The following is a 56,205-nucleotide window of genomic DNA, read 5'->3' as shown; positions in this document are numbered from 1 at the left end:
CGAACCAGCGTTGGCAGGCGTTCTCCTTTGCCTGCTCTGGCTCGATATCGGGGTTCTTGGTGTATTCAAACAAAAAGGACGCAGCCACCAGATCCTGCGCCTCGTACATCCGAATATCCGGTATCTTTTTCGCGCAGTCCGTGCACTTTCCGGTTACCCCTGCCGCGATCATGTGATTGGCAACCATATACGGTGTCTCGCGCGGGTCGTCGGGGGAAATCCGTACTTTCCCGACCTGCAAGACCGGCGTTTCCGGCGTGCCGTTTTCGTCTTTCGGCATATCATCCTTGAACGCGACCCTGAACCAGCCGGGAGCCTGCGGATCATAAAGAGGTGATCCGCAGACCAGCAGCGGCAGCGTGTGACGCTCACCTGTTGCGTTGGGCCCATTCAGATAGAGGTTAAGCATCGATCGGATGTAGCTGCGCTCGGGCGGGCCGTCGAAAAAACCCGAGGCCATCATGATGGGAAAATAGTCATTGGGGTATTCGCTTTGACCTGCACCGGGCGCGGCGATTGGATTTACATCCACAATAGTTCGGTAAAAACTCACGTCATCCGCGGGAATTCCGCTGGCCCGCAACACGGTATCCCAGCGATGCATGGTCATACACTCCAGAAAAGTACCCTGCTGCAACACCTGCCACGGCGGGTAATGCATCAGCAACAAACCCCTCTGACCCATGACGTTCAGCCCCAAGGGCGGGAAGAGATGCCACTTGCACAGGCCGTCGTCCTTGTCGCTGTTGACCGGATAACCGGCCATCGGGTTCCAGACCCCAAGGTCCTGCAACAGGTTTTTTCCCGCGACCGCCTTGCCCGCGGCATCCGGCGCGAACAGTTTCTGATGGTGTTCGGCAAAGACAGACAACGCCGCTTCCGGCTGATCAGTCGAGATCGAAACCCGGTATTGCCCGCCTGACTTTGTGACCTGCACGTTGCCCGAGGAAAACCCGTCAGCCTCAAGCGAGTTCCTTGTGTAATGCGCAATCACGCTTTCGCGGTCGGTCAACCCGAGATCGGAATTGGCAAGTTCGGCAGGTGGGAACAGTTCGTTCAACAGCTCCACCGCCCCCAGAGAATAGGAAAACTCAGCCATCGGATCAGCCATCCGAACCGATAGGCGGATAGTCCTTGTCGTACGGCACCGAGAGCTTAGGGTGATCGGTGCGCGGATCGCTCAGTTCAAACACGGATTCAAAAGTCGGTGCCGCCTGTACCCGATCGCCCAAGCCCCAGCGCGCACGCGGGATGCCGTACCAGTCCAAAACCGTCGACAGCAGAGAGGTGCCTTCATACGGCTGCGGTTGGCCACTGCGAAACACCGTGTTGGATTTCACTCGCGGCGACACCACTATTGTCGGAACACGCGGGCCCAAAACATCATACTTGAACCCGTCGTTCACATCCCTCGGCCAGGCCGGTTGTGCCATCGGTGGCGCCTCATGGTCGTACATTCCTCCGCCCTTGCTGAACGTGATCACCAATGCGGTTTTGTCCCATTGCGGGCTGGCCCTCAGCGCCTCGTAGATCTCTTTCAGTTTGCGCTCGCCCGGAACCATGTCGCCGGAAGCACCGGGATGATACGAGGTCGCGCCACTTGGCGCGATCCAGGCGGGTTCGAGGAACGAGAATTTCGGCAGCATCCCCGCCTTCGCATCTGCAATGAATGTGCTGAGCGGCTGCACGTACTGAAACTTGCTTTTGTCCACGCTGGGCAACTGATTGCGCATATACAGGTGATAGGTGAACACTTGGTTCTCCCATTCTACCGAGTAATAAATCTTCCAGTCCTGATGGCCATTGTTTTGAAGCACTTTCCAGATCGGCTGCCGCAAGGGCCGCTCTGCGTATTGCGTGTATTGCGGCTCACCTTCGCAGTTTACCGTAATGTTGTAGTTCGATCCCGACAGGGCAAAGCCCCGGTTGGCAATTGTGCCGCCCGGCATGGGTGAAAACCAATAATCGCTCACCGCGTAATTCTCGGCCAGGCCGTTCAGCACCGGTAATTGTGTCGGGCTGAACGAACTCATTGCTTCGGGGCTGAGGTTGTTGGACACAAACCCGCCCATGTCCGGCACTGCACCGCTTTGATAGGCAGGAAAACCGCCGCTGTATTGCTGCTGAATGCTGTCGGCTGTCGAATGAAACGGATCGATCTTGGGCGAGGAAAGTACGAACTGATCGCTCAGCTTGCCATCCTCATACTGGTGCACCGGATACGGGGTGCCTTTGTAAGTGTTCGTATAGGATTTTGAGTTTGCCTTGAACGGCGGTTCCGCGTTCACATAGTTCAGGTGGGGTGCGTCCGCCTCGTATAGCCAGCCCAGAACACTGTCCATTGTCCGACTTTCAAGCATGTAGACGACCACATGTTCGATATTGGTGCGCATGAAATCCATAGTGCCGGGAACAAGGGCTTTGGCGGCATCAATGGGAATCGGCATCTGTACCGGAGTCAGCTGACCGGACACATCAAACCCCTGAGGCAAGGCGCCCTGTTTCAGGGGGCCGACAAACGGGTCGGGAAGGAACGGATCAAACCCCCAAAGCCGGTAACTCCCATCTCCGGGCGCAATGTCCAGAATGTTCTCACCCATGGCGATTAGGTGGTGCGAGGTATCAATGTCCGGGCGCGTGCCCTCAGATATCGTCGGCATCGACAACGGATGCCAGTTTTGCGGATCAAAGTTCCACACGCGGTATTTCGAATGCTCGGCGATCCATTCGAGCACATAGTTGCCCATGGGCAGCAACGCGCTACCGCCGGTGATCTCGGCAAAGGCATCCTGCGGCCCCATCGAGGTAGGCAGCGGGTCGGGCGGCGACATCGGGCTGGGTGCGGGATCGAAATTCCACAGCATGTATGTCCCGCGTGCAGCAGTCGGCATATAGGCCATGACATATCCCGTCATGGGCACAAGCTGCACGATATCCGTTTCGGTTGCATCCCAGGTGTAGTGATCGAAATACTGCCAGAATTTGTGCTGCTTCCATTTCCCCGATTGCAAAGGCTGAACGCTCAGCGGGTCGGGGTTGGTCGGGTCAAATTCGAACAGATCATAAGGAACATGAGGATCTTTTTGATCCTGAAGCTGCGACAGATCATAGGAGAGCATGTACCCGCCGATCGGACACAGCTTTGTGCTGGATGGAAAGTTTGATCCGGGCGACAACAGGATCTGTTCGAACAGCTCAGGCAGATCCATGTTCAGCCGCCACAGGCTGTAAGTGTCGCCGCTGTTGGCCTGGTTAATCAGATAGGTTGGTGCTGCATTTGCGATAAAGTCTTTCTCGGCCATGTTTCCGTCCAATCCATGCGGGGTCAAAAACTGAAAAAAGAGAGAAATGGGAAACGATTTGTTCACTAATTTGCAACAAATACGCCAAATCAAAAAGAAAAATCTTCTGACGTCCGAATGAGCCGCGCTTGGCTGGGGGTGGATTTTTGGCTTTGAGTTGCGCTGCTATGAGGCGCCGGAAACCGACCCAATAGACTGTCAGCCAGTTTTCCGTCGACAAAAACGATTGCCGTGGGCCACGTCCCAAGACGACGACCTACGTTCAAGATTGCATTACAGAACAAAGGTCTGCCGTGTGAACGTAATTCTATTGTCATCGGCAGATGGGGGTGGTGCCGGGTTTTCCGGTAAACGAATTGAGCATCCGAAAACCATCATGTCCGATACGCGGGCGAGTGATAAAGATTGATAACATCATTAAGCTTCATTTGTGGATGCTCAAACCTGCGAGAGACCGGTTTTGTTCCGCCGAAAGTGAAAAGAATCACCGTGATGTGATTGCAAAAATCCAATCGGAGCAACGGATGACCAATAAGCCTCGCGACAATGCTTTTTTGTGAATCCTGCACTGGTAAGGATGTCGATGCTGTGCCAATCTCGTGCCCCGGATAACCTGATCGGCAGCGTTGAAAGTGGAAAAGAAAAACGACACTGAAAGTGAAGTCGGTCAGACGCTTCAGCGGTTGCGGCATGAACGGGAACTGACGCTGGGCGATCTTGCGGCTCGGGCACAAGTATCCACTGCGATGATCAGCCGGATCGAAAACGCCAACGTCTCGCCTTCGCTGTCGACACTGCAATCTTTGGCGGATGCTCTGGATGTGCCGCTGATGGCGCTGTTTGCCCGGTCGGATATCGCTGCAGATGTTCATCACGCGCGCGTTGGCGATGGCCTGCCCGCGCGGCGCATCACGCAGGGGCATGCGCATGATTATCTCCTATTGGGCAAGCACTCGGCACCCGGGGGGATTTTTCAGTCTGCGCGAATTCGCATTTCAAAAGAGCAATCCGGCAACTTGCCCAGCTATCAGCACGAAGGTCATGTGTTCATCTACATGATCGAAGGGCAGGCCACATACCGTTGCGGAGGGGAGAATTTCCAGATGTCTGCGGGGGATACATTGAGCTTCGATGCCAAGCTTCCGCACGGATTCAGTGAAATCCTGTCTGATGCTGTCGAGTTCATTACGGTCTCAACCCGCCCGCAATAGGGCGCTGCCAAGCTTCGGCCTGTGAGGCCGAACCTTGCAGCTATCGGCGATTGAGCGCTGCGCGAAAAGTCGAACGCGCCTCTGCGCTGTGAATGTAGGCGTAGTCTCTGGGACAGGAGGTTCCTGCCGTGATCTCCATCGAAACAAACTGAGGGCCTGCCAGAGACAGGATCTGCGGCGCGGCTTCGGCGAACCTGTCAACATTGGTGAATCGCTGAACCCCGGCATAGCCAGCCGCCCAGGCCATTGCAGCAAAGTCGACCTTTTCAGCGCCGGGCAACGGATGCGCTCCGTTCACCTCGTAAACCCGATTGGCCGAAAGAAAGTGATAGAGGTTCGACACGCCAGCGCCAGCGATCGTCACCAGCGACCCAAGGTTCATCAGCAGGCTGCCGTCGCCATCAAGAACAATTACGCGCCGGTCCGGATTGGCCAGTGCCAATCCCAGCCCGTGGGACGATGCCTGACCCATCGCGCCAACGGCGACATAGTTCAGGTCTCGCGGGTTCAGGGCCAGCCAGTCAAAACAACTTTGATAGACTGCAACTACAATGTCACTGTCATGAATGTGGGGGATCAGCGCCCGTAGCGCCTCGTCGCGACGCATCGTCATGACGCCTCCGGAGGTCTGCCGATCAGAAAGATATGAGGCTGCGAGGATGCATAGGCCATTGCGATGGCCTGCGGTATGTGGGTTTCGTCGCCGGGTTCTTCGATCAGCGAATGCGATACCTCCATCGCGTCAAGGACAGGGCGGATTATCCGAACACCGTAGGAGGAAGATTGATCCGGGTGCACATGTGGTTCCTTGCCCTGCAAACCAACCATCATCACAACGGGCAATTCATAATCCATCCCGATCGCACGAATTGCATTCAGGGAGTCCATCAACCCTGTCTGCTGCATCATCAGTACGGCCCGGGTTCCATTGTAGGACATGGCGCCGCAAATACTGACACCTTCATCCTCTTTGCAGATCCGCGTCAGTCGAAAATCAGGATCCTTGGAAATGGGCCACAACAGACCGTCGCTGGTGACGATATCCGGAAGGGCGACGATTTCCTGAACCTGTGCGGCCTTGAGCTGCGCAATGATCGCGCGCCCCGACGGGTATGCAACCTTTGGCGCGTCCACCGTAATTCCGGAAGACATACCCATTACACGCCACCGTTCAGGAATTTGGCAATTCCGTCCCGTGCAATTTTCAATTCATGCATATGCCCGACTGTAATGCGCAGATAGTCCGTGTACGCTGGCGATGCGAACCGCCGCACGGCAATGCCGTGCTGCAAAAGCGCGCGTGTCGCAGCTTCTGCTGACTTGTTGCCATCCGGGAAGTGAACAAGAACGAAATTTGCCTGACTGGGGATGACGTCCAGTCCCAACCCCTGCATCTCGGCGGTGATCCAGTTCCTGCCCAAGCGGTTGGCATCGCGAACATACTGAGTGTGGGCTGTGTCCTCCAATGCGGCGATCGCAGCCATTGCCGAAGGCGAAGCAACCGGAAAGGTCAGCCCGATCCTGCGAACGACATCGACGATGTCGTCAGGCCCATACAACCAGCCCACGCGCGCGCCTGCCAGACCGTAGATTTTTGAGAATGTACGGCACATGACCACATTTTGCGCCTCATCAACCAGAATATGCGCGGGCTCGTAATCTTCGGCATCGATGTATTCTTCGTAGGCCGCGTCGATTATCAACAATACTCTTTCTGGCAGGGCGGCGTGCAGGCGGCGAATTTCAGAGCCATTCAGATACGTGCCTGCAGGGTTTTCCGGGTTGGCCAGATAGACGATACGTGTCCGTTCGGTCACGGCTTCGATCATGCGGTCAACCGAGGGTTTGAAACCATCGTCCGCAACCGACACGACGTCTGCATCGTTGGCGTGCGCATAGTTCGGGACTTTCAGGTACCCGTTCGCGCTGCGGATCAGTTCGGTAGCCGGACCCAGATAAGCACGGGCAAGCCGTGCAAGCAGGTCGTCCGATCCCTGCCCGGTTGTGATCCGCGCGGCATCGAGGCCGAAATGTTCAGCGATGGCCGGGGCGAGAGTTAGATCGGGGTTTTCCAGATACCGTTCGATTGAACTTGTGGCTGCCTGCGCGGCGGCCCGGGCCAAAGGGCTGGGACCAAACGCGCTTTCATTGGAATTTAGCAGGACAGACGGTGGAAGTGATGCATCAATCGCCCCTGCGACCATGTGGGGTTTGATGCGCGAAATTCCTGATTTCGCCAAGGCTACTGTCATTCTTGTCCTCCAGCAGTCACTGGCCGGGTAGGTGGCGCTTACTTTTATCATACAATACTCACTATTTAGCAACTTACTTTCAAAAATATTATGATTTAAGTGAGCCTGCTTGGATGAAAGCAGCGCGACGCTTGTTTGCCCGGATACCTGCGGCATCGGGTTGGAATTGACAGGCATGAAACGGCAGCCCAAAGGGCAAACGGCTGTTCGGGATTCTTCAGCGAGGGTCGCTTGGAACTGTATTACCCGGCCATCGGAAGCAGTATCGCCAACGAAAGTGGTATACTGACCGCAGCAATCAGGGTCTGTAGCGTGACGATCGCCGCCATCAAAGGCGCATCTCCGCCCAGTTGTTTTGACAACGTGTAAGAGGACGCACCCGTCGGAACAACGGAATAAACCACGGCGATCTGCAGCACGTTCTGCGGCAGTCCGACGGCCAGTCCGATTACCAGAACCGCGACAGGGAAAACCACCATCTTGCCCGTGAACGCAAGGATCAGGGGTATTGTGCTGGCAGCCATTGCGCGGACTCTCAGGTTTGCGCCAACGGCCAGCAGAGTAATAGGCAGCGCCCCCGCACCCAGAACATCCGCCACATCGTGAACCACCGGAATCCGGTCTCCGATCAGCTGGTTGGCACCCACTGCCAACAGGATTGAAATGACATAGGGGTTGCGGGCCAGTTCCCGCAGAATGGCCAGCGGCAGACTCGTGGTTCTGTCGCTTTTCAAAGAACCGACCAGCATGATCACCATGACGATATTGGTGATCGGAACAAGGATCGCCGTCGCCAGAATGGCGATGTCAAACCCTGCCGGACCGAAAAGGTTTGCCGCCAGAGCAAGTCCTATGAAGGAATTGTGCCGGGCACTGCCCTGCAAAATAGATGTCCCCTGTGGCGGTGCGAAACCCATCAGGCGCGTACTGACAACCGCAAAGATCAGTGCAGCAACAAACCCGCCCAGGATCGTGGCCGAATAAAGCCCAAGCGCTGATTTGTCCAAAGGCGACATTGAGATCTTGCTGAATAGCAGGCATGGCATCAATACCCAGTAGACAAGTTTGTCGTTCAGGTTCCAGAAGTCCGTGCTGGGAATGCCACCTTTCCGAAGGGCCAGCCCAAGGGCAATAATCAGAAAGATCGGCAGAATAGAGGTCAGCGTTGTCAGCATGGCAATCAGCAATTCGAAAGGCGCTTATTGAGCGGACCTTTTCATGCCGGAAATTGCAATTCAACCGATGGTTTCGCTCTGACTTCAAGTCAGGATCTTTATTCTCGTGAATTCCGGAAATTGGTCCGCTAAGTGGCCCTATCTAAGGTGCAAGAACAAAGGCCCAAGCTGTGAACCGCCGTTTCTTCAGGCGGTCGCCCAGGCCAGATAATCCTCAATCATATCGCCAAAACTCTGTTCGACTGCGAATTCGAAACCGCCATCACACCTTGTCACGAGCGCCTTCAGGCCAAACACCTCGGAATAGGTCACGTCATCCGGGCCGAATATGGTTTCGTTCAGATCCAGCGGACAGGCAATGGCCATCACGTCGGCCGCCTCGGGTCCGGCAACGCGGAAAAACGTCAGCGTGTCCGAAATTCGTACGATGTTGATATCTTCCGGGCAATCCGCCGGTTTGAGCCTTTCCTCATATTCCTGCTCACGATTTGGCCCAGTCCGAACGATCCAGTGATTTCGGCCGACATGGTACAGTTCGGCCCCCCCTTGCCCGATCCGGGTATTGGGTTGTTTTGGCAAGCTCGGCAACAGGTCCTTGACCCAGCTTTCGATTGCCTCGGGTTGCCCCTTAAGATCGAAAAGTACGCTCAGGCTCTGGCGTGCAAATTGTACGTCATAGCTCATCTCAGGACCTCAGAAGTTTGCCGTCGGGGTCGTGAAACACCGGTCTGGTAATTGTGACCGGGATGACCTTGTCCCGAAGACGGACATACGCGGTTTCACCGTGCCGGGCATGTCCGTTTTCCAGCAAAGCCAACCCGACCCAGCGGTTGTTTACCACGCTCCAGACGCAGGCCGTAACCAAGCCTTCGGTCGCCTCCTTTCGGCCGCCGGGGGTCAGTGGCGCGCCTTCCGGAACCTGCTGGTTGGTGTCTTCGGGCAGAATGCCAACCAGTTCGCGGCGAACGCGCCCGCTTTCGCGTCGCAGCAAGACCGAGCGTTTGCCAAGATAGTCCGGCTTCTTTTTGGACATGACCCAGCCCATCCCCAGATCATATGCGTCGACGGTGCCGTCGACTTCGTGACCCAGCGAAAGAAACCCCTTTTCGACCCGCAGTACATGGCTGGATTCCGAACCGACCGGCAGAATCCCAAATGGGGCACCCGCCTCCATCACTTTGTCCCACAGTTCGGCCATATGACGCGGGGCAACATTGACTTCAAAGGACAGCTCTCCGGTAAAACTGACACGAACGACACGGGCCGGAAACCCGGCAACGGTGCCATCCCGGAAAGACATGAAAGGGAACGCTTCAGATGACAGATCAATGTCCGTACCCAGTGCCTGCAGAACATCCCGGGCGCGCGGCCCGCAGATCGTGGCGTTGTTCCACTGGCTCGTGACTGTGGTGATCATCACCTGCCAGTCCGGAAACTCGGTCTGCAGAATTTTCTCCATATGCTGGTTGATCGCATCCGCATGGCCCGTCGAGGTCGAGATCAGCCAGCGATGCGCGTCCAGCCGAAATGCCACCCCGTCATCCAGGATCAACCCGTCATCCGACAGCATCAGCCCGTACCGCCCCTCGCCAGGTTTCAGGCTGGACATGGCGTTCGTGTACAGAAAATCGAGAAAGCGTGGTACGTCGCGGCCTTTCAGTTCAAACGTTCCAAGCGGCGAGCCGTCATAGACACCAACGCCTTCCCTGACTGCCCGGCATTCGCGGTTGACAGCCTCCTGCAATCCCTCACCGGGTTTTGGGAAATAGCCAGGACGCCGCCAGCGTGCGCCAGCCTCGTACATCACCGCGCCGTTGTTTTTGTTCCATTGTGTCACCGGAGTGTGACGATAGGGAAACAGAACGCTGTCCTCTCGCAGCCCACCGATCGCGCCGAAGGAGACCGGAGTGTACGGCGACCGGAACGTTGTCGTACCGACCTCCTGCAATGGTACGCCCTTTTGCATTGCCACGGTGCCGATGATGTTGATATTGCCGGTTTTCCCCTGATCGATGCCCATGCCACCAGTCGTGTAGCGCTTGACGTGCTCGACATTGTCATAGCCTTCGCGCAAGGCCAGATGCACATCGCTGACCGAGACATCATTCTGGATGTCCAGAAACGCCTTGCCGCGTTGCCCCGGCACATCGACACGCCAGAGCGGTTCGATGTCGTATGTCAGATCTTGGCCGCCGTCGATGATCCGACCCAGGTTCATTTCCCCGGCCGCGGCACCCGTGGCGCGGCAAGCCTGGGCCGCTGTTTCGGGAACAAATGCGGCCAGATTGTCATCGAACCGCAGCGAGCTGCGGGATTGCGACCACAGATGCACAGTCGGGTTCCAGCCCCCGGAATGACCCAGTACATCGCAGTCAATCCATTTATCAGCGCCGCTGTTGACGGCGACCGCGCGGACGGCGCGCAGACGTTTGTGCCCGCGTACACCCGCAGCGACGGTCCCCGGATGAACCGAGATACCCGGCACCTTGTCCAGCGCGGCCTGAGGCACCTTTTTGCGGCTATCGAGAATTGCAACAACTGCCAAACCCGCCGCCAACAGATCAGCGGCGACCGCGTAGACGCTGTTGTTGTTGGTGAACAAGGCCACGCGGTGCCCGGGAACCACGCCCCAGCGGTTCACATAGGCCTGTATCGATGAGGCCAGCATGACACCGGGACGATCATTGTCGGCAAAGACCATTGCACGCTCCGTGGCGCCGGTGGCAATGATCACTTCACCTGCGCGCACCCGCCAGCTGCGCTCCAGGATGCTGTTCTGTTCCGGCTCCCGTTCGTTCACGATCAGCAGATTGTGTTCGCGATAAGCCCAGACAGTTGCGTTTTGCAGATGGGTGACATTGTCCATCTTGCGCAATTCCCGAACTGCTTCGGCCACCCATTCCATTGCTGGTCGCCCATTGATGGTCAGCGTCCGGTTGAGCAGGCTTCCTCCTGCCTCGGGTCCCTCATCCGCGATGAACACCCGCTTTCCTGCGCGACCTGCCTCAAGTGCGGCCTGCAGGCCGGCGGGGCCTGCTCCGGCGATCAGAACATCAGCATGGGCGTGCCGCGCCTCGAACCGGCCCGCACAGGGAGGCCGAGAGGGTGCTGCGGCGAGCCCCGCAGCCTTGCGGATTGTGGGTTCAAACAAGTGCCAATCCGGCCATTTGAAGGTCTTGTAGTAAAACCCGGCCGGGATGAAGCGACCAAGCAGTTGGTTCACCCCGCCCAAATCGAAATCGGGCGAAGGCCAGCAATTGACGGAAAGGGCGCTCAGCCCATCCCGAAGGGGTACGGTTGTAGCGGGGCGGTTGCCCGATGCGTCCTCGCCATCCAGTTCTACCAGAGTCGACGGTTCCTCGGGGCCATGACCGACAATGCCGCGCGGGCGGTGGTACTTGAAACTGCGGGCTGTCACACGAACGCCATTGGCCAGCAAGGCCGAAGCCAGAGTGTCGCCCTCGTAACCTTCGTAGCGTTTGCCGTTGAATTGAAACTGCAAAGGTCGATTGCGGTCTATGCGCCCCCCGGACGCGAGGCGGTTACGCTGTGCCATGGGGCGCCTCCACAATCTCGTGTGTCCGGGTATCGCGCCAGATTGTCAGCCATTCACCGCATCCGCGCGCGTGCCACCATTTTTCCTGCACAGGTCCCAATGGGTTTGGCACAACAGTCAAGTATTCGACCCACTCCGCGTCACTGACAGCATTCGGGTCGGGCCGATCCGCCCCGACCGGACCGCCAAAGATGAATTCGCTTTCGTTTCGTTTGCCGCAATATGGGCAGGGTATCAGCATCATGGTCCTGTCCTTTTCATCGCGCCGTGGTGGTGCCGGCTTCCATCACGAATTCAAGATGACGGAACCGGTCGAGGGTGAAGGATGCCATCAGCGGGTGCGGTTCTCCTTTGGCGACCAGATGCGCCAACGTCAGACCGCCCGCCGGGATCGCCTTGTAACCGCCCCACCAACCCGCCGTGACGAACAGTCCGGGCACTTCGGTCTGGTCCATGATGGGGGATGCATCATGCGCAATGTCCAGATGCCCGCCCCATTGGCGCATCAGTTTGAGTTTTTTGAAGGACGGGAACAGGGAAAGCATCGAAGCAACCGTGTCTTCAAAGACGTTTTGCTTGATGTCCCGACGAAAACTCTGCCCCATATCCGGTGCGCCGCCGATCACCATTTCGCCTTTGTCGGACTGGCTGAAATAGAAGCCGCTGTCCGGGCAATTCACTATGACGTCGACCAGCGGTTTGACAGGTTCCGACACAAAGGCCGTCAGGTTCATCGTCCGCAACGGCAGTTTGAGCCCTGCGGTTTCCGTCAGCGTCGTTGTATGGCCCGACACGGCCACGACAACCTTTTCCGCGTGTATTGTCCCCCGATTGGTCTCGACGCCGGCAATCTTACCATCCGAGCCGCGGATCAACGACTGCACGGCGGTCTGTTGATGGATTTCCACACCCATGGCGTCAGCCGCACGTGCATACCCCCAGGCCACAGCATCATGTCGGTTCACGCCCGCATCGGTATGAACCATGCCGCAAATGACCGGCAGGCGCGCATCCGGCCCTCCGCCGGTCAGCGCCGGAATGCGACGACGCAGCTCTTCCGTCGTGATCTGTTCATAGGTCGAGCCATAGATATCCATGACCAGTTGGCGCCGCCGCAGCTCCCGCAGTTTGGGCCAGGTCTGCACAACATCAACCATGGTGCGTTTTGAATGCATCATGTTGAAGTTAAGCTCGTGCGTAAGGCCTTCGTACATCGCAACAGATTTGACATAGAAAGGGATCGACTCGTCACGCATATAGTTCGACCGGATCGTCACCGTGTTGCGCGCGATATTTCCACCGCCCAGCCAACCGCGTTCCAGAACTGCGACATTTGTGATGCCGAATTCTTTCGCCATATAATAGGCCGTAGCCAGACCGTGCCCCCCTGCCCCGATCACCACGACCTCATACCTGTCTTTCAAGGGCGGGCTGCGCCAAGCCAGAGGCCAGTTGCGGTGTCCGGACAGCGCATTCCGAGCGAGCGAGAATATGGAATACTTTTGCATGTTGGTAACAATATTTATCAATAATCAAATCACGTCAATAAACAAATTTACCGGGAAGCAACCAAAATTTCGCGCCTAGGACCTCTGAACCGAACCGTTGTTTTGGCGGACCATTCGGGTTGCTTCCGTATTTTCTGGCTATTCACACCAGTTTGGCTAGGATGTCGCCATGATACGCCGCGTTGAACAGTTTCATCGAAGCCTTGCCGGCAAGTGGTCGGCCCGGTCGAAATGGCCCTGTTTCATAATCAATTGCCGCAGTTCACCAGCATCCTGAATCCATGAGAGCCCGGGCGCGTCGCGCCCATTTTCTACCGTCCTGTAATTCGGGCGGATTTAGTGGATGGAAATGCAATGACATATACAATTGACACAAAGGCCGTTCAGGAAGCCTATGCACGCGACGGTGTCGTGTTGCTGAAGAATATCCTGTCCGAGGAGTGGTTGGCCAAACTGCGCCACGCTGTGGACACCGAAGTCCAAAAAGGCGACCGGTATTTTGCCTACAAAAACATGCGTGAAATGCCGGGCGTGTTTCAGGATTATTGCCTGACCTCGGACATAGGCCAACGTGTGGCAGAGGTGGCCGGCAGCCCCTGGACATCGTTGATATATGACCAGATTTTCGTGAAAGAGCCCGGCACACAGACCCAGACCGGGTGGCACACGGATCAACCCTATTGGCCGGTGTCCGGCCCGATCATGACGATGTGGATCGCGCTTGACCCAGTCGACCCTGACAATGGCGCACTGGAATTTGTGCGAGGGTCACATGCCTGGGGCGCCAAATACCGACCGTTCAAAACCGATCAACTGGGTGGTTTCTTGCATTATCTTGAGCAGGACAACCCGGAATACATCGACATGCCGGACTTTGAGGCCAACCGCACAGATTATGACATCTTTCACTATGACCATATGGAGCCCGGTGACGCTTTGGCCTTTGACGGGATGACCGTGCATTCGGCGATGGGCAACAGAACCACGACCCGCCGAAGACGCGGATATGCAATACGGTTTGCAGTCAAAGGGGCAACCTATGAACCGCGCGATGCGGTGACCGAATGGCTGCATGATGAAAGCCTGCAACCCGGCGCTCCGTTCGCAGGCGGACGTTTCCCGGTTATCTACGAAACTGCATAAGCTGAATGTGGCAAGGGCCGGTGTTCCGGCCCTTCACTGCGACCTCAGGCAGATTTCGCGACGTTTTCCGTTGCAGCGTTTTCCGCCTCGATCGCGCGGTCAAGCACACGGCGGAACTGTTTTGCCCCGGCATCCAGGCCAAGATCTATGTGGGGCGTTTTGGCGTATTTCATTCCCTTGTGAACTTCTTCCAGCACGTCTTTGTCCTCAAGAAACGCCATTCGAGCCCCATCATTCATGAATTTCGAAACTTCGGCATTGTCCGGATAGGAGTTGCGGTGCTGGAACCAGAAATACCGCGTCCGGTCCTCATCAATCGGGGTCATGAAGTTGTACGAGATATTAATGAATGTCTCATCAACCGGGTCCTTGTCATATCCACCTGTACCAACGGGTGTGTAGATGGATTTGTTCAGTCCGATTGCCGGCATACACATCTCGTAATGCTGTAACCGGTCACAATCGCCGTCGAAGGACACCAATTTCGCATAGTACGGAGACGGCGGCTTCTTCTCGATCCACCGAGATACGATCACGCCACGGTCCGTCTTCTCGACATTCAGGGGTTCTTCGTCGGTGCCCGCTCCTGCAAAGGACGTAACGTGCACCCAGGCCACATGGCTGGGATCCAGCAGGTTGTCGCAGACCCAAAGGTAGTGGCAGTCGATGTCCATCACGCCACCATCGGTCAGACCCCAGCTTGGATCGTCGAAGTTCTCCACCGGGAATATTGTGTCGGGATCGGCCAGCGCCGGATCGCCCATCCAGATCCAAAGCAGCCGATACCGATCAACCACCGGATAGGATTTCACAACCGCGCGCCGGGGCGTCATGCCACGTTGTGTGGGGCTGTCGATACATGTGCCGGAACAGTCGAAGGTCAAACCGTGATAACCGCACTCGACCAGATCGCCCTTAAGGTTGCCTTTCGAGAGCGGCAGCTTGCGATGGGGACACGCGTCTTCCAACGCGACCGGAGTTCCATCTTGCTGCCGGTACAGCACGATATTCTCGCCCAGAAACGTCTCGGCCCTCAGGTCGCGGCTGATATCCTTGCTCCACGCGGCGACATACCAGCAGTTCTTCAGATACATGATCCGGATCTCCGTTCGGTTTGTTGGCTTTGCGGCAGTATGGGGCAGTTTACCCGCGTTTCGCCATGCCGGATTGGTAATGCGACATATAAGGTGGACTAATTTGAAACCGGCGCAGGAGCGGGTATGTCCGGTTGCGCCCGAGCCTCTGCCTGAATCCAGTTCAGGAACTCGCTTACCTTCTGGCTGTCCTTGGTTTCGGGTCGGCGCACAAGCCAGTAAGACAGGGGCGATTGCGTCAGCTGGGGAAAAGGACGCACCAGGCGACCATCGCAGAGCGCATCAATAACCAGAGGCTCACGACCAAGCGCCACACCCAACCCTTCGATTGCGGCCTGCACAACCATATTCGACTGCCCCAACCTGCGCGTGCGTAGTGCGGCAGGCAAACTTAAATCACATCGCCGCGCCCAGAAATCCCATGTCGGACTGGCCGTGCCATGGTGCAGGTTTTCATCCACCAAAAGCGTATGAAGGGACAGATCCTCGATACTCTGAAGCGTTGGCAGAAGGCCGGGCGCACATACGGGAAACAACTGTTCCCTCATCAACAAATCGACCTGAAACCCAGGGTATTCGCCCAGTCCATATCGAATCCCGATATCTGCATCGACGCGTGAAAAAGGGTGTTGCCCGGTGTCGGTGGCAATCGAAATCGAAAGATCCGGGTGGGCCAGGTCAAAGTGAATAAGCCTTGGAAACAACCAGTTAAAGGCGAAACCCGGCAAGCACGAAATAACGATTGTCCGGTCACTACGGGTTTTGTCCCGCAATTGCGTGCAAACATCCGAAATGCGCCCTAACCCATCGGAGATTGCCAGGGCAAGTTGCTCACCCTCGCGCGTGGGGCGGGACTGGCGCGCCCCACGGACCAGCAATTCTCTGCCAAGCCATTCTTCCAGAGACCTGACGTGCTGACTTACGGCGCTTTGACTGACGCCCAGTTCTTCTGCTGCGGGCGAAAAACCCGAATGGCGCACCACGGCTTCAAATGCGCGAAGCGCCGAGTATGGTAGGTTCAGGATCATATTAGTCACCCTAATGTCAGCCATTATTTCTTTCAAATGGATTAGAACCGTGTGCGTCCATTAAATTCATTAAAGTCAGGTATTAGGGGTTATTGATGTCCAACACGACGCCCGAGCGAGGAGCGCGAAATCTGCTGGTGAACTGTGCGCGTGCATCCGCAGGCGACCGGCTGCTGATCGCGTATGAACCCCCGGAGTTTGGGTATTTTGATGCCGACTGCGTCAAGGTGGTCAGAAATGCCGCCCAGCATCTGGGGTTGGTCGTTGACGCGGTCGATGTCGGTTTCAACCCTGACAACCCGCATCTTTCGCCTGATCTTCTGGCCCGTTTTCAGGCTGCGGACATCATATTGTTTCTGGCGCGTCTAGGGGATCAGTTGCGGTTTTCGGACATGCCGCAAGGCAAGAAGATCATCGTCAGCTTTGCCGTGAATCAGGAGCTTCTGGGTTCAGGGTTTTCCAACGGACACCACGATGCCTTCATGGAACTCAAGGCCGACGTCAACGCGGTTCTGGACAGGGCGGATGACGTACGGATCACCTGCCCTCTGGGATCGGATGTGCGTGGGCGACCAATTATGGATTTGAAACCTACCGGCGATACATCCATTTTGCGGTTTCCGATGTCCGTATTCACACCAGTTCCCGCGTACAGTTTTTCCGGTCGTGTGGCCATCAGCTTCCTGACGGGCACAGGATCGAAATATTATGACGACTATACACTGGAATTTGACAGACCGGTCTTCGCCATGATGGAGAACGGTCGCCTGACGCGGTTTGACGGTGACCCCGAAAATGCCGCCAGGGCCGAGGCACACTATGATCGGGTCGCCGAACAGTTCGGCATCGACCGGAATTTTGTACATTCCTGGCACGCGGGCATTCACCCCGGCTGCGGATACCCCTGGGACATGCGGGAAAATTTCGAGCGCTGGGGAGGTGCCGCTTTCGGCAATCCTCGCATCCTGCATTTCCACACATGCGGAGCATATGCCCCGGGCGAGATCAGTTGGAACGTGATTGATCCGACAATCGTGATTGATGGGGCGACGTATTGGGATCACGGTGTTTTCCACGCGGAAAGGCTGCCCAACGGTCCGTCGATACTCGCCCGGCATTCCTGCGCCGCTGATTTGTTTGCAAATCCCGATCCGGATATCGGGCTGCGCGTGGCTGTCTGACCCATCCCGGCTTGATCGAATCACGCTCTGGTTGGATAATCCGTTGTTAATAAGGCCTGACCGAGTTGGCCTTATGGTGCGGAGCACTCCCGTCTCCGGTGCCGGATCATGTGCAGAGGGCGCGACCCCCACACCGGCAAATATTGTGGAAATCACATGCCAAAACCAATCGTCACGCCGCTGACTCAGGCCCTGGCCGAAGGAAAACTCACGCGCGAAGAGCTCAGAAGCTTCATGCAACGTTCGAACGGACCGGGATTACGCCACCTGGCGCTTTGGGTCCTGTTACTTGCCTTTACATCAACACTCATCACTCTTGCTTGGGACAGCTGGCTGATTTGGCCTGCCATGTTCCTGCAAGGCGTCGTTCTGGTGCACCATTTCTCGCTGCAGCACGAATGTGTGCACTACACGGTATTTCGAACGCGCTGGCTGAATGATCTGGTGGGACAGATCTGCGGGCTGATCATCATATTGCCGCACCGCTTTTTCAGGTACGAGCATTGCGATCATCACACGTACACTCAGCTGACCGGAGAAGACCCTGAACTGATTCCGCTGCCCAAGTCCCTGGGGCAGTATTTTCTATACCTTTCCGCTCTGCCCTACTGGCGTGGCAAGTTCACAGAGGTGTTTCGCCATGCATCCGGCCGCCTGAGCGAGGCAGAGCTTCGATTTATCCCGAAGGTCGAACACCAGGCCGTATTTAGGGACGCACGAATGATGCTTGGTATCTATGCCGCACTGGTCTTGGCCATGGCGCTGTCCGGGTGGTGGGGTTTGATCTGGTACTGGATCATTCCGTTGTTTCTGGGCGAACCGGTCATGCGGTTTGTGCGCATGACCGAACATGTCGGGCGGCCCACTGTTGCCCGAATGTCGGAAAACACCCGGACCAATCTGGTTTCCGCACCGATGGCATTTTTGTGCTGGAACATGAACTATCACGCAGAACATCACTATGTCGCCTCTGTGCCGTTTCATGCATTGCCCAGTCTGCATGAAAAGCTGAAAGACCATATTTTCGTTGAAAATGGCGGGTATCTGGCCGCCCATCGCGACATTCTGCGTCAGATCTTGCAGCGCAAACGCGAACATGCGGCAGAGGTTTGAACGATGACGGCCGAAAAAACCTGGCGCGATGTGATCGCGGTGTCCAAACTTGAGAAAAACTGGGTTACGCGGGTCGAAATCGGCCCACGCATGATTGCGGTCTACGATACGCCAACCGGCATCTACGCATCGCTGGCGTTGTGCAACCATGGCGGGGCCGATCTTTGCGACGGCTATTTTGATGGCCATGTGATCGAATGTCCGCTGCATCAGGGTGCGTTCGACGTGCGGGACGGCAAGCCTGTGTCTGCGCCGGCCATGCGTTCTATGCGGGTGTTCGAGACGCGGGTTGAAAACGGGATGGTTCAGGCCCGTTTCTGACAACCGCACTGAACGTTCAGACGGATAACCAACTTATCTTTTGTCTGATCGTTTTTCGAGGCGTGCAAAAAGACGGCTGAGGCCGAAACATACGACGAAGTAAAACGCTGCGGTCGTGATCCACGCCTCGAATATCATCCTTGATGAAGCGACGAGTTCAACGGTCTTGTAAGTAAGTTCCTGAACTGAAATCAGTGACAGGATCGAGCTGTCCTTGATCAGGGATATGAACTGGTTTGCCAGTGGCGGGACCACTTTTTTCATCGCCTGAGGCAGCACGATGTAGCGCAGCTCCTGAAAACGGCTCATCCCGATCGAACGGGCAGCTTCGCGCTGGCCTTTTGGGATGGACTGAATCCCGGCCCGGACAATTTCCCCCACGAACGCGCTTTCGAATAGGGCCAGAACGATGACGCCGGAAACCAACGATGGGAAACGCCGCATTTCGCCGAAGAAAAACGTCCAGATCTGGTTGTCTTCCTGTCGTGCGATCCCGCGGGCCCAGCGTTCCAGGTTCAACGCATCGATCAATTGCTGGGACAGGAAAAAGAAGAAGATAAAAACAACAACAACGGGCGGGACATTACGCAGGAATTCCAGATAGGTGCGCGCCAGCATCCGGATCGTCAGGTTGGCCGAACAGCGCGCGACACCCAGTATCGTGCCCAGCAGCAAAGCCAGAATGCCCGAATAAATGCTGATGCGAATGGTGGCCGCCAGGCCCTGCAACAGCAGGTTGGCAAAATACTCCTCACGACCTGTATGCCAGCCAACGATATATCCCGGGATCAGTTCCCAGCGCCACTTGTAGTTCAGCGTGCCTTCGATCGACACCCAGATATACCCGAAAAAAGCGAGCAAAATCGCCATGATCAGGTAGTCAGGCCATCTGAGTTTCTTGAGGAAGTTCTGCACCGGGGTCCGCTCCGCTTTAGTTCCGGGGGCGGTGTGCCCGCCCCCGGTCGGATTTGTTACTGTGCAACCTGATCGGCCCACTCTTCGGTGGCGAACCAGTAGTTGTGACGCTCTTCCAGCCAGCCGGACCGCCATTGCTGGGCAATCCAGTTGTTGAAGAAGTTCATGGCGTCAGGGTCGCCCTTGCGCATGCCAAATGCTTCACCACGCGGGTCGAAAAGTTCGCCCTCGAGAACAACCAATGTCTCGGGGTTGCGGCCTGCCTCACGGTTGGGGGTCGGTTGCGACGCCATCGTGGCATGGGCATTCCCGTTCAGAACCTCCTGAGTGGACGCGCCGTCTTCATCAAAAAGCAACAGGTTGGCTTCGGGAAATGCCTTGGCGATCACGGTCGCCGGGGTCGCGCCGCGACGGGCCGCGAAAGTTACCTCCGACGAATTCAGATCTTCGCGCGCCATGCCTGCCGTCAAATCCTTGTTCGCCAGGATTGCAAGGCCCGAAAATGCATATGGGTCTGTGAAATTGATTGTCAGGTTACGCTGTGCCGTCACGGACATGCCCGAGATGATCACGTCGAAATTGCCCGATACCAGCGCCGGAATGATGCCATCCCAGGCGGTGGGCACAAATTCAACCTCGACGCCCATGTCCTCGGCCAGTTTTCGGCCGACATCCAGTTCAAAGCCGATCAGATCGCCGTTCTTGTCGCGCATCGACCATGGCACAAACAGCGACAGGCCGATCCGGATCACCCCGTCCTGTTTGATGGTTTCAATAACACTTTCGCTGGACAGTTCCTGGGTCGCGCTTTGCGCCCAGCCCGACGTCGCCACACCAGTCGCCACGACCGCGCCCAGGGCTGCCCCGAGCATTCTGCGAGAAAGCTTCATCTTGGTTCTCCTTGTTGTCCGACAATTGTTTCAGTTTTATTGGTCGACGGCATATTTCTTCTCCAGATGGCTTACGCCAATCGACAGGATCAGGGTCACCACCAGATAGACCAGTGCGATGGTGAACCAGATTTCGAAACTCATATACGTGTCTGAAATGATGTTGCGTCCGAAAGTGGTCAGTTCGGCCACCGCAATCACGCTGACAATCGCTGAGGATTTTATGAGGTGCACGACCTCGCCGGTCATCGGCGGCAGCATGAAACGGACGGATTGGGGCAGGATGATATAACGATACGTCTGGGCAGGGCTCATCCCGATGGACTTGGCGGCCTCCCACTGCCCGGTCGGAACCGCGTTGATTCCGGCGCGCAGGATTTCCGATATCAGAGCGGAATGGAACACGGCCAGCGTCAGGATGCTGGCGGTATAGCGATCAAACCCGAAAATCGGCCCCAGAACGTAATAGAACAGATAAAGCAGGACCAGCAGCGGTATGTTTCGGATCAGCTCCAGATAACCGACGGCGACGGCCGACCCAACGACCAGACCGGACAGGCGCAGCAGCGCCACGAACAATCCAATAACGGTTGCCAGCAGAAACGCGGTGACCGATAGCTTGATTGTGGCCACCAGCCCGATCGGGATTTCACCCCATTCGAACCCCAGTTCGGTGTTGCGGTACAGAAATTGCGGCACCCTGTACCATTGCCAGTTATATCCCATGCCCTGCGCGCCAACGTACGAGCCATAGGCAATCAGCCCCACGATGATCGCATACATGACGACGGAAACGGGGACCGAGCCGAAAAAGCGCTTGTAGAGCGGTGGCTTGGGCAGCGGCTGGCCCCTTGGTGCAGATATGCCCAGATCGCTCATGTCAGTGTTCCAGTATCTGGTTCAGGAACAACCGGCACCGTTCGCTGGATGGGTTGGTAAAGAACTGTTCCGGCGGCGAAACTTCGACGATCTGACCGGCTTCCATGAAAACCATCGTGTCAGCGACTTTGCGGGCAAAACCCATTTCATGCGTGACGACAACCATCGTCATGCCTGTGTCGGCAAGCTCGACCATCACATCAAGCACTTCATTGATCATTTCAGGGTCAAGTGCGGAAGTCGGTTCGTCAAACAGCATGATTCGGGTCTCCATGCAAAGAGACCGGGCAATAGCCACGCGCTGCTGTTGACCGCCGGACAACTGCGCCGGGTATTTGTCGGCCTGTTCCGGAATGTGGACACGGTCAAGATAGTTGCGCGCGGTTTCTTCGGCCTTTGCCTTCGGGACCTTACGTACCTTCATGGGGCCGATCATCAGGTTTTCCAGCACAGTCAGATGTGGAAACAGATTGAACTGCTGGAAGACCATCCCAACTTCCTGACGCAACTCCCGGATCTCCTTGGCCCCTTCAAAAACCTCGATCCCATCAATCACGAGGCGCCCAGAATTATGCCACTCCAGCCCGTTGAAACAACGGATCAGGGTCGACTTCCCGGAACCTGAGGGACCACAGATGACAACCTTTTCACCCTGGTGAACGGTCAGATCGATGTTCTTCAGCGCGTGAAAGCCACCATAGAACTTGTCCAGATTGCTTACCTCGATCATCGGAGTGGGTTGGTTCATGCCTGACCTGTTCTAATTCGGGATCGCATATTGAGGGCGTTGTGAGTTCAGGAAGCCTGTGGCAAGAGCGGTCGCCTTCGGAAAAACCTGCGCGCGGAACACTTGTTTCGGCGCAATTCTGGATCGGCCCAAGCAGTGCCATCGACTTGGCGATACGATTGAGTGGGGCAATCTGGTAAGGCCATGGAATCCTCAATTCTGTTGCGCACTGATTAATATGGTTGCTTAATATGCAATATTCGTCAATAAAAAACTCAGCGGGTAGTTTCTGACTGCCTGAAATTTGAGCTGACGGCCAACGGAAGGAGCATGAATGTCTGCCTGGATTCGGATGATTTCTGACGAGGATGCCGACGATCAGCTAAAGGCCGCATTGGACCTGGCCCGTACGCCGCACGGAACCGTCGACAATGTCATGCGCGTGCATTCGCTGCGGCCCAATACGATGAATGGGCACGTTATTTTGTACCGGGCCTGTCTGCACGATGACGTCAACACAGTGCCCATGTGGTTTCAGGAAGTCATAAGTTCCTATGTGTCCACCCTGAACGGCTGCCCCTATTCCTATGCCAATCACTGGGCCAATGCCCGGCATCTAATCGGGGATGATGCACGCGCCGACAGGATTGAAGCGGCGTTGAAGGCCAACCGCCCCGAGGACGCATTTGACGGCGCACAGCTGGCAGCGATGATCTATGCCGGGAAACTTACCCAATCGCCCGCCGCGATGGCCGAGTCTGACGTCTCGGCCTTGAAAGAAGCCGGATGGGACGACGGAGAGATCCTCGAAATCAACCAGATTGTTGGGTACTTCAACTACGTGAACAGGTTGCTGAACGGTCTCGGCGTGACCACAGAGGGAGATGTCGTGGGTTATTACGCCGACGAGTGACGGGATGTACCATGCAGGATGACACTCCGGGAAGACAAATTGACCGCGCGATCGGTGCATCGCTGAAGGAGCTGCGCCAAAGCCGGAAACAATCGGCCCGTCGTCTGGCCGAGCAATCGGGCATTTCAGCGGCGATGGTCAGCCGCATTGAAAACGGGCTTGTGTCACCTTCGATCGATACATTGGCCGCATTGGCCGAGGCACTTGAAGTGCCTATCGTCTCGCTGTTTCGCGAAGCGCGGACAGATCACACCGACTATACCCTGGTTCGCCACGGACAAGGGCTGAAGTCTACCCGTCTTGCTGGCGGGCATTCCCATGAATACGTCAATCTGGCCCTGCATTCCCGCAAGGACCTGCGATTTCAGGCGCGGCGGGTCACTCTTCTGCGCGATGAAGGGCGCCCGCCGACTTATGTCGGCCACGGTGTCGTCTTTGTTCAGGCGCTGGAGGGTCAGGCTGTCTATCGTTACGGCGAGGCGCGATTCACCCTGTCAGCCGGGGACAGCATCAGCGTCGACGCCGAACTGAACCATGGGTTCGAAGAGGTTTTGACGCCAGAGTTCGTTTTTCTGACCGTTCAGGCCGAGCGCCCGTAAAGAAATGCTGAAATGGCCATTCCTGCCGATCTTGATCTGACGCGAGGGCCGATCTCGGTGCATTTTCGCACCTTGGCCATTCCCGGCGCCATCGGGATGCTGTTCAACACGCTCTACAATGTTGTCGACATGTTCTTCGCAGGGCTCTTGTCCACAAGTGCTCAGGCCGGGCTCGCACTTGGGTTTCAGGCGTTTTTTGTTGCGATCTCAATAGGCGTTGGGCTTGGCGCAGCAATGAGTGCACTCGTCGGCAACGCACTGGGCGCGGGTGATCATCGAAATGCACGCAGACTAGCTGCACAAGGCATGAGCTATGGCTTCCTGGCCGCGTGCGTTCTTGCGCTGGCTGGTCTGTGGTATGGTCCTGCACTGATCCGTTTGGTGTCCGAGCCCGGGGATTATCGCGATGCAGGTCTGCGGTATTTCTTTTGGTTGCTCCTTGCTCTTCCAGGTTTTCTGTTGACCTTTGGCTGTAACGGTATCCTTCAGGCACATGGCGATGCCGTTTCCATGCAGCGGGCGCTGATTGTCGCATTTTTCGCCAATATCGGACTGAATCCATTGCTGATCTTCGGGGTTCCGGGCCTGGTTCCCGGCATCGGGTTTGATGGTTTGGCAGTTTCAACCGTGATCAGTCAGACAGGGGTCATGCTCTTCCTGATACGTCAGGTGCTCAGACGGCGCAGGATGCAACGGATGCGGGCGCGGAATTTTGTTCCGCGCCTGGAAAAATTCACTGAAATCTCGGTACAGGTGTTGCCCACAGCCACGTCGTTCATGGTGATGTTGCTGTCCGGGTTCGTGATGCAGTTTGCGCTTAAGATTTTTGGCGAACACGCAATCGCAGGGTACGGCGTGGCCATTCGTCTGGAGCAAATCCTGCTGTTGCCCGTGTTGGGCGTCACCGGCGCCCTTCTGCCCATAGCCTCCCAGAATTTCGGAGCCCGCGACGGCGCGAGGGTGCGCGAAGCCTTGTTCTATTGCTGGAAGGTTGGGTTCATCATGACCGCCATCGCCGCACCTGTCCTGTGGATTTTCGGCGGTCCGGTTCTGGGCCTGTTTACCGACGATCCCGAAGTGATCCGCGTGGGACTAAGCTACCTACGCGTCGACAGCCTGATCCTGCCGTTCTACATGATGCTGTTTTCGATCAACTCGCTTTTGCAGGCACTGAAAAGGCCGATCTGGACCGTCTGGATCAGCCTGTATCGGCAGGGTTTTGGGGTTGCTTTCTTCGTCTGGATATTTGTCGGCCTGCTGAGTTTCAACGAAATCGGCGTGTGGATCGGAACGGCCGCAGCGGTCATAACCGGGTGGATGATTGCCGTTCTCATTGCAACACACGTGGCACGTCGCGAGCTTGGTGGACTCTGGAAGCCGGTGATCTAATCAGAGGCCGGTACGTATGCTGCCAGTGATGAAGATTTGGCTTTCCCACTAGCTCGTTCTCGGGGCCACTGAATCCGTCCGGCGGACCTGAGGGACGATGTCGCTCAGCGTCAAGTGTTCCAATTTCGGCGTAATGGCCAGAATGGCGCTGCCATGTTCCAGCATGTCCGGGATTGAGCTTGCATGTACAAGACCGCCGGCCTGACGAATGATCAGGGATCCCCGCCAGAGCGTCCCGGTCATTCAGGTGCGCCACGTAGTAGGTGCAACGACATCCATCGATCACATCGTCCAAGAGGTTCTGACTTATTGCAGCAGTCCATCGGTCTCGCGACGAAAAGTGATTATTGAAGGCGGCATTCACCTTTACTGAGGTCAGTTTCAGGTTCAAACATGTATACGTCGCGTTTGCCACTTACGTCTGATCGGCAGGCGTTGGGTTGTCGTTGACGGACAACTGCGCGTTTTTCTATGCTCTTGGAATGATCAGCGGCAAGTTTTTTGACGATCTGTCAGTCGGAGACACCTTCGAGACTGGTGGGATTACGCTCACCGAAGGCGCAATAATTGATTTTGCACTTACGCACGATCCGCAGCCCTTCCACGTGAATAAAGTGGCGGCGAAGGAGTCGATTTTCGGCGGGATCATTGCCAGCGGCTTTCAAACCATAGCGCTCACCTTCCGGCTGTTTCGTGATACCGGCGTACTTACTGGCACCAACCTGGGCGGCCATGGCATGGACGAGGTACGATGGCTCGCTCCGGTGTTCCCGGGAGACACACTTCGTGCTCGTGTTACGGTTGAGATGCTCACACTGTCACGCTCGAAGCCGGACCGGGGAACGGTACGGTTCCGCTATCTGACGTTTAACCAGGATGATATCGAGGTGCTCAATTTGGTTATGGATCACGTAATGGCACGGCGGCAATAAGTCGGTTGAATTTCATATTTCGGTAGTTGGGTTCTGAGTGTTTTCGGCGCCTCACCGGATCGCGGTCCTGGCCGGCCTCCGCACTTTAAAATCTGCTCGGAGCACTCTATCGCCAACGGAGAGGTTCCAGCATCCTTTCAACAGGTTGCCGAAGGCTATTGCACTCGCCCCTTTCTTACCGTCCGTCGGATTGTCGCACAGCTGCGTGGCGACCTGTCAGACCGTACTTCGGTTCAAAGGCAATATCCTGTCGCCGCCAGAGATTGGCAGTGCGCAACAAAGTTGACGGGGATATTGGCAGCTGGGCATTTCAATATAAGAAAAGCCCCCGTCGGGTAACGGGGGCTGTTTTTGAGTTTCATAAGAGTTGCATCAGGAGCCTGCTTCGGGTTTCGGGCACGGGCGGAACTCGATCATCCGCCCACCTTCGTTGGCTTGATCCATGGCATCCGCACAGACCTGACCACCGTTAAGATCGTGGGCGATTTTGGCATCTGTGATCGAGAACGAAATTTCCGCAGCGGTCGCGAAATCCCGCACTGTGATGACGTCGTCTCCCAGGATCGTTCTGCTGGTCTGTCTGGTGGTATAAGTCGCTCCGATGGTTGGGTCGATCACCTGCTGCGGGACACTGGCACCGCTGTCATACATGTTCTGTACCGTTCCCAAAGCTTCCGGCTTGGACATACCACCCAGAGAAATGTTCTGGTTAAGCCAGGTCAGACGCAGGTGTCGGCTTGCCGAGGAAATGTCCGCCGGAACGTTCTCTGCAGTCTTTCCATCTTCCGCATTGAACGCTGCAATGTTCTCGCGGTGGTACTGCAACAATGGCGCGTTCGCTTTTACCCCAAGGTCCGAACCTTCAACATTGCCGGAGTAAACCAGAACCTCACCGCCCTCGTTCACTTGGAACAGAACGACATCACCATTTGCGTCCACGGCCGAAACATGCACTCCGTGCTGACCCGCATGACCCAAATCTGCTGACCAGGCGAACTGGAACTCACCCGAGTTATACGCCTCGGCGATTTCGGGGGCGGTGTCGTACATTGCGACCAGATAACCCGGCGCGTCGGCCAAGTTCACGGCCGGGGCGCCATTGTCCTTGTAATCACCAATGTAGTCTGCACTGGGGGACATATAGAGCGTATCCGCAACCATTCCCTTGTCGTTGAAGGCCTGTGCCTGAACACCGTGGAAAGACTCGTTCTCTACCCAAGCTACAGTGAAGTTCTTCGCCGGTTCGTCTGATTGGCGCGAGTATCCATCGGCTTCGTAAGATGTGACGTCATCGCCAACGCCGAAAGTCACAAGATCCATTCCGGTTTTTGTGCCCCAATCTACTGAGCGAACATAGGCGACACCGTGGTCTGATTGCTTGGCAAGCCGCGAGCAGGCGTCCGCTGATGACGCCAATGCGGTCGAGGCCATGAGGGTTGCCATCATTACTTTTGAAAAGAGGGTCATTGTCGTTTCTCCGTCTATCTAGTGTGATTGATCATCTTTGTGAGGCCGATATAGACGTTGAATCATCTATGTGCAATGATTTTGCGCACATTTCCGGTATGCTGTTTTTGCAATGCCACCTTTGCCGGTACCGTTGACTGATGTGTAGATCGCCATTAACCCAAGGAATGACAGAACATTATTTACCGATGGAAAATCATGCAGGTTGAGAGCGACGTCGAACTCGGAAAGCGAATTGCAAAAAAAATCGCGGACCTCATCGAAGAACAAGGCACCAACCCTGGTGCTGTAGCGAAAGCGGCGGGGCTTGGCGTGACGTCGGTCAGAGACCTGCTGAGCGGCAGGGCGCGTACGCCGAACGTCGCAACTCTGGTTCGAATAGCGAATGTGCTTCACGCTGATCCGGGAGACCTCATTAGCCCCCAGCAAAGCGACCCCCAGGCAAATGCACTGTACTTTGCGTTAGACGCGGACAATCAACGCCGTATTCGCGCCATCATGCGAGCGTTGCTCGGCGATCAGGAAGCACGCCAGTAATGCTATTCCGAAATGGAACAGCACACGTCAGTCATGGGCTCGGTGTCGACCTTGAACACTCGCACCAATCACTGTGGAGCGGCTCGCCGAGCTAACCTTTCCCGACAAGAGCAATGTCATCGGCCGACGATGGTTTGTTTTACGGCCCGCGCCGCCGCACAGTTGCTCCAGCAAAGTCAGCGCAACCGGCCCTTCCGGATCGACACATCTGAAGGCTGATGATGAACTGTGACGAACCCGGCCGATTCCGATTTCATTTGCCTCTCCCGGAAACGACAGACGAGGCTAGAACTGCTCTGGCAACATTACGTCCGGTACGTTCTGGAAGCATACAGGCCGCAAGAAACGGCGAATGGCCAGTGTACCGACGGATGTTGCCCCAAAGTTCGTGGAAGCCGGGTATGGACCTCCATGTACCATTGTGTCGCTGACTTCCACACCAGTCGGGAAGCCGTTTACAAGGATCCGGCCAGCTTTGCGTTCAAGAACTGGCAACAACGTTTGCGCAATTTCCGCGTCATCTGAATCCATGTGCAGCGTACATGTGAGCTGCCCCTGCAGGGACATTGACACTTCCCGCATCTGGCCGATGTTTTCTGCGACTACCAGGAGCCCCAATGGCCCGAAAACCTCGTGTTCCAGTGTTTCATTGCCCAGCCAACCCTTTGCCGAGACCTGATAAAGGAAAGGGGTTGCCGTGCGCCCGTCGCACGCGGTTGCCAGCAATTCGGTAACAGACGGTTCTGCAGCAATCATCGACTGACCGCTACGGTATGCCGCCGCAATGCCGTCTGTCAGCATGGTTTGTGGGGCGGTGTTCTTCAAGCCTTCGACTGCTGCCTTGGCAATTGCTTCGGCGTGGTCCTTCAAGACGACTGCAATGCCGGGGTTGGTGCAGAACTGGCCCGCACCCATCGTAAGCGAACCTGCCCAACCGGCGCCAATCTCAGCACCCCGTGTCGCCGCGGCTGCCGGCAGGATGAACATCGGGTTGATTGAGCCTAGCTCACCAAAGAACGGAATGGGCTCAGGACGCTGCGCACAAAGATCGAACAGTGCCCGGCCACCGGTCAACGAGCCGGTAAACCCTACCGCTCGGATCAGCGGGTGTGTTACCAGTGCCTGCCCTGCCGCCATCGTGTCACCGTGTACTAATGAGAAAGCGCCAGGATGCGTGCCCGCCTTGTCGATTGCGCCCTTGATGGCGTCTGCAACAACCTCTCCGGTCGCCGGATGAGCGGGATGGCCTTTGACCACAACAGGGCAACCGGCGGCCAGCGCCGAAGCAGTGTCGCCGCCAGCGGTTGAGAACGCAAGCGGGAAGTTTGATGCCCCGAAAACGGCAACCGGCCCGATAGGGCGCTGTACCATTTTCAGATCAGGACGCGGCAAAGGGGCTCGATCCGGCAACGCTTTGTCATGGCGGCGGTCCAGATAGTCACCTGACAGGATATGAGAGGCGAACAGGCGCAACTGGCCTACGGTACGACCCCGCTCTCCCTGAATCCGAGCTTCGGGAAGGCCGGTTTCCTGCGTGCCAATTTGGGTAATGAGATCGCCGCGCGCGTCGATCTCATCAGCAATCGCATTCAGCAGGGCCGCGCGGTCTTCGCGGGTGGAATACCCAAAGCTCCAGAATGCTTCTTCGGCGGCTTGGACCGATGCGTCGATATGGGCGGCGGTTCCGGATGAAAATTCATGTGCGTCCCCACGCGCCGGGGAGGATGAAAATTTCACGTCTCCAGCGATCCATTCACCTGCAATCAGGTGTTTTCCGTGCGGCTTGAAAGTCATGTTTCAGTTGCCCCAATGCGTGACCATGTCACATGCGATGTCAAAAGCAGCGCGGGTTGCGCCGACATCCGCACAGCCCTGGCCTGCGATATCAAACGCCGTTCCGTGGGCCGGAGTGGACACGGGGAATGGCAGCCCACCTTGCACCGTCACACCACGGTCAAAGCCAAGCAGTTTCAGCGCTATCTGACCCTGATCGTGATACATGGTCACAACCGCGTCTATTTCCTTGGCAACCGCCTTGAGGAACACGGTGTCGGACGGCCACGGACCATCAACTGACATCTGCCCCCGCGCCAGTTTGCGGACTGCCGGTTCGAGGATGTCGATCTCCTCGGTGCCGAAATTTCCACCGTCACCGGCATGCGGATTGATCGCGGCCACTGAAATCCGAGGGCGATTTAAACCAGAACGGCGCAGTGTGTTGTGGATCAGATGCACCGCTTCGGCAACGCGTTCTTCGCTGATCATGTCGGCCACGTCACGCAGGGCGACATGACTGGTCACGCGGCTGGTCCACATGCCGTCAAGCGTGTTGAGTTCCGAGATGTAGTTCGTCACGCCCAGCTTTTCGGCCATGTAGTGAAGCTCGTCATCATGACCCAGCCCCGCCAAGTGCATCGCGGCCTTGTTGAACGGTCCAAATACGATGGCGTCAATCACACCGGAGCGCGTCAGTTCCAGAGCGGAATCCAGCGTTCGCAGAACCGATGCTCCGCCAGCTTCGGTCACTTCGGCAACCCTCACTTCGTTAGGCGCAATCGTCTCCATCTCGTGCAAGGCGAACGCAGGGGCTTGGGTCCAGTCGCCCAACGCGTCAACGGGGGTCAGGTCATAAGTTTCACCGGCGACGGTCTGTCCCGTTTCAAACACATGCCTGTCGCCGATCAGCAGAATGTCCGCCGCCTCGGAAACGCCCTCCGAAGTCAGCAACCGTGCGATCAGTTCCGGCCCGATGCCGCTTGGATCACCGGGGATAATACCAATTCTGGGCTTCATCTTTCAGTCCTCGGACTTTGCTCCACTGCTTTGGGCGTGAAGGCGTTCAATATTCTCGATTGTACTATTCAGGTGATCGCGCAGCGCCCGCCGCGTCGCGGCTGCGTCACGCTTTTGCAGGGCGTCAGTGATCCGCGAGTGTTCGAACAGAGTATTGTCACGGCGATCAACCTGTTGCGACGACAAGAAACGTGCACGCCAAAGGCGGGCGTTATATTGCCGGTGCGTTTCGATAAGGGGCTCATTCCGGCTGGCTTCAACGATGGCCGCGTGAAACTGCATGTCGAGTTGAAAGAACTCCAGCGGTTCGAGCTTTCCGGAACCTTTGGACATACGAGCACCTAGGCGAACAATTTCGGCTATTTCAGCCATCGTTGCTTCGACGCAGGCGATTTCACCCGCCAACGCTTCGAGAGCGCCCAGGACCGAAATATACTGCGTCAACTCGTGCAGAGAAGGGTCGGCAACGTGCGGGCGCCGTGTGGCCGAGTACTCCACCAACCCTTCAACTTCGAGCAACCGCAAGGCTTCGCGCAAAGGCGTACGGGATACGCCGAGCGCCTCGGCCAGATCACGTTCGGGAATTGCCGTACCGGGGGCAAGCTTACCCAGCAGAATAAATTCGCGCAGGTTGTCGGCGGCTTCTTCGGCAAGTGTCTTGCGTGGCTTTACACCACCTTCTTCTTTCAGGCTATCAATCCAGCTCTCGCTCAAATCACTTCCCCCAGCTCAAAACCATAGGATCCAACGGCCGCAGCAGGTCGATCAGACGCGAGCGGATGGCGGGATGCAACGGCGGAATTGGGTGGCGGCAAAATTCTGATTTGATTACGCCGCCTTCGACCATCGCGGCCTTGCACGATTGCCAGCCGCATTGACGGTTTTCGTGATTAATTGCCATGGCTACCCGACCATAGGCGGCGGTCGCTTCGTCGATGCGTCCGGCATGGTGGTGGGTCAGCACCGGTTTGATCTGATCCACGATCATGCCCGAGGTCATCGAACCTGTTGCGCCGGCATCCAAATCCGCCAGAAGGGTGATGGCCTCTTCGCCATCAAAAGGCGCTTCGATTGCGTCGCCACCCTGTTCTATCAGCGAACGGATTTTGTTGGCGGCACGGGGACATTCGATCTTGAACAGCTTCACTTCCTCAATCTCTTGTGCCATGCGCACCAGCAGTGGCACAGGCAGATCCACGCCGGAAAGTGGTGCATCCTGCACCATGATCGGAATTCCGACCTCGCCAACAGATGCGAACTGCTCGAAGCTCTGTTCGGGTGTGCCTTTCAGAAGTGCACCATGATATGGCGGCATCATCATTACGATGTCAGCCCCCAAATCCTTGGCGAATTGCGCGCGCTCAACGGCAATCTGCGTGGCATAGTGGCTGATCGTTACGATGACCGGAACCCGTCCCGCGATATGTTCGACCGAAAGCCGCGCCAGCACTTCGCGTTCGGCATCCGAAATCAGAAACTGCTCCGAAAAGTTGGCCAGAATGCAGATTCCATCCGCTCCTTGATCAATCAGGCAGTCGAGCACCCGTTTCATACCTTCGAGATCAAGCGTCCCGTCATCATTGAACGGTGTTGGCGCAACCGGCCAGATACCTGCGTATTTCCGGTTCATTCCGTCACCTCGAAGTCATGCAGATGCTTGTCCGAGATCTCGATCCCGAGGCCGGGCTTGTTGTCGTCCAGATCCAGATAGCCATCCACGGCATCCGGGTCGCCTTCGAAGATGTAATAGAACAGCTCGTTTCCGACCTCGACGTCGAAGACCGGGAAGTATTCGCTGATCATGCAATTCGCATTGGCCATAGTCAGGTGATAATTGTGCATCTGACCTGCATGCGGGATGACCGGAACCTGGAAAGCTTCGGCGACCGCGTTGATCTTTTGCGCGGCCGTGATGCCACCCACGCGGTTCGTGTCATATTGCAGCACACTGACGGCTTTCTTTTGGATCAGATCCTTGCAGCCGATGAGCGAAAATTCATGCTCCCCGCCCGAGATGGGCACGATATTCATGGCATTCAGTTCACGGTATCCTTCCACATCGTCGGCAATTACCGGTTCTTCCAGCCAGCGCGGTTCGAACTTCGCAAGCTTGGGCAGCATCCGCTTGGTGTAATCGACGTTCCAGCCCTGATAGCATTCCAGCATCAGATCTACATCATGGCCAATAACTTCACGAACCGCTTCCACGCGTTTGAGGTTTTCCCGCATGCCGGTCATGCCGTCCTTCGGGCCCCAGCCAAACCGCATCTTGTAGCCTTGATAGTTGTTCTTCCTGGCCTCTTCCGCCTCGGCCTGCATCGCTTCGATGGGCCCCGAATAGAGCTTAGAATAATAGACCGGTATCTTTTCCTTGGTGCGACCGCCCAGCAACTTGAACACAGGCTTGCCCGCCAGTTTGCCCATCAGGTCCCAGATGGCAATGTCGACAGCAGAAATCGCGGTCATTCCGATACCTTTGCGGCCCCAAGCATGCGACCGGCGGTACATCTTTTCCCAAAGGTAGGCATAGTCGAACGGGTCTTCGCCGATCACCATAGGTGCGAACCATTCGTCGATGGCCTTTTTCACTACACCCGGGGCAAGTGCCGCGTTGCCGATGCCGACTGTGCCGTCTTCGGTTTCAATCTCGCAGGTCAGCCACTGGTGAAAACGGAAAGAGGACATCGCATCGCCCTTTTCCCACAACAAGTCGCTGGCGTTGGTGCAGAAATTGCCCTGCGGTGGAACGGTCTTGCCTTTCCAGTTCCAGACACGGGTGCGGACGGATTTGATCTTGGTCATTGTTATTCTCCGGTCGACTTAAGCGGCGAGCGTTGTTTGAAAAGGCGTCCCCACAGCAGCGGGCCAAACAGAGCCAGGACCGTAAGAACAAAGAACAAGAGCGTCAGTGGACGGGTCAGCATGAGCCACCATTTTTCGTCCAGCATCACCATCGACTGACCGAGGCGTGTTTCCAGCATACCGCCCAGGATCAGGCCGATGGCCATGGGCACCACGGAAAAACCATAACGGCGCATGAAGAAGCCCAGTATCCCCGAGCCGATGGCGATCCAGACATCCAGCATGGATTGTTCCAGCGCATAGGCACCCACGATCGAGAAGATGAAGACACAAGGCCACAAGATCTGGATCGGGATCAGCGTGACGCGGGCAAAGATCTTGGCACCCCACAGTCCGATGAAGAAGAACAAGATGTTCACCAGCATCATCGACCAGAAGATTGCGAAGGCAAAGTCGGCCTGTTCTGTAAACATCGTCGGGCCGGGTCGCAGACCATGCACCATCAGACCGGCGAGGATCACAGCAGCCGTCGGGCTGCCTGGAATCCCCAGCGCAAGAGTCGGAACCATCGCCCCACCCGTGGCCGAGTTGTTTGCGGCCTCGGACCCAGCGATACCTTCGAGAGAGCCGTTGCCAAACTCTTCAGGCCTCTTCGACCAGCGCTTGGCCTCGTTATAGCCGATCATCGAGGCTACCGTCGCACCTTCAGCTGGCAGAACGCCGATGAACGTGCCAATACCGGACGACCGCAAAATGGTTTTCCAAACCCGCGAATAGTCTTCGCGCGATGGCAAGCGGATGGCTTTCATTATGACGCGCTTGCGCTCCACATGCAGGTTATCGGCCTGGACCAGCAGTTCTGAGATGCCGAACACACCGATCATGACGGGCACAAATGGAATACCTTCGCTCAGCTCGTTCAGGCCGAAGGTGAAACGCTCGATCGAGGTCAGCAGATCGATGCCGACAGTTGCGATCAGCACGCCAAACGCGCCCGACAGGATGTTCTTGACCGGCGATCCATCTCCGATAGTTGCCAGCATCGACAGACCGAAAACTGTCAGCGCAAAGTATTCAGGCGGTGCAAAGTTATACGCAGCCCGCGCCATCAATGGGGCAGCGGCCATCAGGCACACGACCGAGATAATTCCACCAATGGTCGAGGAGACAGCGGCCATCCCCAGCGCGCGGCCTGCCTCTCCCCTTTGCGCCAAGGGATAGCCGTCCAAGCAAGTGGTGGCACTGGCCGACGTCCCGGGCGTATTGATGAGAATTGCGGTGATCGCTCCGGCAAAAGTCGCCGCGCAATAAATTGTCGTCAGGATCGCGATGGCCGGAATGGGCTCCATCGTGATCGTAAAGGGAAGAAGCAGCGCAACACCTGTTGTCGCATTCAATCCCGGGAGAGCGCCGACCAACACCCCGCCCAGAGTCGCTGCAAATATCAACGCCAGCAGGTTGGGATCAGCAAGAGCCAAAAGGCCGTTCAGAGCAGCATCCATTGTCTTTACCCGTACCAGAGGTTGGTGAGGATCCCGCGCGGGAAGCGGACCTCAAATATGCCGTTGAACAGGAAGAACACCGCCAGCGGCGCGATGATGCCGACCAGTACAAGTGCCCAGACACGCCGCTCACCCCACAGGGCCGCGAGCGACACGGCAAACAGGCCCAACCCCAGAAAGAGATCAATCTCGGCGATCAGCAGGAAACCGATCAGCAACCCGATTGTGGACTGCACAAGTCGCGAGAGCCTGGCAGGTGCCTCATCACGGTCCTTAAAAAGCAACCAGACTGACAGTAGAACGATCAGGCCGATAACCAACTGAGGGAAATCAGAGGGCTGCATGCCGCGTTTCAGGATCGGCGGAACGCGTTCGAATTGCGTCGAAAGCCAGAAGGCCCAGGCGCAAAACACCAAGATCCCCAGCGGGACAGCAAACTGCGCGAAGCCACCCTTTGGACCATGTCCGGTATTGTCATTGGACTTTTGCATTCTTTTACCCGCCCGCTGGAAAAGTTAGCGCGGCAAGCACCTGACCGGCCGCGCTAAATGGTTCAGATTACTCGATAAAGCCCAATTCTTTCAGAGCGGATTCCATATCGGTGACCATAGTGGTGATCTGGTTGCCCCACTCATCGGAACCCACGACCGAAGTGCTGTCCAACCCGACGGATTCCAGGAAGCCTTGGTATACGCCATGGTTCATGGACTTCAGCAGGGAATCCTCGATCTTGACAGCAACATCATCGGGCGTGTCGGCGTGAACAACAAAGCCGCGAACCGTCGAGAAACTGACATCAATGCCCATCTCCTTGGCGGTTTTCACATCTGGCAGACCTGCCATACGCTCGTTGGCCAAAACAACGATGGGGCAAACGTCGCCTGCGTCGATCTGAGATCCGGCTTCGGCCAGGTTCAGAACAGCCGCGTCAACCGCACCTGCAACCAGTTGGGTCGCCAGTTCACCACCGCCTTCGAAGGGAACAATTTTCGGGGTCTGCATGCCGCCTTTCTTGGTGAACATGAACGCCGATACGTCGTCGATGTTGCCCAGGTGGGTGGTGCCATAACTGATTGGTGCTTCTTTCTGAGCTGCAACAAAGGCTTCGGCATCCTCATATGCACCGCAACGCACCATCAGGATCTGCGGGTCATCGGTACCGCGGGCGATCGGGCGGATATCGTCCAGAGACATCTTGGTCTTGCCTTTTGCAACTGTCGCCGCGTGACCGATGGTGAAGGTCAGGATCGTGTAACCATCCGCCGGGACGGTCAGGTAGTGGTCCATGGCGACTGCACCGCCGCCACCTTTCTTGTTTACGACAACCATGTCGGTGCCCAATTCGCGACGGGCACGCAGCATCATCATGCGAGTGGTGACGTCCGTACCACCACCGTTTCCGGCATGGGTCACGACCTCGATGGTTTTGGATGGGTACTCATCAGCGGCGGCGATGGTCCCGGTCAGGGTCATGGCTGCAACCGAAACGGTGGCAAGAAAATTCATCATTTATCGATCCTCCTAAGTTCTCGAACCGGGCCTCCTCAGATCCGATTCGCAATCTCGCCCGGATTTCGTATCAGGTATTTGGAATTTGGTATACCAAATTTTTTTCTTGGGGATGCGTGCCTGAAAACGCAGGTACAGGAAACAGCAAAGTTGCTTCGCTCATGTATTCAGATGAGCGGTCGACCCGTTCTCAAGGCTGGCTTTGAACAGCGCAGCAATTCCAAAGGCTTTTGCAAGAATTGAGCGAAAGTCTATGTATAAGTGAGGCCAGCAACGCGCGCGCAGCAAACTTCTGCCATCAGCGCTTTCCAAATGTTTGAAGCGTGAAAATGAATGGCCGCTTCGGACACGCGGACGCTTGCCAGCAGCCCCTCAGGGACTGACATATGGACTTTGCGACCTTTTCACCGAACCCCAGGAACATCAGCTTTCGCTGTTTGGCAACTGAAAGCACAACGGTCTGTTCATCCAGTCTCTTGAACCTTCATCGACAAAAACAATCAGTCACCATCGGCGACGCCTTCTGCCCGTGCAAGCGCTCGGCGCTGGCGATAGCTGGGAAGGACGACCAATACGACGGCCAGCACCAGCAGTCCCAAAGTCATTGGACGTTCCCAGATAAAGCTTACTCCGTCATACAGTTGCATCGCGCGCGAGAAGTTGTTCTCCAGCAGCGGGCCAAGGATGAACCCGATCAGCAGGGGTGCAAGCGGGTAGTCGGCAAACCTCAGCAACGTGGCGCAAACACCAAAACCGACCAGAATAAGCAGTTCGGTCGCGTTGTTCTGCCCGATATAGGCACCCATGAGGGTGAAGAACAGAATGAACGGTATAAGGAAGTTGCGCGGTACGGCCAGAATCTTGGCGATGTAGGGAATAAGCGGAAGGTTCAGGATCAACAGAACCAGATTGCCCAGATACATTGAGATAATGACCGCCCAAAAGATCTGCGGTTCGTCAACCATGAGGCGCGGACCGGGCGACACGTTCAGGGCAATCAACGCACCGAGAAGGATCGCCGTCGTACCAGACCCGGGAATGCCGAGCGTCAGGAGCGGAACAAACGACCCCGTACACGCGGCGTTGTTGGCACTTTCGGGTGCGGCGATCCCCTTGACGGAACCTTTGCCAAATTGCTCCTGCTCTTCTTTGGACGCGATATTGCGCTCGACGGCGTAACCCAGGAAAGAGGCGATCGTCGCCCCGGCTCCGGGTAGTACTCCGATGAAGAACCCCTGAAGGGATTGACGTCCGATGACCGGGGTAATCCTGCGCGCCTCGTCGCGTGTGATCCTAAGGTCCTTGATCTCGCCGGCCTTTTCGCCATCACCCGTCTTGGATCGGTTCGGATCAAGCACCAGATAGATCGCCTCAGGCAACGCGAACATCGCCATGGCCAGAGTTATGAAGCCAAAGCCCGACTGCAAATCCATGATGCCCATCGTGAAACGCGGCGAATTGAACAAGACGCCCTCTCCGACAGTGGCCATGATCAGGCCGAGAAACGTCATCAACAGCGCCTTGCTGACCTGCCCGGTTCCGGCAAAAGCCGCGATGGCCGAAAGCCCCACAACCATCAGGGCGAAGTATTCGGATGAGTGGAACAGAAGCGCGACTGAAGCCAGCGCAGGGGCGAAGATCATCAACAGGACCGCGCCAATCGTACCGCCCGCAAAGCTTGAAATTGCGGCGACCGTTAACGCTTTGCCAGCTTTGCCCTGGCGCGTCATGGGGTAGCCGTCAAAGCTCGTGGCCACGGTTGAGGCAACCCCGGGCGCATTGATCAGTATCGATGAGGTCGAGCCCCCGAATACCGCGCCATAATAGACACCGGCCAGCAGGATCAGTGCCGCCGAGGGATCACCGATGGTGATTGCGACCGGGATCATGATTGCGATGATCGACATCGGGCCCAGGCCCGGCAACATGCCGATGAATGTTCCGATCAGGCAACCGCCGACAACCATTAGAATGTTGGTGAATGTAAAAGCCGTTGAAAGGCCCGTCATTAATCCTTCGAGCATCTCAAACTCCGTTCAGAAGTGATGGCATCGGGCTGAGGAAAATGCCCAGGACCACATCAACCAGATACCAGATACTGCCGGCCGCGATGGCCGCTACCACAGCCATCAGGACATAGCGGCGTTCCCCCAAAATGAAGTTACCGCAAGTAAGAAACAGGAACGTGGCCGCCAGGAACCCAAGCGGGCGGAGCAAAAAAGCATATGCAACCATGAGGCCTAATAGAGACAGCGCTTGCCCAACCTTGTACTCGCCCAATCGGGACAGGTTGATATCCGCGGCTTCCTCTTTCGCCGGGGCTTTCTCGAAGCCGAGCAGAATAGCCAGTGACAGCAATATTCCACCTGCGGCAAGAACCTTGGGAAATGTCGACGGCCAGAGCGGCCGCTGTTTCATGATCGGCGGCAGCAGATCGTCCATTGTGAAATAAGCCGCGTAGCCATAGGCAAGACATAGCATCAGGATGACAAGCGCTATCCAGCGATCAATCACCATCGACCTCTCCCTCTTTTATCGGTACCACGCCCGGGCAGTCCCGGGCGCATTTGTGTTTGGAAGCGAATTAGCGTGATCAGAGGAAGCCAAGCTGCCGCATCAGATCGCCGATAACCTTCTCTTGATTTTCCAGGAAGGTTTGGAAATCGTCGCCGGGGTTGTGAATGTTCACCCAACCGTTGCGCGAACGAACTTCTTCCCATTCGGGCGTGTCGTACATTTTGGCGATGGCCTCCTGATAGGCCGCCAACTGTTCGGCGGGCAGACCCGGTGCCGCGAAGAACCCACGCCAGTTGACAAAGGTTGTGTCGTTGCCTTGCTCGACCATGGTCGGTGCATCCGGGTACGCATCCACGCGATCCGAGGACGTCACTCCGATGATACGGACCTCTCCGGCCTTGGCCAGTTCCACGGCTTCGGAAAAGCCGGTTGAAACCGCCTGTACTTCGCCAGACAGCAAACCCGCCATCGTCGCACCGCCGCCGTCATATGGGACATACTTCATCGCGACCGGGTCGGCGCCCGCCGCCTGGAACACCATCGCGGCAACCAGATGATCCATCCCGCCCGGGACCGAACCACCACCTACGGCAACGCCCGCGGGATCGGCGTTGAACGCCTCAATCAAGCCATTGACGTCTTGAATGTCGCTGTCCGCAGGAACAACCAGCGCCGCGTAGTCACCGATAGTTCCGGCAACCAGTGTCAGATCGCGGAAGCTTTGCGGGAAGACACCAGTCAATGAACGGATCACGATAGGCGTTGAGTTCACCATCAGCGTGCCGTGATTGCTGGCCGCGTTTTCGATCAGATAACCGATGGCTTTGCCACCACCGCCACCTGACATGTTCTCGTAGCTGGCAGTTCCAACAAGACCCGACTTGGTCAGCGCTTCACCAGTTCCGCGCGCCGTGCCATCCCAGCCGCCGCCGGCACCGCCAGGGATCAGAAAGTGGATGCTGTCCACGACCTGGTGACCATCAGCAGCCGCCGAGCCGACAAGACCAAACGCCGCAACAGCCGCAAGAAGGGCCCGACGGCCCAGTTCGAAATTCGACATAATGTCCTCCCAATTGACAACCGTCCGCACTACGGATCAGTTGATGTTGGAGAATGCACACCAACCTGACACAGACCTGTCACGCAGAAAAAATCGTTCCAGAGCGCAATGAAGTTCCTTCTTGTCGAAGACAATCTTGACCTTGCCAATGCCATCGCATCACGCATGCGAATAGATGGTCATGTCATTGATCATGCAGAGAAACTTGAAGACGCCTCGGCCTTTGTTGCGACCGGGGAATACGATCTTATCCTGCTCGATATCATGTTGCCGGATGGCGATGGCCGCACGTTCCTTGAGAAGCATCGCGCCAGTGATTTGGACACTCCGGTGATCGTCCTGACCGCCCGAAGCCAGGTGTCGGATCGAATCGGTTCGCTTGATCTGGGTGCTGATGATTATGTCACCAAACCCTTTGATCACGCCGAACTGGAGGCCCGTATCCGCGCCGTCCTGCGTCGCAGGTCCGGCAATGCAAGAACCAAGATCGAGATCGGTGGCGTCGTTTTCGACCCGGTCGCAGGCCACCTGACTGTCGGGGGTGAGGCCGTTACAATGCGCAATCGCGAACTGCGCCTTCTTGAACTGTTTCTCAACGCACCCGGCCAGATCTTTTCCAAGAACAAGCTGTCCGATCGGTTGTTTTCCTACGATGAGGACGTTTCGGAAAACGCGATCGAGGTTTACATTGGACGCCTTCGCAAACATTTGTCAGCCTCGAAGTTGAGGATCACGACATTGCGTGGCCTTGGCTACCGATTGGACCAAGATGGATAGCGTTGCGGTATCAGGATCGCTCAGAAATCGGTTGGTACTGATCCTGATCGGAGGCGCCGCGGTTCTCGCACTGGTCTTGTTCTTCGCCGTCCGAAACTTTGCGGTGCAGGTGGCGCAACAGGGTCAGGACAACATCCTTGACGCTTCGGTCACGTCGATGCTGGACGCCGCCACAATTCGGGATGGCACGGTTGAGCTTGACCTGCCCTACTCGGCGTTTTCGATGCTAAGCACCCCGGCCGACGACCGCGTGTTTTATGCAATCCTGCAGGACGGCCAATTCCTGTCGGGCTACGAGGACCTGACATTTGCCGATGATCAGACATTTCAATCCGACAATATTCGCGGTTCAGACGTCCGGAAAATCAGCGCAAGCCGCACCTTGATCGGGGCGAACCGACGAACAGAAATCCAGATTGTCCTTGCGCAAACGCAAGACGCTCTTTCCGAAACACTCGACCAGATTTCACGAAATGCTGCCCTTCTCGGTATCGGCTTTTTTGCGCTAGCTGCTGGACTTTCATTTTGGGCGACGTCGACCACAATTGGCCAGCTTGGCAAGCTGACGACATCCGTCGCGCGACGGGGGCCGCAGGACCTGAGCCCGTTCGCCAAACCAGTGCCACGGGAAATGGCGCCACTGGTCAAGTCGCTCAACTCGCTGATGGGACGGCTGGACCAGTCCCTAAGCCAGTCCGAGGACTTCATCGCAGAGGCTGCGCACCGAGTCCGCACGCCACTTGCAACCGTCCGTTCCTACGCGGAAGCCACGTTGCAGCGTGTTGAAAAAGAGGAAAATCGCGAAGCCATGCGGTCGATGGTGAAGGCCATCGACGAAAGTTCTCGTGCGGCAGGTCAGCTTCTGGATCATGCGATGATCACATTCCGGGCCGATCATCTGGAACGGCACGAGATCGACCTTGTCGAACTTGTGCGCGATCTGGTTTTGCGCCTGACGCCCATCGTGGAAATGAAAGATCTTTCTCTTTCTTTGGCAGGGGACGCGCACGTTCGTTATGCCGGGGACGCGATTTTGATCCAAAGCGCTGTGCGAAACTTAATTGACAATGCGATGAAATACGGACCTGTCGAAAGTGAGATCGAGATCACGGTTTCGAGCAAACCGACCCCCCGGATCACGGTGTGCGACCACGGGCCCGGTTTTCCATCTCATGAAATCGAAACTCTGACCACCCGTTTTCAGCGTGGAGCAAATGCCTCGAATACCATCGGCTCAGGACTAGGACTGACGATCGCGCGGGATGTCGCATCGGTCCATGGCGGCCAGCTAATTCTGAAAAACCGACCGGAGGGTGGCGCGTGCGTAACCTTATCGCTCTAGGTTTGATCTGGCTGTGCCAAGTCGGATGGGCGCAGGACTGGGAAGATCGGCAGATCTTCAACGAAACCCAGGCGACCACGTCCCTGCGTGTAGTCTCAAGCACAGACACGGACTTGTTCGCGCCACTGATCGAAGCCTTCGTCGCCAGCAATCCGGACGTGGCCATCGAATACCTGGTCACCGGAACAGCCGATATCGACCGGCGTTTTCGTGAGGAGCCCGAGGCTTTCGATATTGCCATTTCCAGCGCCATGGATTTGCAGTTGAAACTCACAAACGATGGCTACGCCCTAGCTCTGGAGGACCTTTCACATCCGGCCTGGGCGCAATGGCGGCAAAGCCTGTTTGCCTTCACCTCTGAACCAGCGGCCATTGTCATCAACCGCGCCGCCTTCAAAGGGCTCCCAATCCCGCAATCCCGGCAGGAGCTGATCGAGACGCTGCGTGCGCACCCAGACATATTCAGAGGCCGCATTGGAACCTACGACGTTCGCCAATCCGGTTTGGGCTATCTTTTTGCGACGCAGGACGCGCGGGCGTCCGAAACGTTCTGGAGGTTGATGGAAGTGATGGGCTGGCTTGATGCCCGGCTTTATTGTTGTTCGGGCGAGATGATCGACGACCTTACCAACGGAAAAATTGCGGTCGCCTACAATGTGCTTGGCAGCTACGCCGAAGCGCGTGCCGAAAGCCAGGACATCCTTGAAATTGTGCTGCCCTCTGACTACCCGACAACAATGATGCGGACAGCGTTGGTTTCAAGGGCATCCGGTGAACCGGCAACAGCCCGGCGGTTCATCGAGTTTGTTCTGAAGTATCAATCCAACCCCACGGACGGAGCGCATACTCTGCCGCCGCTTCAGGAAAGAAAGAACGGCACGGAACACGCAACCATTGCGCTTGAACCAGCCTTGATGACATTTCTGGATACCCTGAAGCGAAACAAGTTTCTTTCAGAATGGGAAAATGCGCTGATACATAAATAAGATCGCTTGGCGGTGGTCAGTTTTTCCTGTGTCCGAACATTGGTCGATCTTAAGGGTCTGATCTATTTGGGCTCCTGCCAGACTTCGAAACATGCGCAGCATTTCGTGCACTTATTCCTCTTCAAGGACGCTTCGCGGTGATGGTTCAACACGGGCCACAGTTTCCCACTTTGCGTTCATAGCCAACAATGTTGCCCTTTTGATCCAGAGAGAAATCACAGCAATTCTCGAAAAGTTTGCGCAGTTGACGACGGCTGGCCTGCACCTGGGACTTCAATGTTGAGTAGCTGACACCGTGTTCGGCCGCTTGATCTTTTTGCGATACGCCTTGCAGGTCTATCCTGCGTAGCAGTTCGCCCATTTCAGGCGGCAGAGCATCTATGAATGGTGCAACACAATTCTCCAGCACATGCTGGTCATTTTCATCCAGATCGCCGTACCAAAGGTCATCCGGATGAACAGATTTGTGCCGCCCTCTGCTTCGATAAAAGTCAGTGATCGTGTTGCTCGCAATCTGAAACAGCCACGATTTCAGGCTTTTGACCTCATTTGGACCGCTCATGCCCTGGTGGGCTTTCAGCAGGATCACTTGAAGCAAATCCTCTGCATCTGCCTCGTTCGATACTTTTGAGCGAAGGAAGGCAAACAGGCTGGCCCGGTATTCCGACCAAACACGTTCGATATCTGGTTTCGCTTGCGCCATTCGCGGCCACCCCATCACTGGCAAAACATATCCCTCAAGATCAACTTGTTGGAAGGTTTTTTCCCAATAGGTTCGTCTTTTTGCATCGCTGGTCGTCTTACAGGTCGGATCAACCAGAAAGGACTTCACCCAAGATCAAGATCGTCAGTTTCAAGATCTGCCCGTTCGTTCAGCGCGTCACCGCGATGCTCGAAGCGAAGCAGGTTCCCTATGATATTGAGTACATCGACCTGAAGAACAAGCCCGCGTGGTTTCTCGATAGCTCACCCACCGGCCAGGTTCCTGTATTGATTACCGAAAACGGCCAGTCGCTGTTCGAATCCGATGCAATCATCGAATACATCGACGAAATCACGCCGCCACTCCAGGAGAACTTGACGCCTGAGCAGCGAGCGACCAGTCGGGCCTGGAGCTATCAGGCAACCAAACACTATCTGGTTCAATGCAGCACGATGCAAAGCGCCAACAAAGAGGTTTTGGACGAACGCATGGCCAAACTCAGAAAATCCTTCCAAAAGGCCGAGCGCCAGTTGGGTCAAAGACAGTATTTCTCGGGCGATACGATTGGGAACGTGGATATCGCCTGGCTCCCTCTGCTGCATCGCGCGGCTATTGTTGAGGATCACAGCGGCTACGACATGCTCTCGGATTTCCCGAAGGTGAAGGCCTGGCAGCAAGCGCTTTTGAGAAGTGGAATTCCTTCGAAATCCGTGCCTGACGACTTTCACCAGAAGTTTTCTGACTTCTATCTGGCCGAGCGGACGTGGCTGGGGCGTGGGACCAATCCGAACGATGTCCCTTGCGAACCCGCACAAACCAAATCGGGTGCGTGCTGCGGATAACATGACGCGTCGGATCCTGCCCATTTGCCATCTGCAATGGGCAGACGCATAATTGGACAGAAAAAACAGCGGACATGAGGGTGAAATGAACTGTTGGGTCGCGGGCGCTATCGCAAAGATCAATGCAGATGCACACAGGTCGGCGGATACACACCTGTTCAAACTGCCGGTTCCGCATCTGGAAGGCGTGGACATCTACCTGAAGGACGAAAGCACACATCCGACGGGCAGTCTCAAACATCGGCTGGCCCGATCCCTGTTCCTCTACGCCTTGTGCAACGGCAAAATCAAAGAAGGCACAACCATCGTCGAGGCGTCATCCGGCAGCACGGCGGTGTCCGAGGCCTACTTCGCGCGTATGATCGGCGTTCCCTTCATCGCTGTAATCCCGAGAAGCACCGCGCATAGCAAGATCAGAATGATCGAGTTTTTTGGGGGCCAAACGCATTTCGTAGACTCTGCACCGGAAATGCACGGCGCATCGGTTGAACTTGCCAACTCCATTGGCGGCTACTTCATGGATCAGTTCACTTATGCAGAACGGGCCACCGATTGGCGCGGCAACAACAACATAGCGGAAAGCATCTACCGTCAGATGGAATGTGAACCTCATCCAGTGCCTGCGATGCTGGTGATGAGCGCGGGCACCGGCGGGACGTCGGCCACGCTCGGTCGTTTCATTCGCTATAAAGGGTATGATACCGCCCTGACCGTCGTCGATCCGGAGAACTCTGTGTTCTACGACAGCTACCTGACGGGAGACCGAAGCCTGACGTCTGAAACCTCCAGCCGGATCGAGGGCATTGGTCGACCCAAAGTCGAGCGTTCATTTCAACCAGATATCATCGACCGCATGATCAAAGTGCCGGACGCAGCAAGTGTCGCCACGATGCTCTGGCTGGAAAAGCGGATCGGACGACGTGCCGGCGCGTCGACGGGAACCAACCTTTGGGGTGCGTTGCAGATTGCAAACGAGATGATGGACGCCGGCCGGAACGGCTCGATCGTCACCCTGCTGTGCGACAGCGGAGATCGGTATCTGGATACGTATTACGATCCAGATTGGGTCAAAGCACATATCGGGGATGTCCAGCCCTTCGCCCAGAAACTGGCCGGTGAACCAAGCTGAGGCCAGGGCTGTTCAACAATGCCTCAACGATCGACTTTAGACACTGTAAACCAAGGCTATGCGTCCGTTGTTTCAATGCGCGGACCCAAAGCGGACCCTGGCTGGCCGTACCGAATCTGTGTCAAAATCCAGAAGCCAAGAATTCAAACCCCGGCCAGACGCCAATCATGCACGCCTGTCCGACCACCCCCTTCTGAATGACGTTGGCGCCTCGCCGTAGCGTTTTTTGAACCGCACCGTAAGCTGTGTCGCGCTGCCAAAACCTGTCGCGGCCGCGATTTCGGCAACCGTCATCTCAGTTTCGCTGAGCAATGCGTAAGCCCGCGAAACGCGCAGTTCGATGTAAAACTGAACAGGTGAAGTTTCGACATATTTTTGGAAAAGACGCTCCAACTGGCGACGAGATATCTGCACGGCTTCGGCTATTTCAGAGATATCCAACGGATCTTCCAGGTTTGCCTGCATGATCTGCATGGCGTTGATCAGGTGCTGGTTGCGACTGCCCAATGCCACCGAGAAGGCTGATTTCTGAAGCGTTTTACTATTGTTGGAGCGAAAGTGGATGCACATGTCTGACACGATTACCGCCAGTTCGTTTCCAAAATCGGATTCGATCATGTCCAGCATCATGTCGGTAGCGGCATGGCCACCACCACTTGTCATAAGCTCATCGTCGATCTCGTACAGGTTTGCCGACGGTTCCAAATCATGAAAATGTTCGGCAAATGCAGGATGGTTCTCCCAATGCAATGTGAACCGTCTGCCTGTGAGAACTCCGGCCTTTGCAAGGGCAAATGCTCCTGTGCAAACACCACCCAGATTACACCCAAAGGTTCTCTGACGCCTGATCCACGCCAGAACTTTCGGGTTCGTACTTTCCGCCGGTTCAATTCCTGAACAAACAAGCAGTCGCGAGGATCTCGGTAAATTGTGCAACGCAGAGTCCGGCGTAATCTCTATCCCGTTCGAACAAGAAACCGGTCTTCCGTCCTCCGTGATCAGAAACCACCTATACAGTTCCTTGTTTGTAACCTGATTGGCGATCCTCAGGGGTTCCACCGCAGCGCTAAAGGCCAGCATGGTCAGCTTTGGCAGCAGCAGGAAATAGATTTCTCTGGCCGACCCATCATACTCTATACGATAGCTGGCGGCACCCTTTGGGACAAAGTTTCTTGGGTTCATTTTGGCTGCTCCTAGCTTGGATCAGGACGGATGAAGGGCACCAACACCCATTGAGTTTTGGTGCAGGACGGTCAGGTGCTCGTCTGCGCAACAGGTTAACCGCCTTCCTCCCTGGACCGTATCCCATCGTTGCTCGCTCTGGGTGAGAAGAGCCCGTCATGGCGTAAATGATACCAATGACTGGCGACGGCCAGCAAGCAAGCAAATGCGAGCGGAATATACAGCAGGTTTACGAAATTGCCGTCTGCGATACCCAAGCCAAGCGCCGCGCTAACGAACGCACCGCCCGCATTCAAAGGGATCAGCGGAGAAACCAATGTCCACCTTTCTCAAGGCCACGTTACAAGTTCAACGGGGAACAGCCCATGGCGCGACAGACCGGCGCATACATTCGCCCCGGCAGTGCGATTGACAAATATGGATCACCCGTAACGGTATTGGTGGCAACGGATCTCAGGACCGCCGAGGTCGGAACACCGGCGAAGGTCTTTTCCTTTGAAAGGACCACTTTGATGATGGCTTTAAGGCAACTCACGCGTTCAAGCGCTCTGCCGAAACCCAGGGCCACCAGCACCAATGAGATTGTCCACATCATCGACTGAATGCCGCTGCGGTTCAAAACGAGATCAATCTCAGGAAACCCGGCATTGATAAAATAGCCGTTCTTGCCGAAAGTGAACGCTTCAAGCAGTCCGGCCGCCTGAAAAAAATGGCCATGGAGCCGCCCGCAACAGTCCAGCAAACAGCGACGAGATTGGAGGTTGTTTCATGACGGCCAGTATAATGACCAGAACAGCCGGAACGCATCATCCAGCGCGGTCGTGATTGCGTGAATAAGCTCTAACGAAACCTGAGACGTATCGATCAGAGTGAAGCCGACGACAAAATAGATCACGAGCGCGAGCGCTATATGGTCCTACCGGAATATTGGAGTTCGTTGGGGCACTTGCGCAGGCATGATGCATTCCTACGCTAATGAAAAGACAGTCATGACAAAACTGTGGGTTATGTCCGAGGAAGCGACAGGATTCATTTGAGCGCTTTGAGCTTCACTGCCGAAATACAGATCTTCAAGCAACGTCCTAATCTGCCAATTTCCGCACGACCCAGCGCCGCATTGGCGTTTCCAACACGCGGAAGTTGGCCCACCCTTGGTTTCGAATACTAATATGGCACCAATCGCAAACCGTCCAAGACAACTCAACCAATATTCAAAGACAGATAACTGCGGAAACAGGTGTGAGTGGTTTGATTCCGGTCCTGGCTAAGATTGCACTCAACGAACTGGAAATCTGTTCCGGGAGGCTCAGTTCCGCCACCATTGTGAGGCTCCTTAGGTCTGCCAATATAGCCAACATATCGAAACTGATATGGTTGCCGGTAAGAGACTGAATAGCCAGGGGAAGTGCCGTTCTTGAGACCGGAAAGAGTGGTATATGGAGCGTTGTTTCGCTAGACGCTGCCGAGGGGCCGTATTCATTCCAAAGCGGGCCTCGTGGCTCAGGAAACGAACGGCAAGTTTGTCCGCAGAGTCGTCATTAATGCACTGCACCGAGAATGACCCTTTTGCGGACGAACCAGACAGTCGGGCCGCAAGCTTCAACGTCGAAAAACCAACCGATTGTGGTTTTTCATCCTAACCGTATCCGCTGCGTTGAAGCTTCCTCAAAGCAGACATTGATTGAAGTCGCTGCATTCCAGTATCACCGACGTTGCGAGCATTCTCATTAAGCGCATCATGAGGAAGTTGAAGTAGGCCAACACCGGGGAACGAAGCTGCCGTTCCCCTCTACGTCTGCCTTGGAGTCAGCACCATCAGCGAAATCACACCAAGGGTAGGCTGCGGTCATTCTCTATTGACCCGATTCAGTGGTTTAACTTCACCCAAAACAGAAATTGGTATTTCAACCAAATCCAGAGGCACGTGGCCAACCTGTGCTCTTTCCTACCTTTCGCCGACTGGTATCAAAGTGCAGAAATAGCTACCTTCCCGGCGAAAAGATATATTCTTGCGATCGGTACGAAAATAACAATTGAGTTCGCCGACTAGTTGATTTCAGGAGCGTTTCTCTCGGGTCTTAAACACCTCGATTTCCTCAGGCAAGCCGCGAACAGAATGATAGCCGGCTGACTGGATTTTTCGCGTCATGTGCTCGGCGACGCTCTGTGCCACCAATATCTTTTCGTCCAGTTTCTTACACAGGTCCTGAACCCGACTAGCCACGTTCACAGCCTGACCGACGACCGTGAAATCCAAACGGTCCGGACTGCCGATGTTGCCAAAGGTGACGCGACCGAAATCAATGCCGACTACGAATTTGATTGGCTCTTTTTTCTTTTCGACTGCTGCATCGTTGTAGTCGCGCAGATTGGCCAGGGCTTGTTCTGCCGCCTGTACCGCAGATCTGCACGAGGCTGCCGCATCGTCATCAACGTTGAAAATAGCGAGTATGCCATCCCCCATGAATTTAAGAACATCACCCCCATTGTCCTGGATGGGTGACACCGCCATCTCGAAATACTCACCCATCATGCAAAGCAAGTCGCTTTCGGACCAGGATGAAGCTTTCTCAGTGAAACCGCGCAGATCCGCAAACAGGATTGCGGCAGAAACTGTTCTGTGTTCGTTGCGCTTTATGTGCCCCTGATCGATTTCTTCTGCGGGGCCGTGCCCCAGATAGGTTTGAAGAAGGCTCTTTTGCGACTGGCGTATCGCAATGGGTTCCAAAGCAGCGGCAAGTGCGTATCGCGTGTCTTCGATGTATCGGATATGCGAGTCCGAAAACCCAGCATCTGCGTTAGAGGTAAAACTGGTGCCCTGAACCGAGCCGTTTCCATGTTCTAGCGGGATGGCCAGAAAATCGGTGGCGCCTGCTTCGGCCAGCTCGGCATAGACCGGATGTTCTGCCTGGACATTGAGATCGGTCAGACGCTTGCGCAATGGGCGCCGCTGGGTGACGACATATTCGAACGGACTGCCTTGCCACGCACTGGTCGACAAAACCGTGGTCGGTACGGTGTAACGGCGGGTTTCCTCGGGTGTCCAGATGATCCCCCACGCGCTGAGCAAAGGGTTAGAGTAATTCTGTGCAATCCTTGCGCGGGCCAAAGGTACGCCAAGCGCGGTCAATCCTTCGCAATACCCTTTGACGATGAGCCTCTCGTCGCCCAGCAGGCGACCATCGGAAATCAACCAGTAGTTCAGGCGATCAATCTCGGTCACTGGGCTCTCACACTCTTGTTCCGCGCTGATAGTTTACCCGTCATTGGTAGTTAGAAAACCCGCGCCGGCTGGAAAAACCTGTGCTTTTATGCCGGGCGCAGGATAGGTCGGCCTCAGCTTACTGCCGCTGCCAGTGAGGGGTCGCCTTCCAATTGTTTGAGCAAACGGGCCTGTCTCACCTTGGGGTCCAGTTCGGGGTCGCTCAAATACGCCAACATATGGGGGACGTTCGCGTCAATCTGCTCCTGAGTGGCCACAGCCATGCCATGAGCCACGAACGGCCTTAGATACGTCATTCCGGCCAGGTTCGCTGTCTGTTGGAACGGTTTCAGAAACTCGGCCATCGTAAAGTTGTTGTATCCGCCTGCGTGATAGCTGTGCTCGGGACCTCCGGTCGAGACAAGGATGAGGAACTCACGACCTTTTAGTTGGTCGCCGCCCGGCCCATAGGCAAAGCGATAGTTCAGCACCTGATCCATCCAAGCTTTCATCACCGGGGGTGCTGAATACCAGTAGAATGGAAACTGGAACACGATCCGGTCATGGGCCAGCAAGAGGGCCTGTTCGGCTTCGACGTCAAAACGCATATCGCCGCGGCCAATGGCGGCCAGATCGCGGGTTGTCACGTCGGCGGCCTCTGAAAGTGCGTCAAACCAGGCGCGGTTGATGCGCGATTTGCCCAGGTCCGGGTGAGCGGTGAGTACGAGAGTTTTCATGTGTCTGCCTCTTGCAGGAACTTAGCGGAATAATGAGTGATCAGCTGGCGGCCATCTGTGCGGGTTTCGAAGCGCCAGTGTTCCTGAACGCGGGCTTCAATGTGGTCTCCTGAAACGGTCGTGGCACGAAACAGAACTTCGAAATGTGCGGCACCGGACTTGATTGCAACCTTGCTAACGTGATGCTCGGTTGGGCGCTGCAAAGTCTCAAGCACGCCACGATACCAGGCCCGCACGCGGTCATGCCCGCTGAGTGTGGTGTCGACGTCAGGCATGTCCCAGTGCACGTCTGGGTGGAGATCAGGCAGGAATTCTCCGATCGGATCCAGCTTGTCAAACCGGGCAAACCAGTCTGCGATGAAACTGCGGATTTCGGGGTAATCGGGCACTTGAAACACCTGTTAATCGTTTATTTGGCCAGTCACTCAGGGACCGGAGCCAGCGAGTATTGGGACCAGAAAAACGTGTTTGCCGCATCCTGATCGGCGGACAAGTTGGTTGCTTCGACGATCTTGCCATTCTCAATCCGATAGACGAGGGCCCATGTGGTATCGACATTCGGTTTGCCGTCTGCGTTCGACCAGCCACGGTGGATATCAACCACATGGGTCTCGTCCGCTCCGAAATAGATGGGTTCAGTCTGAAATCCGGCTTTGCCCAGTTGTTCGAAGAAGGCCAGCACCTCATCACGACCAATCTTAGTTCCGGACAAGGGGTGGCGGCCCGGGATGTGCCATTTGACGTTTTCGTCCATCACGGCTGCGATGCCGTCCAGATCACTGGTGCCATAGGCGGCAAAGAAGTCCTGTACGACTTTGATATTGTCTTCGGGGGATGCGGCCATGGCGGTATCTCCTGCGATCAAAGCAGCGGTGAGGGCAGCAACTTTGGTCAGACTGTTCATCTTGTGTCCTCCTGAATACTTGGTGACAGCCTTCTGGGCTGCGATGACACAAAGATAATAACTCCGGTCGCACGTGATAATTCACTCTTCATTCACCTCTTTCATGTATACAGTCTAATAATGGAGTAATTCGGGGACACGATGCGCCTGCCACTTTCCACCCTTGAGATCTTTACCGCCATCGCGCGCCATGGGTCGTTGCGTGCTGCGGCAGAGGTGCTGGGCATCAAACCGTCGACCGTCAGCCATCAGCTGAAAGCGCTGGAAGAACAGCTGGGCACCGCGCTTTTTGTCCGGACGACCCGCTCAATCAGCTTAACAGAATCCGGACGGGCCCTGATCCGTGGCGCAGGCCCTGCCTTCGACCAATTGTCCGAAGCAGTCGAAAGTGCCCGAAGCACCGGTCACGCCGCGCGGGGCACGTTGAAACTGGCGATGCCGGAATTCGCCTACCACCTGTATGTTGGTCCGGCGCTCAAGAGTTTTTGCGGCGCATATTCAGAAATCGAACTGGAACTGTCGCTGACCGATGCGCTGTCAGACATACTCGGCGAGGAGTTGCATGCTGGATTCCGTCTGGGGGATCGTGTGGCGCAAGACATGGTGGCGGTGCGGTTGACGCCGCCGCTTCCGGTGACCGTTGTCGCCAGCCCGGACTACTTTGCGGCACAGGGTATCCCGGAAACGCCGCGTGATTTGCTTGGGCACAACTGCATCCGCTATAGATTTCAGTCTTCAGGTCAGATTGCGCCATGGAGTTTTCAATCGAGCGAAGGGGAGTACTCTGTCGATGTGCAAGGCAATCTGATCGCGAACGCTCTTCCAGCTTCTGTCGATCTGGCCAAGCGAGGACTGGGACTGGCCTATACCTTCAAGGCCTATGTCGACACGCAGATCGCAGCAGGAGAGTTGCAGCCGGTTCTGGATGACCATTTGGCCCCCACCCCAGGAATTTTCATGTATTTCCCGCGCGAGTATAAATCTATGATGCCCTTGAGGTTATTCATCGACCACATAAAGCACCAGCAACCTGTTTGACCCTGCACGCTCAGACCTCACATATCGAGTATTGCAAGCCGGAGCCGCTTTTTGCCCCTAAGATACGCTGATATCTACCCGTCAGAACCTTTGCTGAACAGCGATGCGATGCAGCGCCCTTCGGCGGCTGGTTTGATGTCAGTGCGTTATTTTCGGGCCGAACCTGATCGGATGCCAGAGGAGGTGTTTGCGGAACACCATGTCCTTTTGAACCTGCAGGAAAAGGGGCATCGCGTGCAAAACTGGCGGGACGGCACGCTACGGGATTTCACCTTTTGCAAGGACGAGGTAATCGTGACCCCAGCAGGCATGAGGTCGGGGTGGCGGTGGTACGGTCAGTCCGACGTTATTGTGGTCACCTTGCATCCAGACAAGGTTCAGCGCTTTGCCCAAACTGAGCTTGGCACGTTGTTGGCGCCGGAACAGTTTCACGATCAGCCGCAGTTTTCCGATCCCGACTTGTGTGCTGCTGGCGTCATTCTGCGCGACGCGCTTGCAACAGACGATATGTCCTCGGCGGTGATGTTCGAGGCAATGAGCCGGGTATTTCTGGTCAAACTGCTGCAGAAATACGGCAAACGCTGTGCTGAAGAGGTCGAACTGTCCGCGCGTTTTTCATCTCAGCACTATCAACGGGTGCTGGCCTATGTGCAGGACCGTTTGGATCAGACAATCACCGTCGATCAACTGGCCCACGAGGCGGGCATGAGTCCCTCGCACTTTGCGCGAGTCTTCAAGGAGACGCTCGGCTCGACCCCTATGCAATATGTCATGGCTTATCGGGTCGAGCAGGCGATGAAAATGATGGAGAACCCTGCGCGCTTTGGGTGACATCGCTTTGGCCTGTGGATTCTCGGACCAGGCGCATTTTACGCGCAGTTTCAAACAGGTGGTGGGACAGACCCCGCGCGCGTTCCGCGCGGCAAATGCCGTCTAAAGCAGGATCTTTCAAAAACGCGGCAGTCCGGTGCAAGTATCGCTGCCTTCATCAGCGTATCTCAACTGCCATCGGGCTTGCGCCCATCCAGACAGATTTTGGGAGATATCGCTATGAACACCCTCGCCCTGAACACCGCCGCAGCGTTGATGGCGTCAACAGCAGCCGTCGCGCAGGTTGAAACCCGCACCGTCACCTTCGAGAACGAAGGCGCTATCCTGTCAGGCACGCTGTACCTGCCGGAAGAGCGCGGAGTTGAACCGCTGCCGACGGTCGTCGTGACCGGTGCATGGACATCGGTTCAGGAACAGATGCCCGCCAATTATGCCCGCGAGATGGCCGAGCGTGGTTTTGCGGCCTTTACCTTTGATTTCCGCGGTTGGGGCAAATCGGGCGATCTGCCGAAGAACGTGCGCTTCATTGAAAGCCCCGAGGCCAAGACATCGGACATCAAGGCTGCCATCGCATTCGTCGCGACCCTACCCGAAGTGGACGCAGATCACATCAATGGTCTGGGGATCTGCGCTTCGGCCGGGTACATGGTCGATGCGGCCTCCGGCAATCCGCTGGTTCAGCGGCTGGGCTTGGTTGCACCATGGTTGCAGAATGAAGAGATCGTCGAGGCAGTCTATGGCGGCGCAGAAGGTGTCGCCGGGCTGATTGAGGTGTCCCACGCCGCCGAGGCCGCAGGGGGTCAAATCATTCCTGCAGCAGGCCCCGAGGGTGCCGAGGGCGTTCTGATGCCAATCGGCGGATACTACTATGAGGCCGACCGTGGCGCGATCCCGGAATATGACGACAAGTGGAACAATGCGGGCTGGGAAGGCTGGCTGAACTATCACCCCGCCGACAATCCGCAGCGTTTAGACAAGCCATTGGCCATTGTGCACTCGGAAAGCGCGGCGATCCCGCAAGGCGTACAGACCTTCCTTGCTGGTTTCGCAGGCGAGGCGACAGCGCAATGGCTGGAAGATGTCACGCAGTTCGATTTCTACGACAACCCCGAGGATGTCACCCGTGCGGCAGATACCGTCGCTGACCACTTCCGCGCCGGTTCGAGCAACTAAGCCCTGTCCGGACGCCGAGTAATCGATCGGCGTCCACCCTCATCTATTCGGAGCATCCTCATGCGTAGAAAACTCACATCGACTCTTGCTGCCGTCTCCATGATCGGAACCGCGGCTCTTGCTGAACAACAGGTGGATATCTCGACCGCCATTACCGACATCGCAGCAGGTGCTGACCGCCACGACTGGACCCGCGTACGCGACGCGTTTGCCGATACCGTCACGACGGATTACACCAGCCTCTGGGGCGGAGGACCGGTTACACAACCCGCAGATGAGCTTGTGGCGGGTTGGTCCGCTTTCTTGCCCGGTTTCGACGCGACGCACCATATGGTGACCAATCATACGATCACCTCTCTGTCCGACACATCCGCCACGGCACAGGCTGATTTCACAGCAACCCATCGTCTTGATGACGACCTGTGGGTGCTGGGTGGCCGCTACGACTATGAGCTTGCGAAATCAGACGGCCGCTGGGTTGTCACATCGATGACCATGACGGGAATCTGGGAATCTGGTGACCGTGGGCTAGTGGCTCTTGCCGGCCAGCGCGCGGCCGAGGCGAATTGAAGGAAGGAACCATGACCAGTCAGCGCATCGCACTCGTGACCGGAGCCAATCGCGGTATTGGTAAAGAAGTATCCCGGCAATTGGCCCGAGACCACGGGATGAAGGTTTTGATGGGTGCGCGCGATCTGGTCAAAGGGCAGGCTGCTGCGGATGAGATCGGAAATGGGGCGGAAGCGTTGCGTTTGGACGTCTCCGATCCCATCTCAGTCGCTGCGGCTTTCGAGCAGATTGAAGCCGCCTTTGGTCGCCTTGATGTTTTGGTGAACAACGCGGGCTTGGATTACGACACCGACCAACAGGTCCACCTCGCCGATCTGGATCGGGTGCGCCGGGCGTTTGATACGAACCTCTTTGGCCCTTGGGATACCACAATCGCGGCGGTGCCACTGTTACAACGAGGCACGGATGCCCGGATCGTCAACGTCTCATCTGGCGCGGGGTCGCTGACCAGCATGTCCGCCGGCACACCCGGCT

At 56.2% G+C, this 56,205-nt stretch carries 58 protein-coding genes (2 of these 58 cut by a window edge); 21 read left to right on the top strand and 37 right to left on the bottom strand.

Annotated features, from left to right (window positions below; translation table 11 throughout):
• Positions 1-1,099, bottom strand: partial view of a hypothetical protein gene (locus ACR0FE_RS18595; RefSeq protein WP_480914533.1) — the 5' portion only. Its footprint begins 224 nt before the window's first position; only the first 1,099 of its 1,323 coding nucleotides appear in the window; the start codon lies at positions 1,097-1,099; its stop codon lies beyond the left edge, outside the window.
• 4 nt (positions 1,100-1,103) lie between these two features.
• The gene (locus tag ACR0FE_RS18590; protein WP_480914531.1) at positions 1,104-3,302 is read right to left on the bottom strand and encodes an alkaline phosphatase family protein; all 2,199 of its coding nucleotides are present in this window, start codon (positions 3,300-3,302) and stop codon (positions 1,104-1,106) included.
• A 632-nt stretch (positions 3,303-3,934) separates the two neighbouring features.
• Between ACR0FE_RS18590 and ACR0FE_RS18585 the strand changes: the two genes are divergently transcribed.
• Positions 3,935-4,513, top strand: coding sequence for an XRE family transcriptional regulator (locus ACR0FE_RS18585; RefSeq protein ID WP_170808153.1), 579 nt, complete (start codon positions 3,935-3,937; stop codon positions 4,511-4,513).
• A 40-nt stretch (positions 4,514-4,553) separates the two neighbouring features.
• On the opposite strand, the gene ACR0FE_RS18580 is transcribed toward ACR0FE_RS18585, so the two are convergent.
• The 8 genes from ACR0FE_RS18580 to ACR0FE_RS18545 all read right to left on the bottom strand — a co-directional run bounded on the left by ACR0FE_RS18580 (position 4,554) and on the right by ACR0FE_RS18545 (position 13,004).
• Positions 4,554-5,126 (bottom strand): thiamine pyrophosphate-dependent enzyme, encoded by a 573-nt coding sequence (locus ACR0FE_RS18580; protein WP_480914529.1) that lies wholly within the window; start codon positions 5,124-5,126, stop codon positions 4,554-4,556.
• On the bottom strand, positions 5,123-5,671 hold the full coding sequence (locus tag ACR0FE_RS18575) for a decarboxylase (protein ID WP_480526721.1): 549 nt from the start codon (positions 5,669-5,671) through the stop codon (positions 5,123-5,125). The genes ACR0FE_RS18580 and ACR0FE_RS18575 overlap by 4 nt, the downstream gene beginning before the upstream one ends.
• Positions 5,671-6,765, bottom strand: coding sequence for a pyridoxal phosphate-dependent aminotransferase (locus ACR0FE_RS18570; RefSeq protein WP_480914527.1), 1,095 nt, complete (start codon positions 6,763-6,765; stop codon positions 5,671-5,673). Before ACR0FE_RS18570 ends, ACR0FE_RS18575 begins: the two co-directional genes overlap by 1 nt.
• 242 nt (positions 6,766-7,007) lie before the next feature.
• A complete protein-coding gene (locus ACR0FE_RS18565) occupies positions 7,008-7,952 on the bottom strand; it encodes an AEC family transporter (protein WP_480526717.1) in 945 nt (314 codons plus the stop codon).
• A gap of 174 nt (positions 7,953-8,126) precedes the next feature.
• Complete coding sequence (locus tag ACR0FE_RS18560) at positions 8,127-8,624, bottom strand: sarcosine oxidase subunit gamma (RefSeq protein WP_480914525.1); 498 nt, start codon at positions 8,622-8,624, stop codon at positions 8,127-8,129.
• 1 nt (position 8,625) lies between these two features.
• Positions 8,626-11,496: a 2Fe-2S iron-sulfur cluster-binding protein gene (locus ACR0FE_RS18555; RefSeq protein WP_480914523.1), complete on the bottom strand. Its 2,871-nt coding sequence runs from the start codon at positions 11,494-11,496 to the stop codon at positions 8,626-8,628.
• A complete protein-coding gene (locus ACR0FE_RS18550) occupies positions 11,483-11,740 on the bottom strand; it encodes a sarcosine oxidase subunit delta (RefSeq protein WP_170613912.1) in 258 nt (85 codons plus the stop codon). Before ACR0FE_RS18550 ends, ACR0FE_RS18555 begins: the two co-directional genes overlap by 14 nt.
• 13 nt (positions 11,741-11,753) lie before the next feature.
• Positions 11,754-13,004 (bottom strand): FAD-dependent oxidoreductase, encoded by a 1,251-nt coding sequence (locus tag ACR0FE_RS18545; RefSeq protein WP_480914521.1) that lies wholly within the window; start codon positions 13,002-13,004, stop codon positions 11,754-11,756.
• Between the two features lie 354 nt (positions 13,005-13,358).
• On the opposite strand from ACR0FE_RS18545, the gene ACR0FE_RS18540 reads away from it, so the two are divergent.
• Positions 13,359-14,147: a phytanoyl-CoA dioxygenase family protein gene (locus ACR0FE_RS18540; RefSeq protein ID WP_480914520.1), complete on the top strand. Its 789-nt coding sequence runs from the start codon at positions 13,359-13,361 to the stop codon at positions 14,145-14,147.
• Positions 14,148-14,191: 44 nt separating this feature from the next.
• Here ACR0FE_RS18540 and ACR0FE_RS18535 read toward each other — a convergent pair whose 3' ends face one another.
• The gene (locus ACR0FE_RS18535; RefSeq protein ID WP_480914518.1) at positions 14,192-15,241 is read right to left on the bottom strand and encodes an aromatic ring-hydroxylating dioxygenase subunit alpha; all 1,050 of its coding nucleotides are present in this window, start codon (positions 15,239-15,241) and stop codon (positions 14,192-14,194) included.
• 98 nt (positions 15,242-15,339) lie between these two features.
• Positions 15,340-16,269, bottom strand: coding sequence for a LysR substrate-binding domain-containing protein (locus ACR0FE_RS18530; RefSeq protein WP_480914516.1), 930 nt, complete (start codon positions 16,267-16,269; stop codon positions 15,340-15,342).
• A 95-nt stretch (positions 16,270-16,364) separates the two neighbouring features.
• Between ACR0FE_RS18530 and ACR0FE_RS18525 the strand changes: the two genes are divergently transcribed.
• From ACR0FE_RS18525 to ACR0FE_RS18515, 3 genes are all read left to right on the top strand, one after another.
• Positions 16,365-17,450, top strand: coding sequence for a hypothetical protein (locus tag ACR0FE_RS18525; protein ID WP_480914514.1), 1,086 nt, complete (start codon positions 16,365-16,367; stop codon positions 17,448-17,450).
• Between the two features lie 156 nt (positions 17,451-17,606).
• On the top strand, positions 17,607-18,563 hold the full coding sequence (locus tag ACR0FE_RS18520; RefSeq protein ID WP_480914512.1) for a fatty acid desaturase family protein: 957 nt from the start codon (positions 17,607-17,609) through the stop codon (positions 18,561-18,563).
• Between the two features lie 3 nt (positions 18,564-18,566).
• Entirely contained in the window at positions 18,567-18,884 is a 318-nt protein-coding gene (locus tag ACR0FE_RS18515; protein WP_480914511.1) for a non-heme iron oxygenase ferredoxin subunit, read from the top strand.
• 33 nt (positions 18,885-18,917) lie between these two features.
• On the opposite strand, the gene ACR0FE_RS18510 is transcribed toward ACR0FE_RS18515, so the two are convergent.
• From ACR0FE_RS18510 to ACR0FE_RS18495, 4 genes are read right to left on the bottom strand one after another with little or no spacing between them, the layout of a single operon-like run.
• Complete coding sequence (locus tag ACR0FE_RS18510; protein ID WP_170613904.1) at positions 18,918-19,799, bottom strand: amino acid ABC transporter permease; 882 nt, start codon at positions 19,797-19,799, stop codon at positions 18,918-18,920.
• Positions 19,800-19,855: 56 nt separating this feature from the next.
• The gene (locus ACR0FE_RS18505) at positions 19,856-20,689 is read right to left on the bottom strand and encodes a transporter substrate-binding domain-containing protein (protein ID WP_480914509.1); all 834 of its coding nucleotides are present in this window, start codon (positions 20,687-20,689) and stop codon (positions 19,856-19,858) included.
• 36 nt (positions 20,690-20,725) lie between these two features.
• Entirely contained in the window at positions 20,726-21,568 is an 843-nt protein-coding gene (locus ACR0FE_RS18500) for an amino acid ABC transporter permease (RefSeq protein WP_480914507.1), read from the bottom strand.
• 1 nt (position 21,569) lies between these two features.
• Positions 21,570-22,316: an amino acid ABC transporter ATP-binding protein gene (locus tag ACR0FE_RS18495; protein WP_480492299.1), complete on the bottom strand. Its 747-nt coding sequence runs from the start codon at positions 22,314-22,316 to the stop codon at positions 21,570-21,572.
• Positions 22,317-22,629: 313 nt separating this feature from the next.
• Here ACR0FE_RS18495 and ACR0FE_RS18490 point away from each other — a divergent pair, with 313 nt between their 5' ends.
• The 3 genes from ACR0FE_RS18490 to ACR0FE_RS18480 are packed head-to-tail and all read left to right on the top strand — an operon-like array spanning position 22,630 to position 25,196.
• Positions 22,630-23,208, top strand: a complete 579-nt coding sequence (locus ACR0FE_RS18490; protein WP_480914505.1) for a carboxymuconolactone decarboxylase family protein — start codon at positions 22,630-22,632, stop codon at positions 23,206-23,208.
• 11 nt (positions 23,209-23,219) lie between these two features.
• Positions 23,220-23,807, top strand: coding sequence for a helix-turn-helix transcriptional regulator (locus ACR0FE_RS18485; protein ID WP_170613900.1), 588 nt, complete (start codon positions 23,220-23,222; stop codon positions 23,805-23,807).
• Positions 23,808-23,819: 12 nt separating this feature from the next.
• Entirely contained in the window at positions 23,820-25,196 is a 1,377-nt protein-coding gene (locus tag ACR0FE_RS18480; RefSeq protein ID WP_480914503.1) for an MATE family efflux transporter, read from the top strand.
• Between the two features lie 48 nt (positions 25,197-25,244).
• On the opposite strand, the gene ACR0FE_RS18475 is transcribed toward ACR0FE_RS18480, so the two are convergent.
• Positions 25,245-25,439, bottom strand: coding sequence for a hypothetical protein (locus ACR0FE_RS18475; RefSeq protein ID WP_170613898.1), 195 nt, complete (start codon positions 25,437-25,439; stop codon positions 25,245-25,247).
• 203 nt (positions 25,440-25,642) lie between these two features.
• Here ACR0FE_RS18475 and ACR0FE_RS18470 point away from each other — a divergent pair, with 203 nt between their 5' ends.
• The gene (locus ACR0FE_RS18470; RefSeq protein WP_480914501.1) at positions 25,643-26,128 is read left to right on the top strand and encodes a MaoC family dehydratase; all 486 of its coding nucleotides are present in this window, start codon (positions 25,643-25,645) and stop codon (positions 26,126-26,128) included.
• A 372-nt stretch (positions 26,129-26,500) separates the two neighbouring features.
• Here ACR0FE_RS18470 and ACR0FE_RS18465 read toward each other — a convergent pair whose 3' ends face one another.
• Positions 26,501-27,595, bottom strand: a complete 1,095-nt coding sequence (locus ACR0FE_RS18465) for an Ntn hydrolase family protein (RefSeq protein WP_480914499.1) — start codon at positions 27,593-27,595, stop codon at positions 26,501-26,503.
• A gap of 198 nt (positions 27,596-27,793) precedes the next feature.
• Here ACR0FE_RS18465 and ACR0FE_RS18460 point away from each other — a divergent pair, with 198 nt between their 5' ends.
• Positions 27,794-28,132 carry a helix-turn-helix domain-containing protein gene (locus ACR0FE_RS18460; protein WP_480914497.1) on the top strand — a complete coding sequence of 113 codons (339 nt, stop codon included), beginning with the start codon at positions 27,794-27,796 and terminating at the stop codon, positions 28,130-28,132.
• Between the two features lie 285 nt (positions 28,133-28,417).
• On the opposite strand, the gene ACR0FE_RS18455 is transcribed toward ACR0FE_RS18460, so the two are convergent.
• The 11 genes from ACR0FE_RS18455 to ACR0FE_RS18405 all read right to left on the bottom strand — a co-directional run bounded on the left by ACR0FE_RS18455 (position 28,418) and on the right by ACR0FE_RS18405 (position 40,315).
• Positions 28,418-29,926, bottom strand: a complete 1,509-nt coding sequence (locus ACR0FE_RS18455; RefSeq protein ID WP_480914495.1) for an aldehyde dehydrogenase (NADP(+)) — start codon at positions 29,924-29,926, stop codon at positions 28,418-28,420.
• A gap of 3 nt (positions 29,927-29,929) precedes the next feature.
• Complete coding sequence (locus tag ACR0FE_RS18450; RefSeq protein ID WP_480914493.1) at positions 29,930-30,925, bottom strand: 4-hydroxythreonine-4-phosphate dehydrogenase PdxA; 996 nt, start codon at positions 30,923-30,925, stop codon at positions 29,930-29,932.
• A gap of 3 nt (positions 30,926-30,928) precedes the next feature.
• Positions 30,929-31,639: a GntR family transcriptional regulator gene (locus ACR0FE_RS18445; RefSeq protein WP_480914491.1), complete on the bottom strand. Its 711-nt coding sequence runs from the start codon at positions 31,637-31,639 to the stop codon at positions 30,929-30,931.
• 1 nt (position 31,640) lies between these two features.
• Positions 31,641-32,555, bottom strand: coding sequence for a dihydrodipicolinate synthase family protein (locus ACR0FE_RS18440; protein WP_480812890.1), 915 nt, complete (start codon positions 32,553-32,555; stop codon positions 31,641-31,643).
• Positions 32,552-33,727 (bottom strand): L-rhamnonate dehydratase, encoded by a 1,176-nt coding sequence (locus ACR0FE_RS18435; protein WP_480914489.1) that lies wholly within the window; start codon positions 33,725-33,727, stop codon positions 32,552-32,554. The genes ACR0FE_RS18440 and ACR0FE_RS18435 overlap by 4 nt, the downstream gene beginning before the upstream one ends.
• A 2-nt stretch (positions 33,728-33,729) precedes the next feature.
• The gene (locus ACR0FE_RS18430; protein ID WP_480914487.1) at positions 33,730-35,229 is read right to left on the bottom strand and encodes a tripartite tricarboxylate transporter permease; all 1,500 of its coding nucleotides are present in this window, start codon (positions 35,227-35,229) and stop codon (positions 33,730-33,732) included.
• A gap of 5 nt (positions 35,230-35,234) precedes the next feature.
• Positions 35,235-35,720, bottom strand: coding sequence for a tripartite tricarboxylate transporter TctB family protein (locus ACR0FE_RS18425; RefSeq protein ID WP_170613889.1), 486 nt, complete (start codon positions 35,718-35,720; stop codon positions 35,235-35,237).
• A gap of 67 nt (positions 35,721-35,787) precedes the next feature.
• The gene (locus ACR0FE_RS18420; protein ID WP_480914485.1) at positions 35,788-36,738 is read right to left on the bottom strand and encodes a Bug family tripartite tricarboxylate transporter substrate binding protein; all 951 of its coding nucleotides are present in this window, start codon (positions 36,736-36,738) and stop codon (positions 35,788-35,790) included.
• 500 nt (positions 36,739-37,238) lie between these two features.
• The gene (locus tag ACR0FE_RS18415; protein ID WP_170613887.1) at positions 37,239-38,762 is read right to left on the bottom strand and encodes a tripartite tricarboxylate transporter permease; all 1,524 of its coding nucleotides are present in this window, start codon (positions 38,760-38,762) and stop codon (positions 37,239-37,241) included.
• A gap of 1 nt (position 38,763) precedes the next feature.
• On the bottom strand, positions 38,764-39,255 hold the full coding sequence (locus ACR0FE_RS18410; protein WP_170613886.1) for a tripartite tricarboxylate transporter TctB family protein: 492 nt from the start codon (positions 39,253-39,255) through the stop codon (positions 38,764-38,766).
• 76 nt (positions 39,256-39,331) lie between these two features.
• Complete coding sequence (locus ACR0FE_RS18405) at positions 39,332-40,315, bottom strand: tripartite tricarboxylate transporter substrate-binding protein (protein ID WP_170613885.1); 984 nt, start codon at positions 40,313-40,315, stop codon at positions 39,332-39,334.
• Positions 40,316-40,423: 108 nt separating this feature from the next.
• Here ACR0FE_RS18405 and ACR0FE_RS18400 point away from each other — a divergent pair, with 108 nt between their 5' ends.
• Genes ACR0FE_RS18400 through ACR0FE_RS18390 form a run of 3 tightly spaced genes read left to right on the top strand, consistent with a single transcriptional unit; the run spans position 40,424 to position 43,420 of the window.
• Complete coding sequence (locus tag ACR0FE_RS18400; protein WP_170613884.1) at positions 40,424-41,092, top strand: response regulator transcription factor; 669 nt, start codon at positions 40,424-40,426, stop codon at positions 41,090-41,092.
• Positions 41,085-42,434 carry a sensor histidine kinase gene (locus ACR0FE_RS18395; RefSeq protein ID WP_480914568.1) on the top strand — a complete coding sequence of 450 codons (1,350 nt, stop codon included), beginning with the start codon at positions 41,085-41,087 and terminating at the stop codon, positions 42,432-42,434. Before ACR0FE_RS18400 ends, ACR0FE_RS18395 begins: the two co-directional genes overlap by 8 nt.
• Entirely contained in the window at positions 42,413-43,420 is a 1,008-nt protein-coding gene (locus tag ACR0FE_RS18390; protein ID WP_480914482.1) for an ABC transporter substrate-binding protein, read from the top strand. Before ACR0FE_RS18395 ends, ACR0FE_RS18390 begins: the two co-directional genes overlap by 22 nt.
• Positions 43,421-43,565: 145 nt before the next feature.
• Here ACR0FE_RS18390 and sigZ read toward each other — a convergent pair whose 3' ends face one another.
• On the bottom strand, positions 43,566-44,252 hold the full coding sequence (gene sigZ, locus ACR0FE_RS18385) for an RNA polymerase sigma factor SigZ (RefSeq protein WP_480914481.1): 687 nt from the start codon (positions 44,250-44,252) through the stop codon (positions 43,566-43,568).
• Between sigZ and ACR0FE_RS18380 the strand changes: the two genes are divergently transcribed.
• Both ACR0FE_RS18380 and ACR0FE_RS18375 read left to right on the top strand, forming a co-directional pair.
• Entirely contained in the window at positions 44,204-44,965 is a 762-nt protein-coding gene (locus ACR0FE_RS18380) for a glutathione S-transferase family protein (RefSeq protein ID WP_480914479.1), read from the top strand. The two genes, sigZ and ACR0FE_RS18380, sit on opposite strands and share 49 nt — an antisense overlap.
• Before the next feature lie 85 nt (positions 44,966-45,050).
• A complete protein-coding gene (locus tag ACR0FE_RS18375; RefSeq protein WP_480914477.1) occupies positions 45,051-46,094 on the top strand; it encodes a PLP-dependent cysteine synthase family protein in 1,044 nt (347 codons plus the stop codon).
• A 165-nt stretch (positions 46,095-46,259) separates the two neighbouring features.
• Here ACR0FE_RS18375 and ACR0FE_RS18370 read toward each other — a convergent pair whose 3' ends face one another.
• The 7 genes from ACR0FE_RS18370 to ACR0FE_RS18340 form a co-directional block, all read right to left on the bottom strand.
• Entirely contained in the window at positions 46,260-47,276 is a 1,017-nt protein-coding gene (locus tag ACR0FE_RS18370; protein ID WP_480914475.1) for a GlxA family transcriptional regulator, read from the bottom strand.
• A 340-nt stretch (positions 47,277-47,616) separates the two neighbouring features.
• Complete coding sequence (locus ACR0FE_RS18365) at positions 47,617-47,868, bottom strand: Na+/H+ antiporter NhaC family protein (protein WP_480914566.1); 252 nt, start codon at positions 47,866-47,868, stop codon at positions 47,617-47,619.
• Between the two features lie 174 nt (positions 47,869-48,042).
• On the bottom strand, positions 48,043-48,171 hold the full coding sequence (locus tag ACR0FE_RS18360) for a hypothetical protein (protein WP_480812880.1): 129 nt from the start codon (positions 48,169-48,171) through the stop codon (positions 48,043-48,045).
• A gap of 1,161 nt (positions 48,172-49,332) precedes the next feature.
• Entirely contained in the window at positions 49,333-50,499 is a 1,167-nt protein-coding gene (locus tag ACR0FE_RS18355; RefSeq protein ID WP_480914473.1) for an adenylate/guanylate cyclase domain-containing protein, read from the bottom strand.
• Between the two features lie 113 nt (positions 50,500-50,612).
• On the bottom strand, positions 50,613-51,215 hold the full coding sequence (locus ACR0FE_RS18350) for an NAD(P)H-dependent oxidoreductase (RefSeq protein WP_170613878.1): 603 nt from the start codon (positions 51,213-51,215) through the stop codon (positions 50,613-50,615).
• A complete protein-coding gene (locus ACR0FE_RS18345) occupies positions 51,212-51,604 on the bottom strand; it encodes a nuclear transport factor 2 family protein (RefSeq protein ID WP_480914471.1) in 393 nt (130 codons plus the stop codon). The genes ACR0FE_RS18350 and ACR0FE_RS18345 overlap by 4 nt, the downstream gene beginning before the upstream one ends.
• 32 nt (positions 51,605-51,636) lie before the next feature.
• Positions 51,637-52,119, bottom strand: a complete 483-nt coding sequence (locus ACR0FE_RS18340) for a nuclear transport factor 2 family protein (RefSeq protein ID WP_480914469.1) — start codon at positions 52,117-52,119, stop codon at positions 51,637-51,639.
• 141 nt (positions 52,120-52,260) lie between these two features.
• On the opposite strand from ACR0FE_RS18340, the gene ACR0FE_RS18335 reads away from it, so the two are divergent.
• The 6 genes from ACR0FE_RS18335 to ACR0FE_RS18310 all read left to right on the top strand — a co-directional run.
• Entirely contained in the window at positions 52,261-53,157 is an 897-nt protein-coding gene (locus ACR0FE_RS18335; RefSeq protein WP_170613876.1) for a LysR family transcriptional regulator, read from the top strand.
• A gap of 51 nt (positions 53,158-53,208) precedes the next feature.
• On the top strand, positions 53,209-53,988 hold the full coding sequence (locus tag ACR0FE_RS18330) for a helix-turn-helix domain-containing protein (RefSeq protein ID WP_480914468.1): 780 nt from the start codon (positions 53,209-53,211) through the stop codon (positions 53,986-53,988).
• On the top strand, positions 53,981-54,094 hold the full coding sequence (locus tag ACR0FE_RS18325) for an AraC family transcriptional regulator (protein WP_480914467.1): 114 nt from the start codon (positions 53,981-53,983) through the stop codon (positions 54,092-54,094). Before ACR0FE_RS18330 ends, ACR0FE_RS18325 begins: the two co-directional genes overlap by 8 nt.
• Before the next feature lie 113 nt (positions 54,095-54,207).
• Positions 54,208-55,161: an alpha/beta hydrolase gene (locus ACR0FE_RS18320; protein ID WP_480914465.1), complete on the top strand. Its 954-nt coding sequence runs from the start codon at positions 54,208-54,210 to the stop codon at positions 55,159-55,161.
• A gap of 60 nt (positions 55,162-55,221) precedes the next feature.
• Positions 55,222-55,731 carry a nuclear transport factor 2 family protein gene (locus tag ACR0FE_RS18315; protein WP_480914463.1) on the top strand — a complete coding sequence of 170 codons (510 nt, stop codon included), beginning with the start codon at positions 55,222-55,224 and terminating at the stop codon, positions 55,729-55,731.
• A gap of 11 nt (positions 55,732-55,742) precedes the next feature.
• Positions 55,743-56,205 carry the 5' portion of an SDR family oxidoreductase gene (locus ACR0FE_RS18310; protein WP_480914461.1) on the top strand. The gene runs 230 nt beyond the window's last position, so 463 of the gene's 693 nt are visible here — the first part of the coding sequence; its start codon is at positions 55,743-55,745; its stop codon lies off the right edge, out of view.

The sequence above is a fragment of the Ruegeria sp. K7 genome, from assembly GCF_056531785.1.
The sequence above is the reverse complement of the archived record's forward strand: the minus strand, read 5'-3'. Positions and strand labels throughout refer to the sequence as shown.

Excerpts from the sequence above, each read along its gene's own strand:
- ACR0FE_RS18430 (WP_480914487.1), bottom strand. The coding sequence starts at position 35,229 with ATGGATGCTGCTCTGAACGGCCTTTTGGCTCTTGCTGATCCCAACCTG.
- ACR0FE_RS18530 (WP_480914516.1), bottom strand. The coding sequence starts at position 16,269 with ATGATCCTGAACCTACCATACTCGGCGCTTCGCGCATTTGAAGCCGTG.
- ACR0FE_RS18555 (WP_480914523.1), bottom strand. The coding sequence starts at position 11,496 with ATGGCACAGCGTAACCGCCTCGCGTCCGGGGGGCGCATAGACCGCAAT.
- ACR0FE_RS18545 (WP_480914521.1), bottom strand. The coding sequence starts at position 13,004 with ATGCAAAAGTATTCCATATTCTCGCTCGCTCGGAATGCGCTGTCCGGA.
- ACR0FE_RS18315 (WP_480914463.1), top strand. The coding sequence starts at position 55,222 with ATGCGTAGAAAACTCACATCGACTCTTGCTGCCGTCTCCATGATCGGA.
- ACR0FE_RS18405 (WP_170613885.1), bottom strand. The coding sequence starts at position 40,315 with ATGTCGAATTTCGAACTGGGCCGTCGGGCCCTTCTTGCGGCTGTTGCG.
- ACR0FE_RS18540 (WP_480914520.1), top strand. The coding sequence starts at position 13,359 with ATGACATATACAATTGACACAAAGGCCGTTCAGGAAGCCTATGCACGC.
- ACR0FE_RS18375 (WP_480914477.1), top strand. The coding sequence starts at position 45,051 with ATGAACTGTTGGGTCGCGGGCGCTATCGCAAAGATCAATGCAGATGCA.
- ACR0FE_RS18420 (WP_480914485.1), bottom strand. The coding sequence starts at position 36,738 with ATGATGAATTTTCTTGCCACCGTTTCGGTTGCAGCCATGACCCTGACC.
- ACR0FE_RS18410 (WP_170613886.1), bottom strand. The coding sequence starts at position 39,255 with ATGGTGATTGATCGCTGGATAGCGCTTGTCATCCTGATGCTATGTCTT.
- ACR0FE_RS18400 (WP_170613884.1), top strand. The coding sequence starts at position 40,424 with ATGAAGTTCCTTCTTGTCGAAGACAATCTTGACCTTGCCAATGCCATC.
- ACR0FE_RS18480 (WP_480914503.1), top strand. The coding sequence starts at position 23,820 with ATGGCCATTCCTGCCGATCTTGATCTGACGCGAGGGCCGATCTCGGTG.
- ACR0FE_RS18365 (WP_480914566.1), bottom strand. The coding sequence starts at position 47,868 with ATGTGGACAATCTCATTGGTGCTGGTGGCCCTGGGTTTCGGCAGAGCG.
- ACR0FE_RS18525 (WP_480914514.1), top strand. The coding sequence starts at position 16,365 with ATGTCCAACACGACGCCCGAGCGAGGAGCGCGAAATCTGCTGGTGAAC.
- ACR0FE_RS18460 (WP_480914497.1), top strand. The coding sequence starts at position 27,794 with ATGCAGGTTGAGAGCGACGTCGAACTCGGAAAGCGAATTGCAAAAAAA.
- ACR0FE_RS18370 (WP_480914475.1), bottom strand. The coding sequence starts at position 47,276 with ATGAACCCAAGAAACTTTGTCCCAAAGGGTGCCGCCAGCTATCGTATA.
- ACR0FE_RS18440 (WP_480812890.1), bottom strand. The coding sequence starts at position 32,555 with ATGAACCGGAAATACGCAGGTATCTGGCCGGTTGCGCCAACACCGTTC.
- ACR0FE_RS18340 (WP_480914469.1), bottom strand. The coding sequence starts at position 52,119 with ATGAACAGTCTGACCAAAGTTGCTGCCCTCACCGCTGCTTTGATCGCA.
- ACR0FE_RS18505 (WP_480914509.1), bottom strand. The coding sequence starts at position 20,689 with ATGAAGCTTTCTCGCAGAATGCTCGGGGCAGCCCTGGGCGCGGTCGTG.
- ACR0FE_RS18560 (WP_480914525.1), bottom strand. The coding sequence starts at position 8,624 with ATGAGCTATGACGTACAATTTGCACGCCAGAGCCTGAGCGTACTTTTC.
- ACR0FE_RS18455 (WP_480914495.1), bottom strand. The coding sequence starts at position 29,926 with ATGACTTTCAAGCCGCACGGAAAACACCTGATTGCAGGTGAATGGATC.
- ACR0FE_RS18575 (WP_480526721.1), bottom strand. The coding sequence starts at position 5,671 with ATGGGTATGTCTTCCGGAATTACGGTGGACGCGCCAAAGGTTGCATAC.
- ACR0FE_RS18395 (WP_480914568.1), top strand. The coding sequence starts at position 41,085 with ATGGATAGCGTTGCGGTATCAGGATCGCTCAGAAATCGGTTGGTACTG.
- ACR0FE_RS18350 (WP_170613878.1), bottom strand. The coding sequence starts at position 51,215 with ATGAAAACTCTCGTACTCACCGCTCACCCGGACCTGGGCAAATCGCGC.
- ACR0FE_RS18570 (WP_480914527.1), bottom strand. The coding sequence starts at position 6,765 with ATGACAGTAGCCTTGGCGAAATCAGGAATTTCGCGCATCAAACCCCAC.
- ACR0FE_RS18515 (WP_480914511.1), top strand. The coding sequence starts at position 18,567 with ATGACGGCCGAAAAAACCTGGCGCGATGTGATCGCGGTGTCCAAACTT.
- ACR0FE_RS18590 (WP_480914531.1), bottom strand. The coding sequence starts at position 3,302 with ATGGCCGAGAAAGACTTTATCGCAAATGCAGCACCAACCTATCTGATT.
- ACR0FE_RS18425 (WP_170613889.1), bottom strand. The coding sequence starts at position 35,720 with ATGCAAAAGTCCAATGACAATACCGGACATGGTCCAAAGGGTGGCTTC.
- ACR0FE_RS18475 (WP_170613898.1), bottom strand. The coding sequence starts at position 25,439 with ATGACCGGGACGCTCTGGCGGGGATCCCTGATCATTCGTCAGGCCGGC.
- ACR0FE_RS18335 (WP_170613876.1), top strand. The coding sequence starts at position 52,261 with ATGCGCCTGCCACTTTCCACCCTTGAGATCTTTACCGCCATCGCGCGC.
- ACR0FE_RS18495 (WP_480492299.1), bottom strand. The coding sequence starts at position 22,316 with ATGAACCAACCCACTCCGATGATCGAGGTAAGCAATCTGGACAAGTTC.
- ACR0FE_RS18520 (WP_480914512.1), top strand. The coding sequence starts at position 17,607 with ATGCCAAAACCAATCGTCACGCCGCTGACTCAGGCCCTGGCCGAAGGA.
- ACR0FE_RS18535 (WP_480914518.1), bottom strand. The coding sequence starts at position 15,241 with ATGTATCTGAAGAACTGCTGGTATGTCGCCGCGTGGAGCAAGGATATC.
- ACR0FE_RS18500 (WP_480914507.1), bottom strand. The coding sequence starts at position 21,568 with ATGAGCGATCTGGGCATATCTGCACCAAGGGGCCAGCCGCTGCCCAAG.
- ACR0FE_RS18415 (WP_170613887.1), bottom strand. The coding sequence starts at position 38,762 with ATGCTCGAAGGATTAATGACGGGCCTTTCAACGGCTTTTACATTCACC.
- ACR0FE_RS18580 (WP_480914529.1), bottom strand. The coding sequence starts at position 5,126 with ATGACGATGCGTCGCGACGAGGCGCTACGGGCGCTGATCCCCCACATT.
- ACR0FE_RS18435 (WP_480914489.1), bottom strand. The coding sequence starts at position 33,727 with ATGACCAAGATCAAATCCGTCCGCACCCGTGTCTGGAACTGGAAAGGC.
- ACR0FE_RS18450 (WP_480914493.1), bottom strand. The coding sequence starts at position 30,925 with ATGAAGCCCAGAATTGGTATTATCCCCGGTGATCCAAGCGGCATCGGG.
- ACR0FE_RS18320 (WP_480914465.1), top strand. The coding sequence starts at position 54,208 with ATGAACACCCTCGCCCTGAACACCGCCGCAGCGTTGATGGCGTCAACA.
- ACR0FE_RS18465 (WP_480914499.1), bottom strand. The coding sequence starts at position 27,595 with ATGACCCTCTTTTCAAAAGTAATGATGGCAACCCTCATGGCCTCGACC.
- ACR0FE_RS18490 (WP_480914505.1), top strand. The coding sequence starts at position 22,630 with ATGTCTGCCTGGATTCGGATGATTTCTGACGAGGATGCCGACGATCAG.
- ACR0FE_RS18485 (WP_170613900.1), top strand. The coding sequence starts at position 23,220 with ATGCAGGATGACACTCCGGGAAGACAAATTGACCGCGCGATCGGTGCA.
- ACR0FE_RS18550 (WP_170613912.1), bottom strand. The coding sequence starts at position 11,740 with ATGATGCTGATACCCTGCCCATATTGCGGCAAACGAAACGAAAGCGAA.